The sequence below is a fragment of the Candidatus Melainabacteria bacterium genome (assembly GCA_003963305.1).
In the GTDB taxonomy this organism is placed as follows: Bacteria; Cyanobacteriota; Vampirovibrionia; order Obscuribacterales; family Obscuribacteraceae; genus PALSA-1081.
The window spans coordinates 1-56,214 of sequence record RXJR01000018.1; the positions used below are offsets into that span (position 1 = coordinate 1).

Sequence of the window (56,214 nt, forward strand, 5' to 3'; positions counted from 1 at the left end):
CGGCGCTTTACGCAGAGGAGCTTGCCGAGCGCGAAGCGGAGCTGCTGAGAGCCAAAAACTACAGCAAGGAGCAAATCGAGGCAGCGGTTAAGTCCAGGGTCAGTCAGGAAGACTTCTTTGAGGGCTTGCTGCGGCATCTGATGGGTTTGAAGACGGAAGTGAACTTGACGTTCGGCGAAATCTTCAACACCGTCGTGCACGAAGCCGGGCACGCCCTGGGTATCGCCTATGAGCGTTATCTGGGTCGGACCAATGAAATCGTGCGCTTCATTGCAGTAGAGCCGAGGGGGCGCGCCGGTGGTTTGACCTTCAAAACCCCCGACCGTGATGCCTTTGGCAAGACATTGACGCAAGTCGATGCGGATGCTGTTTGTGGCTTCGGTGGCAGTGCGGCGCAGTTGGTTTTCCTGAACGTGAAAGACTCGGGTCCCGACAACGATTTTGAAGTTGTCGGTCAGAATATCTACCGGGCTATCGGGCGCTGGTACGGTTCTGAAAAGTTGGGTCCGATCTCGCTTGGTCAACGCGGCATGACCGCTTCGACCGAGATGGGGACTGCGCAGAAGGACTTGATCGATGCGGAATGCAACCTCAAGACCAAAGTGCTGTATGCAAGAACCTGGTGGATAATGAATCTCTTTATCCGCTCGGAAAGCATCTGGACGATGTTCTGGGAATTGCTGGAAGGCAAGATCATGCGTCAGGACAGATTCGCCGAAATATTCGACCAGGCTATGGCGGAAGTTAAGGCTCATCCTGAGTGGAGCAACGGCGATCTGGACAGCTTGCTTGAAAAGGTCGCCAGGGACCCCTATGGCTGGTCACCCGAGCCGCTGCAAGCTGAGACGCGCGCTTTCATAAAGGCGCGAATCGAGCAACTGCGTCTGCGTTACGAGGCTTTGAACCAGGTCGGTCAGTAACGCAACTTACTCCATCACGCTTGGCTGACTGTGCCTCTGGTGCAGCACCGAGCGTGGTGGCACCTCAATCTAATAGTGGTGGATACACCGGAAATACTATGGATACTCAACTTACGAACTTGCAAGCCTTACTCAGATATCCGGCAGTGAAATGGCTTTTGATCCTGAACATCATTCTCTTCCCGGTTGGGCTTGTGATTGGTGGCGGGGAAGACTTTCGCGCCGTTGGTCTGATTCCATTCAGCTTCATCGAGCAATTGCAGAGCGGACATCTTTTCGATTGTTTGACCGGTTTGATTCGACATCAGTTTTTTCATGTCGATATGACCCACCTGTTCGGAAATATGCTCTTTCTGCTGGCGGTCGGATTATCGCTGGAGTACACGCTTGGAACAAGACGGTTCCTGGCGCTGTATCTTGTCTGCGGTATGCTTTCCGGCATCGGTCTGGTTCTGTTTTCGCCGAATCTGATTTTCCCACTCGTGGGTGCATCTGGTGCGATTGCAGGACTGATGGGGGCGACACTCGTCTTGACCAGAGAGCAGCCGCTAGGGGAACTGCCCATTATCCATTTCACTGTGCGTGCTAAGCACGTCATAGTGGTGTGGTTGCTGTGGCAGTTCGAACTGCTGTTCCAGGCGCTCGGCAATCCGCTGGCCGGGCAGATGGTCGTGCACATCACCGGTCTCGCTGCCGGTTACGCCATAGCGTCGTTCTGGAAATCCAGACTGATCGCTGAATAAGTTCCGTGCATGCAGCGTCATTCTGGAATGCCGGAAGATCGCTGCATAGTTGCACTACATGCGATGGCATCGTGCTGGCGCGGTGCCTCGTTCTTCAACATCACACATTGGGTACAAAAATGAGAGACTTTTCCGCCCCGCTCGCAAGAGCACGAGATGCCCTGCAGCAAACTCGATATAAAATGGCTGCCTTCCTTTCCAGTCTGGTGCCTGATCGGCATACGATATTCAAGGCTGTCATCGTCTTGATGATTGGAACTTACGCACTCTTTCAGCCTTACATGCTGGAATACATCGCGCCGTTTTTCGGGTTGTCGCTGGCTATATTCTCTTTTGCCCGAACCCGGCGATTTTGGCTTGCGCTTGTGCTGTTTCCGATCGGAACGACTCTGGTGCTGCTGCCATACCTGTTCATGTACAAGGTGGTCATTCCGTCCTTCTACGAGGCGTCGCTTACCAGCTACAACCAGACCGAGTTTGGTTTGATGATGGTGATGTCAGTGCTGGGCGTGGCCGGACTTTTGCTGACTGTTATGGTCTTGCATTGGGCGACTGAGCGCCGTAACTTCTGGCTTGGCACGGTCTGGTTGTTTGTCTTGTCATTGTGCGGTGCCTCCTGGTACGCCAACGATAATGATGAATTGCGCGCGTGGCAGTTGGCGACCTATGTTGGTGCCAATGTCGAGCGGCTCGAACACGTTCCTGCCACCGTCAATCGCCTGCTTCCCCAGATTTCTGCAAAGGGTCAGATCAATCTGGACAACCGTTCCAATCTCTATGTACCGGCAGACAAGCCACACCTGTCTCCCGGCGCGGATAAGATGTACTGGTGCTCGCCGCTCTACTACAAAGACAACCTTGCTTATAACGTGCTGGGCATGGTGCGCGACGTGATTTGCATCGACTCCGATAAGACGGACATGCAGGCGGCCGCAACCACTGTTAGCGCTGGACAGGACGGTGTCTATGAGATCCTCAGCCGTTTGCTTGGATTGTACAAATCAAACCCCGGTGATGGCTTTTTCTGGGTCGGCGATCAAAGCTTTCTGACGACCGCCGTCTTGAAGCTACGTCACCCGTTCAGCACCAGGGATAGAGTCATCTACACCTACGCACCGGACGGCAGCCGCCACTACCTGATCACTTATGTGTCACGCTGTCCTTATGCTCTCGGTGCCATGGTGCCTTGTGTCGGCGGCGTCATGGACGTAAGCACAACGAACTGGATACGGGATCTCAGCATCGAGGAGGCTGAGAAGCTCTATCCGAAAGCAGTGTTCATCTCGTCGGATTTCGCTGCTACCTTGATCAAGGCGTATGCGCAGTTCTACACGGGTATCATCAGCAAGAAGTTCAACCAGCAGTCGGCTGGCGTGATGCAAATGAGCTTGGAAGAACGTCCGAAGGAGCTTGCTCCGGAGGATTTCAACCCGGCCCCGTACATTACCGAGTTCAAGTCTGAGCTGCGTCCTCAACAGATGGCGTCGCTTGAACCGGCGGGCACCAGAGACGGCAAAGCTCTGACTGCGCTGGCAATGGTCGACAATTACGGACATTTGCGGATCTTCGAACCGCGTGCCGGAAGTGGACCCGCAATGGCGATCACTTACGCGCACAATGCTGATCCACGGGTCGATTGGGGGCACAAGGTCGTCACTGAAGATAGACCGGTAATTGGTGAGGACGACCACATCTATTGGCTGGTATCTGTCGTCAACGACAATCCCCGCCATCCTTTGTACATCTCGTCTCTCGTAGACAGTGTGCATTTCACGGCTACGGCGATTCACAATGCGCGTGAACTCGATGATTTTCTAAAGCGAGCTGCAAGCGGCATCGAACCAGTCGCTGGTGCAGGCGCTTCAGTTCTGCCAAACGTGTCTCCGGCTCCCGCGCCTGATGCATTTCCGCCCGCTGCTATTGCCGCAGCGCCCAAGTAGCCATTAACCTGATGCCGCCTCATCGCGGCATTAACCTTGCGCCGCTCATTGCGGCATCAACCATTCATTTGGAGAAAATCCATGAAAGCAAAATTCCTGATCTTAGCCGTATTGCTTAGCGCTTTGCTGACTGGCTGTGTCGGCGTTCCCGTCGATGTGGGCGTGGGCGTGCGCGTGCCGATGTATCGGCCGTATGGCCCCTATAATCACTGGCGTCGTCCTTACATTCCGTACCAGCGTTATCCGTTGTACAACGGGTCTCCGTACCCGTATCAGTATCGTCAATACGATAACTTCCGTCGCTGGTAATCGTCACTCAACCTCAATCTCCGGAGATAGTGATGAATTCATTGAAAACGACGATTCTGCTGACCGCTCTTTGTGTACCCGTGCTTTCTCTAGCCTGGGAGGGCGACGGGAGCGGGTCCGATCACGAGTATCTCGAGTATCACGAATACTACGAATACCACGAGTATCGTGAGTACAACGGGGATAGCCAGCAGCCGCAGCAGTACGAGCCCGCACCGATCGCCGAGCCCACTTTGGCGAATCCGTGTTGCGGTCAGAACCAGCTGCGATACCAGTATGTTCAGCCTTGTTGCGGTCAACACCAGCAGCCATACCAGAACCTACAGCCGTGTTGCAGTCAGAATCAGCAGCGATACCAGTTTGTGCCGCCCATTGGTGAACCGGCACCGGGTTCCAATCAGCCGCTTTACCAGGATGTGCCGTATCAAGCATACCCGCAACAACAAAGGCAGGGCTATCCGTTCTACGAGCGATATGAGCGTGAGCGCTGGCACTGCTTTAAACAACGTTGAGGCCTGACTGACGTTCTGTCTTAACTGAATGTGCGAAAGCGAGACGAGCAATAGTCTCGCTTTCGCCATCAAAAGACGAATCCCATAAACTTTCTATACAGGAATTAAACATGAAGATCACACACTCGATATTTGCTTCACTCGCTCTGTTGCTGCTATTTGTTGCGGCTGCCCGGGCAGAGGAAGCTGCACAAGCGAATCCGGTTCAAATAGTCACCTCCGCGAACAACTATGCGGAGATGGATCAGATGTCTCTAGCTCTGATACAGCTGTGCCGGGCCGATGAGTGTAAGTTTGACAAGATTTTGCTCGATAAGGCTGCAAAAGGTTCAACGACCGTCGCCTTTGTGCAGATGAACACCGTGGACAACGCCGAATTCGCTGCTCGCATTCACAAGGAACAGCAAGAAACCCTGGAATTCACTCACAATGTCTTGGTTCGTATCTGGCGGGCATTCGCGCGCTGGGCGGGCTGGGGTGGAGAATACGAACAGGTGCGGTATCCCATCTATGTGTTCAAAGGTTCAGCACTGACTGTCGCTTATAACATCAACGGAGTGGATGACATCAAGAGTTTCGTCCAGGTAAATTCCGGCGGCGGTAGCGACGAATCAGGCTTAGAGCCGGAAACCCAGACAGAACAACCTTAACTTCCGCATTGTTGGGATGACGGCAGCAAAGCTGTTGGGCGATATCTGCTTAAAGCGCTGTTGTCGTTATCCCGCTCACGGATGCTTTTATCCTTTGTTCAACTAATCATTGGAGTTTTTATGAAAGACGCAGAAAAAAGCGCTTTTCTTCGGTTTTTGCTGCCGGCACTTGTGGCTGGTCGGCGTGCGCTGCGGGGCAACCTCGGAACGGTCTGCCTCCTGATTCTGGGCGTGACCCTTGTGCTTATGGTAGCGTTTGGAAGGCACGGAACCATTGGGGCATCAGTAACCGCACGTAGTACCACCACAGCACTTCCTGCCATCGCAAATGTGACCGCGGATTCCCCGGCCAACGCCGCTGCTGACGCCGCTATGTTCGCGGGGTGTGAACCAGCCAACAGGGGCAGTTTCGATGGACATCTTCTCTATCGCTGCGTGTTTAATTACACAAGGCAAAGAGAGTACTCACTGATCGATGCCGCCGTTGCTGAAAAGTTTGCCGCTGAGTTCGAGCACAAGCACGATCAGGATGGCATGCTCGACAGCGAAGATGGTACGAAAAATGCTATTGACGAGATGTTGGCCAGTCTTAATCAGCCTCACACCAGGTTCCTCGATGTGAATGGGGTTCAACAACTGCTTAGTCACATTCGGGGAACCCTGAGCGGTGTCGGGGCGTATGTAATGCAAAAGGGCGTCGAAAGCCGAATCAAGGCGGCAGGCGTTAATCCGACTCCGGGACAGCTGCTGGCTGCTCAGATAGTAACGCCAGCGAGTGGCGTATACTTTTGGCCCGCACCTCTGCCCGGTGGTCCTGCTGATCGAGCCGGTGTGCGCAGTGGTGATCACATTTTGAAGATTGGTGGCGAGCCGGTGGAAGGTCATACTTTCTCCGAGGTGAGCCAGCTTCTGCAGGGGGAGGCGGGAAGCCAGGTTCAAGTCGTCGTAGAGCGCAGGAGTGGAGGCAATACATCTCAGCTATCTCTGCAGATAACCAGAGAGGCAGTGACAGTGCCGATGGTGCAAACTGACGACCTGGATGACACTGCACCTGGTACCATAGCGTCGCTTACTCTGACGGCATTTGCGTCGAAAGACTTGCATATCACTTTCGCGCAAAGCCTCTTCAGGCTCTGTACAGGCATATCATTGCCCGTTAACGCCGGGGGCGGAATCGATTTCCCAACCGACTACGATCCGGAAACAGGCTGTAAGTTGAAAGGACTTGTGCTCGACTTCCGTAACGACGGTGGAGGCAGAGATGATTTCGCTAAAATCATTCCGCAGTTGTTGATTGACCATGGACCTCTTGTTTCTACATGGGAGCGTCATGGCAATCAAATAGTCGAAACCAAGTTGGTGCTCGAGCCGAACACCCTGGTGACGGAAATCTTTATCGATGGTGAGCTGAAAAGTGCCACGGGCGCCGACCGATACATGAATCTGTTACCACGCAATCTTCCGATTGTGGTGCTGATCAACGGACGCAGTGCCAGTGCATCGGAAATGGTGGCGGGTCTTTTGCAGCGTCATGGTGCAACCATCGTCGGTACGCCTTCTTATGGCAAGGATGTAGGACAGGAAGTGATTCCGCTCGCTTTCGGCACTGCTCTTAAAACCACAGTGCTCAAGTTCAAGCCTGGCGATGAAGAGCTTGGAGCTGCGATCATGCCTGATGTTGAAGTCGAGCAATCGACTGCATATCTGGATGATCCGATGTCTGTCCGAGATGCGCAGCTGACCCGAGCTGTCGAGGTGATTCGCAATCGCATTGCGCAGGCTTCGACGGCTTCGAGGCGGGCAGACCAGTTGCGTCAGCAACACAAAGAACGCGACGCTCGCGCCGCTCTCTAATCAACCTCCGCCATCGTTTTGCGCGTCACAGCCGTTGCGCGCGCTTAACGATGGCGGTTCACTTCCATTAATCAGGTAATCTTATGAAGAAACTTTCTCTCGTCAAGAAACATCCGGTGCTGGCAGCCGTAGCGGCTCTAGCTTTCTTTTTCGCTGCGTTTGACTGGTTCAGTTCTGATGAATGTAGCCCGTCAAATCGTGGACCTTTCGATGGAAAGGTTTTGTACACCTGCACGGTCAAAGCTGTGGCAGATATTCATCGGGGCAACACCGATCCGCAGGTGCGTCAAGCCTGGCTGGACGTGTGGTTGCATCGCTTTGACAATTCCAATTTGCTCGCTGATGAAACCGGCACGTTGAAGGCTGTGACCGACATGCTCATGAGCATGAACGAGCGCTTTGACTATTTCTACACGCCGGCTGAGACTCGCCAGAACAGCATCGACGAAGAGGGGCAGATTGCAGGCATTGGTGCCAACATTGCTTTCGTTGGCAAAACATCAGCCGCTCTCGAGAAACTGGAGCTTCCGAAATATCCGACATCACAAGCGCGTGCCCTGCTGCGGAAAAAGTATGGCACTGCAGGTAATGGCGCCCGCTTCGAGAAGATTGTTGTTGCATCCGACCCGGCTCCTGGCACGCCTGCTTATGGAGCTGGATTGAAGGCTGGAGACCAGATTCTTGAAATCAACGGTGCCGCGATTGACGCGAGCGCCGACGCCGAGGCTTTGATTGCCAATGTGCGTGGGCCTGAAGGCAGTCGAGTTACCTTGAAGATATTATCTGGAGCAGAGGGTAAGCAGAGAACTGTGCACCTGGTGCGTCAGATTATCAAGATGCCGGCGGCCAGTGAGAGCGATATCGGCGATGTGGGTGTGGTGCGTATTGCCGAATTCGACAGTGAAAACACTGCGGCCGACGTTCATGAAGCGGTGGACAAAGCTTGCGGCGTGACAGGAGCGAAGGAGCCCGAAAAAGGCTGTAAGGCTAACGCGCTCATAATCGATTTGCGCGACAATCCCGGTGGCAGGCTGGATTTGGTGCTCAATGTCGTTCAGCTGTTCGTCGATCAGGGCAGTCTGGTCACCGTTAACATGCGAAACGGCGATCACACGGACAGTCAGAACTACATCTTGACCGCAAACCAGCTATCCCTGACTCTTCCTGACGGCACCGCTCAGCACGTAAAGCGCTGGATTCCGGTGCACTTTCCGCTGGATCGTCCTATCGTCGTGCTGACCAATGAAAATACCGCCAGTGGTGCGGAAGCTCTGGCTGAAATGCTGCAACGTTACAGGAACGCCATTGTCGTAGGCAGGAGAACGGTTGGTAAGGGTGTGGGGCAATGTCCTGTCGGTTTGCCTTTCGACTATTCCCTGTTTCCTATCTGCATGGAGTATTCCATCGACAATAAGTCGGTCGACTGGGTTGGCGTTACTCCGGATGTAGAAGTGGCGGCCGGCGATGGCGCTTCGGACTTGCAGATGGCCAGAGCCCTCGAGGTTGCTCACAATCCTTCCGCATTCGCTGCAGCGAACAGCAACGTTGATCTGACTTCCATCATGAAACAGCGTAAGGCTGAGTTCAGTGATGCCCAAGAGAAGATGCGTGCACTGTTGGGTCTTTAGCCGGCTCAGCATTCCCCAAAAATAACTTAGTCCTCAAGCAGGAGTGTTCATGAAAATAAAAAGTATCCTTGCGTCAATCGTAGTTACGATCATCAGCATCGCCGCGGCCACCGCCTACGGCAAAGATGATGATTACGCGCCCGCTCACTTCATAACATCGGTGACGAATCAGACCTTCCACCAGGAAGTTTCTGATTCGCAAAAGCCGGTTGTTTTGGACGTTTGCGCTCCTGCCGACTGTGCTGCTCGTATCGCTGCAACCGAGCGACTGGCGGTGCAGTTTACTGGTCGTGCCAGATTTGTTCAAGCGCCTACAACAGAAAATTCCGCATTAGTGCAGCGCGTCAATTCGCCCGGGCTCGTCATTCCGACCTATATGGTGAGCATCAACGATGAGTTGTTTATTGTGCGAAAAAATCTAACCGAGGCTGAAGCGAAGGCCTTCATCGAGTCGGTTATCAGTCCGTAGGTCTGTAAGTCTGGTTGGTACCTGTTCAGTACTGCCACAAGGAAGTGGTGGATTTTTCGTTCTCGCGTCGCAATCGGACTGCGGCGTTGAGAACCACTTATTAAGAGAGAAAGAGTAATGGAGAAACAAACATATCATGCTGGATTCGAGATGATTGAGGCGAAGGGCTGGCTCAATTTCGTGCGCGCTGCTTTGCGAGTCAAAGGAATGACCGTCGTGCCGAGGACATACGAAATTGAGGTGGCGGAAGGACTGGTGAAGTCGGTGATCTATCCGGATGCTGAGAGAGCCGAATTCACTTATCAGGGTGCTCACCCTTGCGCTGCGAGCATTCGCGGTAGAGACTTCGTCTTCGAATCGGCAGGTGACATCTACAAGGAAGATCGCACCACCTGGTACGACTTGCAGGTCATACACGAGGACTCTCCCTTGTATTGCGCCGGCACAGTCATCTTGTCTCGTTTTGACATGTTGGAAGTGATTGCGCCTTTGATGTGTTACAAGGTCGGGTTCATGCCGGATTCGCGAATTCAAACGATCGCGTATCCAGACCGTTCAACTGGTCTGTGTATTTATCAGGATGATGTGTTGTGCGCTTTTAAGAGGTCGGAGGGCGAGTCCGAAAAATGCTGGCAGCTTGTCGTTGCAGAGGAAGCGCCGGAGTTTTTCGAGGGCAAGGTGCAACGACTGCAGGTGGTTTCTGATCCGAAATCGAAGAACTTCGGTTCTCTTTTGCTGGAAGGAACCGACGGTAACGCGGAGATTCGGGCCGTTTACCCAATCGACGGCAGCTCGATTGTGGTTCGCTATGAGCAGGGTGTTTGCCGTCACATCGAGATGACCGGTGCAGATGGGCAAATAACGTGCTACTCGGCTGTTGCGCCTGGGTTGGCTGTTTGCGACCGCACCGGGCAGGTGATTCCGATGCCGGACTACTCGTACCTCTTTCAGTGAGCGCTTAGTTAGCCTGGTCTGATAGGAGACCGGGGGGAAGCGCTAGAACGGCTTGCTACACTCGCTAGATTCGCTCGTTACAACCACTCGCGTTTGGCTTCGGCTGGGCGCGAGTGCCTTTTACCAACTTTCGGAGAACTAAAATGCGAAACTTTAAAAAACATCGGCCAGTCCTGACAAATCCAGCCCCCGGCGGTTATTGGGCTGGTGACCTGTGGGTTTTTCAGGGAAAAATCACGCGCCAGCGAATGCCCGGAGCAAGCTTCCTCTGCAACATGTTTATCGTTGACGAGCAGGGCAAAGTCTGGCTGGCTGTCAGGCGTTCAGTGCGGACAACAGCCGGTCAAAGCGCTGAATGGTTTGCTGCGCCCGTTGTCACTGGTTCTAAAAACTATCCGAGACGTGCGCCTCAGGATTGGTGTAAATTCGTTAGCTCATCGCTGGTGATACCGGTATTGCCTGCTTAACTTTACGCCTCAGAATGTGAGCGAGTCGTCGAGACAGCGCCGATTTTGACACAGTTGAGCGCCTGTGCTCGACGCACTCGTTTGGATAACAAAACCTATAACTTTCCAGCAGGAATAACTATGAATGAATTATTGAACGGCTTTCTGGTGGCGTTTTGCATCGTCGTCATTTACTATCACTGGTTCAAGTTCGAGATGAAGCGGCACTTCGAGGAGGACTTGGAAGCAGTGAAGAAGAAAATCGAAGAGGCGAGATTGGCTGTGGCAGGCTCGCCCGACAATAACAACGCCTGCAATCATTTGCTGATGGCGTCCACCATAATGCGACAAATCGACGCGTCTGATTGGCGCACGGCCACAAGCCTGGACGATTTGCTCGCGCTTCGTCGGCGCCTTGCTCAGTCTCAGGAGGCTGCTATTCTGGCAGTCGCAGCCTGTCGAGGTTGGGTCGGTAAGATGGGTCCAGAGCCGTCGTACGTCTTCTACGCCTGAAGTGCCTGGTTTGTGGGGCTGTCTATGTTTTTTGAAAGGCACCAAAAAATCGGGTGCAGAGCAGAACGCTGCCTGCATTGTCTCGCGCGGCATCCAGTCGTTTCATCTGTGTGCATACTCTCCTGCCTCACCGTATTCGGTTCGATAGTTTTGTATCGTATCGAACCGAATACGTTTAAATCGCTAGGTGATGGACTCTGGTTTACTTATATCAGCTTGCTTGGTATCGGATACGGTGACATTGTGCCGCATTCCTGGCAAGGAAGAGTCGTGGCGGCGCCGCTGCTCTTGTCTGGTATCGTTTGCGTCAGTGTCTTTACTGCGATTGTGGAATTGTTCTTTCTGCGTCCTTTCCTCAAGATTGGACCAGACAATCGTTTCTTGCTACAGGAAATTCGGAAGTTGCAAGAAGCGGTCGTAACTGAGCAAGCCAAGCTTCAGGCGCAGCAGGAAGCACAACAGAGAGATTGGGCACAGTTTCAAGTTCAACAGGTTGAGCTTCAGGCTCAGATTCAAGCACTGATCGTGCTTATCACCAACAACATCGGAGATTCTTTATGAATCCATTAGGCATTTTTCGTTCGAAGTTCCCGCCAGTAAAGCAGGTTCTGTCAATCATGCTGGCTATAATCCTGGCCGATTTTCTCTTTGCGTACGCATTCGGTCAGGTCGTCGCAGCGCTGGTTATCGTCTTTCTGATTATCATCCACGAGGTGGGACACTGGATTCCTGCTCGTATGATGGGGCTGAGCGTCAAGACGTTTTCGGTCGGCTTCGGCAAAACCATCTACCAGTATCCCAAACCGATATGGGGTACCTATTTTCGGCTCAGCAGCGTTCCTTTAGGTGGGTACATAGTGCCCGATGACGATGACATGGCGCGCGCGCCAATCTGGAAGCGAGCCGTGTTCATCAGTGGCGGACCGCTTATGAATTTGCTGTGCGCCGTGCTGATTACGTTTTTCTCCTACACGCTCGTGGGAGAGCCGCAGGCGTTCAAACCTACGGGAAGCGTCATTGCCGAGCTGGACTCGAAAATCACCGCTGCCTATGACAGCGGTCTTCGCGTTGGCGATGAGTTCGTCAACATCGAAGGGCAGAGGGTTTTCTCTGCCAGGGAGGTCTTCAACGCCCTTCTCGCGCATCAAAGCAGCCCGGTTGCCGTGGATGTAAAACGCGGCGATCAAGTCATTTCTCTCAAGTTGGATCACGATGCCAACGGTAAGCTCGGGCTGAAGGGTGTTCGGCAGAAGGGTTATGTGCCTTATGCGCAGGTAGGTGTCTTGACTGCTGCGGTTGATGCAGTCGACAAAACTGCCGAGGCGACTGGAGCTACCCTTGAGTGGCTCGGCAAATTGCTGCATATCGTTCCCAGGTCTAACGAGGAGCAAGTGAACGCCGATCAGCTGCAAAGTCTGATTGGTATTGTGCAAACCGGCGGCGAACTCTTCCAGTCAGGACTGGCTGACTTTCTGGCATTTGCTGCGATTGTCAGTTTGTCTCTGGGGGTGCTCAATTTCTTGCCTTTGCCTGCTCTGGACGGCGGACACTTGCTGTTCCTCGCAATTGAGAAGATGAGAGGCAAGGCGGTGTCGGTCATGGTTCAACGTTGGTCGAGTTTGGGGACGATCGGATTGCTTTTGCTCGTCACCTTTTATGCTGCCTACAATGACCTGATCAGACTGGTTGGACCGCACTGGGCCGCGCCAGTAACAGCACTTTTGTTTTGTCTGTTGGTGCGCTACACGGTGCCGTACTCTGTCCGAATCTCAGTAACGAGGAGGCTGCGCAGAAGTTGAGTTGGGTTCTGTAAGTGCAACATCTCTAAAACAATCGGGCAACGAAATTGCCCGATTGAAAACCTGCTGTTTTCCGAAAGTCCCTTCAATTGTCCCGCTGGCGGTGAGTTCACGTGCCGTCAGTTCATTGGTTTTCAGGCGAACAGCAACACTAAAGTCGCAAATCGGAGTTCAAAAAAATGACCAAGAAAGCAAAAAAATCATCTGCAAAATCTTTGAGAGACCTCGGACACACCATGCCTGCGTCGCTCTTGATGCAAAGCCAGGTGGGCAGATTGCATAAGCTGCGCGCGCAGAGAATTTCAATCAGCAAAATTCAGCGGCGACTGTCGCAATCCTGAGTGGGGTGATTTCGACGTTGTCGCGTGAATCATCTTTAGGGATTCGCGAGTCCATTGACTGAATCGAAAGGCAGCTAGAGTCGCACAACCTCGTTCCAACTTACACAAAGGAGTTGATCGTGATCGTCATATGCAAGCACTGCTTGTTGTCATACGCGCAACAATGCGAGAACTCCGCTTGCCCACATTGCGGCATGGGTGGTGAAGCCAGTTCGCTGATTCCTCCTGCCGAAGTTACGTGTACACACTGTGGCAAGGTGTCTATAAGAGCATCATTGACCTGGCCGTGCCCGCACTGCCACCAGGGCGAGAATGTTTCGTATGGCGTTGCTGGACCACTTGTGGTCTGCCCGCACTGCCTGCATGAATATTCTGCTTTGGGCAAGGGTGCTTGTTGCCCGTTTTGTAAACGATAGGCGCAAGTCGATAGAAAATTAGCCGTGGACCAGGGAAGGTCCTCGCTTTTTACTAATGACCATCAAGGATGCGGTCGCCTGGTAAGCAAGATGCAGGGCTTTGTTGAATGGTCACGCTTTCATCGTGGTCATTCCAGAGAGTCTTGTTTAGAGTCTTGTGCTGCACTGTATGTGGTGCAAATTTCGGCGAGCGTTGGAGAGACTTCAGTCTCTTTAGCCGTTCTAATCATAACCGGTGCGAAGAAGCCCCTGGTTGTCTTCGCTATTTACGGAGAGAAATTTATGAATACATCAAAGTCTTCAAAACTCTACCTTCTTCTCAAGTTGATTTGTGCTGGCTTCTTCATCGGCGGTTGCACAGGAGCAGCGCTTCTGCTGGCCGGTGTGTTTCAGGATCCAATCACAGAGTTGTTCTGCTCCCTTGCTGGTGCTGTCATTTTGCCGACGGTAGTTAATTTCGTTCTTGAAACTCGGCGCTTAGCACAAGAAGCGATCGCAAAGGATCAAAAGGAAGAGTGCTCTGTCGAAATCGGCGCTCAGCTCGTAGCTTTTCTGGATGAAACCAGCAACGAAATGAGATTTTTGGATACGGAGTTCGAAAGATGGATTGCCGAACGTAGCCAGCCGAATGGACAGATTTGCCGTAGCGGTGTGGTTGTTGAATTGTGGGCTTGCGCCGAAGAGTTTCCGGCATGTGAAGTCCATGCTCGCATCAGCCGTGGCCGCAGTGCCAGGTGGCTAGGCACTTTCAGTGACACTCAGATAGTGGCAATCCTCGCAGAATAGCTGTTCGTTGGATGTCCTCTGGTGATCACTGTTTCTGGTTGGCATCGATTGACTGCTGTCTTCGACTGACCGCTGTCTTCGATGCCCGACCAGACAAGACCGGCTCAGCTACGGCTGTAAGCCTCTCTTTAATTCACTGGAGAACCTCCATGAACATGCTCAAACAATTCCCCTGGAAAAAGCTTTTGAGAGTGGGTAAGCCGTTTTGGGTTTCCGAGACGCGCAATGTTGCCTACAAACGCTTTTTCGCGCTGCTGGCTTTGATAGCCGGCCAAACCTTCGTGCTTCTTCTCATCAACAAAACGAATGGAGCATTTTTCACCGCTATAGAAAAACACTCGATGTGGGACTACTACCTGTACATGGCTATCTACATAGCTTTGTTAGGACTTAACACCCCGCTGCAAGTGAAGATATCGCTGACCCGCACGCGACTGGCTCTTTTGTGGCGATCATGGTTATCAAAGAAAACGTTTGCCTCAGCTTGCGCTGAAGATGCAATCGGCAAATTTGCTGACCATCCCCAGATCGACCACCCCGAGCAACGTATGACGCAGGACCTTGATTCGTTCTGCAACAGTTTTTTGGGGCTTGTGATCTCGATAATAGAAGCGTCTGCGCATGTAGTGATATTCTCTGTCGTGCTCTTCCACCTGTCTCCGATACTCTTCTGGACCGATCTGGGTTATGCAACTCTGGGTGTCCTGATTGTCGCTTCGATAGGTAAAGAGATGCCGGCATTGAATGATAAGCAATTCGCATCGGAAGCAGCTCTGCGGACGACGCTGGCATTAACGAACGACCCGCACTATCTGCAATCAGGTACGAGTGCGAGCTTGCACCGTGAAGCATTGTCTCAGCTTGACACCGTAATAAAAACGTTGTTAGGCATTGCGACATTGAACAGCCGTGTGCAGATGTTCACCACCGGCTTCAATCTGCTGGTGCCGTTGATCCCCGCAATAATTATGGCGCCGATATACTTCCGCGGCGACATCGAATTTGGTGCCATCACTCAATCAGTCATGGCATTCACGGTCGTCTTCAATGGAGCAACTCTATTGATCGCCCAATTCGGCGGTATCAGTGCTTTCGCCGCGGTGACAAATCGAGTCGGAGCGCTGTTGGAAGAACTCGAGTCCGTGACGGACGCCGCAGACGGTGGTTCGATCGTCAAAATCGATCGCGGGGAGTCGGCTGTTCGGGAGGCGAGTGAATGTCGCGGTTGAGGCCGTGCGATTTATTCGAGGCGGTAGCAAGGTCTTTCGACAGTTTGCCGAAGGACTCTGCTTATCGCCTCAGCCTAGTCACGCATATTTGTTCGTTAAATTCAGAAAGGTATTAGTTGTATGAAAACTAACGTTTGGATAGTGACGATTGTTGCCCTGGTTTCTCTTGGTAATCTGGCAGCCTGGTTTCTTTATACTCCGTCCCATCCGGATAGTGCGGCGATATTCGTCTTTCCACTTTTGTTAGGGATGGGCTGGCTCTATTGTTCATCGTACTTGTTACTGAAAGAGTCTTCTATTTACGATTCTATTGTCGCCTCTGCGCTTGGGGTTGTCGTCAGCGCAGTTAGTTTCGTTGCTTGGTTTTTTCGTGAGGACTCGTCTGCTGCAACATTGGTGCTCGTTACGGCCGTTTTCTCTTTGATCTTTCATCTCGCAGATTTGATTGGCTTTGTTTTCTTCCGACAACTGAGACTGCGGCTGAATGCAAGTTTGAACGGGCATCGCAATGAACTTTAGCACTAATGACGAACTGCTGTGTTCTCTCCACATGAATGAATTACGAATCACTTGGTAGGTAACTCTTATGACAACATCTAACGAATCAGGTTCTTTAACAACGAGCGACTCGAGGCCGATGAAACGGCAAATTGAGCGTATTTTGACAGGTCTTATTTCGAGAGTGGACGGGATAGATTCCACCGAACCACTCTCGCAAGTGTCGGTGATTCTGGATGCCGCTTGGAAGATGCTCGATTTGATTGACATCGCTACCATCCGCAGTTCACGCGGTTCCGTTGAAAAGAATTCGTTGATTATGGGCGACGGAAGTATCCGCGTACCTTCTGGATTCTGGTCACAGGCATCAGTATTTAAGCAGGTCTTCGAAGAAATCGGTTGCAACTGCAAAATTTCAGACGATGGAACCGTTAGCACCTTGAACTTTGTTGGAAGCAGTTTTGGCTCTGTTCTGCAAGCCGCCCAAAAACTGATCGAGCATGCAGTCAAAGTTTTGAAGCAAATGAGCTGACTCTGATCGATTGACCGTTCTGCAATTAATTTTGTCCATTTTTGAGAATGGCAGCACAAACACATGCTCGAAGAGAGCTTCCTTATGTTTTAAATTCAGAAGGTATCTGTTATATGAAAACTAGCGTTCGGTTAGTGACATTTATTGCCCTGGTTTCTCTCGGCAACCTGGTAGCCTGGTTTCTTTATACTCCCTCCCATCCGGATAGCGCGGCGATATTCGTATTCCCGCTCTTGTTCGGGATGGGCTTGCTGAGTCAGTACTCACGCCATTATTCATCGTCTTTTCTCCTACAAGAATCTTTTATCGCCTGTGTGCTTGGGTTTGTCGTCAGCGCAGTCAGTTTTGTTGCTTGGTTTTTTCGTGAAGACTCGTCTGCTGCAACATTGGTGCTCGTTGCGGCCGTTTTCTTTTTGATCTTCAATCTCGCACATTTGATTGCGTTCCTTTTCCCCCCGTTCCTTTTCTTTCGACAGGAGGTCTCTCGACATCTTCCGCTCGACGTCGATGATTCCACTGGCCGCTTTGGCACCTGGATACCGGGCGACGATGAGGATGATTGGCGCTAGTGATAAGTTGCCAGTGGCGTAAGCGGCTTGTCGAGTTCTGTTTTCGGCCGAATGACTGTCAGGCAAGACGGCGACGGGTCGCTTGTCTTCCTAGCCTGCTAGTTACTTGGAATTATCCTATCGCCTAATTCTAATTTGAACGGAGACCGTATGAGGTTCATATCGAATGCTGTTCTGTCCTGCTACTTAAGCAGCAACCCAGGCCTGACCGAACTGGAAATTGAGGACAGTCCTGGTGTAACGGAACTGCCGGAACTTCCCGACAGTATAACCGAGTTGAGCGTCAAGAATTGTCCCAATGTCAGGCGGTTGCCGGTGCTGCCGAGGTCACTGAAGAAGTTAACGGTTGCTGACTGCCCATTGCTCAAGATGCTACGAAGGTTGCCGCGTTCACTGGAGCATCTTTTCCTTAGTAATTGCATCGGCATCAAAAGGCTTCCAAACCTACCGAGTGGGGTTTCATTTCTGTGGATCATCAATTGCCCTGGTATCGATCATTTGCCAAGGCTGTCGAGGTCGCTGAAGACTTTATGGGTTAGGGATTGCGGTGGTTTAACAAGCCTGCCATCTCTGCCAAGCTCACTAAGGGCGTTGAGGGTCAGTGGCATTGCCATGCTCAGTCTTCCGATTCTTCCGCACTCACTCAGATGTTTGGCGATCTTGAACTGCCTCCAAATCGGAGCGTTGCCTCTGTTGCCGGAAGGGCTGACTAATTTAGAAGTAGTCGATTGTCCCGAGGTTAAGGCACTTCCTGAGTTCCCGCGCTCGCTCAGCGAACTGCAGGTAGAAGGTTTGCCCATCGAGGCGCTGCCAGCTCTGCCTGAGAGTCTGTATGCATTTGGGCTCATCAGGTGCCCTTTGATAGCGAGTTTACCAACTCTGCCGGGGTCTTTGGAAGACATTTTGGTACAAGACTGCGCGGCTCTCCAGAAGTCTCATATTACCGTCTGGTTATTTCGATGATCTCGGAGGACGCCTGGAGCACTTGAGCTTCACCGGTTCTCACAATCATGGCGCCATGTGGAGTGTTCTCTCCACATGAATGAATTACGAATCACTTGGTAGGTAACTCTTATGACAACATCTAACGAATCAGGTTCTTTAACAACGAACGACTTGCTGCCGCTGACACTGCAAATTGAGCGTACTCTTTTTGTGAATTTGGCAGTTTTGTTAAGTACTCCGTCACCTCGGATACTGGCTCTGTTGAGCCAAGTCGCAAACATTCTGGATGCCGCTTGGAAGATGCTCAATTTGATTGACACCGCCATCAGCGGCAGTGGTGTTGGTTGTGTTGAAAAGCGTTGGGTGATTACCCGCGACGGAAGCATCCAAGTACCTTCTGACTTCTGGTCACAGATATCAGTATTTGAGCAGGTCTTCGGAGAAATCGGTTGCAAATGCACAACTTCAGACGATGGATCCGTTTGCACCTTGAACTTTGCTGGGAGCAGTTTTGGCTCTGTTCTGCAAGCCGCCGAAATACTGATCGAGCATGCAGTCAGTCTGCACGCATCCCCCCTGCAGAACTCGAACAACTGGCGCAGGCACCGATTCTAACGATGCTCACTTAGGGAGAAGTTCAAGCAAGCTCACGACGATGCAGCCAGCATTCAAAGAACGCTCGAAACACAAGGATCTCGCAATGCTCTTTCGGAAGTCGAACACGACTGTCACAAGTCAGTCTTTGTGCTGAGGCGACAGTATTCTGCTTGCTAGTCAGATTCGACGCAGAATAAAGCCAGCCCATCCCTAACAGGAGCGGGACGTAACTGGTAATTGGTGGTTTACCGTCGCCATGGACAACGCTCAATAACTGACAGGTAACTCTTGTAGTTCAGGCGGCGACGAATGTGAATGGCAACAGTAATTAACTTCGTAGGTCTTATGACAACATCTAACGAATCAGGTTCTTTAACAACGAGCGACTCGAAGCCGATGAAACGGCAAATTGAGCGTATTTTGACAGGTCTTATTTCGAGAGTGGAAGGAATAGGTTCCACCGAACCACTCTCGCAAGTGTCGGTGATTCTGGATGCCGCTTGGAAAATGCTCGATTTGATTGACACCGCCACCATCCGCAGTTCACGCGGTTCTGTTGAAAAGAATTGGTTGATTATGGGCGACGGAAGTATCCGCGTACCTTCTGGATTCTGGTCACAGGCATCAGTATTTAAGCTGGTCTTCGAAGAAATCGGTTGCAACTGCACAATTTCAGACGATGGAACCGTTAGCACCTTGAACTTTGTTGGAAGCAGTTTTGGCTCTGTTTTGCAAGCCGCCCAAAAACTGATCGAGCATGCAGTCGAAGTCACATGGAAGGTTCGGAAACACTTATAGCGACTTAGTTTGATTCAATTGTTTGAGGAATACTGATGAACATACATTTCACTATCTATCTGTGCGATGAGCACAGGAATTGCAAGCCATCGCGCATATGGTTTGATGGTTCGTCGAAAGGGAGCCCGCAAGTTCAAGTACTCCACGCAGCCGAGAGAGTTCATATCTGCGGAGTTCAATCTTGCAGGTATCCAGCAGAGTGGCGATTGGCGGCGGCGACGGCGACCGCGACGGAAGCGTAAGGAACCTAGCCGCAGAGATCCTGGATGTCGCTCAGGGGATGATCGCATTAACTGACACCGCCATCATCGGCAGTAGTCTGCAGTCCGCCGAAAAACTGATCGATTATGCAGCACAGTTTCAAGCAGCACAGCTTTGAGGGAAAAGACCGCGGGTGCTCGTAGGTTTGTTCTGAATGCTTTTTTTCAACACTTGTGAAAGCGGAGACCGCATGCAAAAGAAAATGATTGATGATACGGAGTCTTTCTGGGATCGGTTAGTCCCAAACCTGCTCTATGTCGGTATTTTGCTGACGGCAGTTTATTCGCAGTTTTTCGGATCGATTGAGACCGAGGAACAGAAGCAATGGCGGAGATTCGCAAAGCAGAATTCGACTGTTGTTGTTGTGTCTGTCTTGCGAGATGGGTTGACCGGGCGGGAAATCGTTACGGTAAAGGGGAAAGACTCGAATGAAATTTGGACTATCATTGCTGACACGGCGTACATCCAGATCGCGTCGTCTGTAGCAGAAGGTCAGACCTTGCATGTGAAACAGACAGGCAAGTTTCACAGACTGGTGTTTCTTGGCTCGTAGCGTAAGAGCCTCTGATCGATTGACCGTCGGCGCTCTTGCGCGTCAATGCAACCTGTCAAACGACAAGCTGATGGGTGTCAGTTTTTCGGAGGGCCTTGCTCATCGCAGCTCTACCAATCTCTTAAAACCAACAGCATTTCCTCTGGAGAGCATCATGCTAAACACCTTCAACATCTTCAACCTACTGTTTTATTCGATTTGCTATGTTCTGGTCTTTCAGCACATGGCTCCTGGCTTCAGCAATGGTGCTGTTGCCTTCAGACCGGTGAGCTTTTTTCTCAAGTTGCTCTTCGGTGGCTTGATGTATGTCGGAACAACGGTGATTGCTTCAATTGCCTTATTGGGCGATGTGGTCTGGAGCTTTTCCTCGTTCGTCGTCGACATTATTGACCCGCATAACGCTACACCGTTTCTGGTTGTCGTTCTGGCGAAACCTTTGATGGTGCAACTTTCGGTCTGGCTGACTCTTTTGCTGGCTGGTCTGATTATGCCGGGAATCATTTACGTTGCGCGTGCCGGAGCCGCCTGGCAGGCATCTTACGCCTGTAGTGTTCTTTCCCTGGTGTTCCATTTGTTCGTGCTTTTTCAACACGCGCCGGCAGGAGCATATTTCGGTTTCATGAACTGAATTGCAGCTGCTTTTATTCCATAACATCCGGCAAGGTCGGTGGCGTCAGGCACTACAAGTGGTGCGCGCCCCGCCTTGATTCGCGTCCGCAGTCATTTGCTTCGGCATTTGACGTTGTTTGGACCCCGGTCAACCTGACAGGAGAAGAGTCATGAATACAGTCATCAACGTCATGGCGCCGCTTGTTGTTGGTGACCCTGCGGGTCTCAACAACGCGACGTCCGCGAAAGCATGGAAGGAATTCGACAGACATTTGGCCAAGGCAAAACGCAGAGGCGTTTATGCCGTGACGACTGATGTCTGGTGGGGTCTTGTAGAAAAGGCTGAGCGTAACTACGACTGGGCCTATTATGACAAGCTTTCCGATCACATCATCCGTGCTGGTTTGAACTGGATTGGCATAATTTCATTGCATAAGTGCGGAGGTAATACTGGCGACACTTTCAACGTAAGTCTTCCTGATTGGGTCTGGAGCAAGCTGGCGTCCAAGATCGAATCTGGCAATGTCAATGCTGTCAAATATGTCAGCGAACAGGGAAACGCTAGCAATGAGTATGTTTCATGCTGGGCGACGAAACTTGTTCTGGAAGACTACAAAGCGTTTTTCAGCGCTTTTCAGGAGCATTTTGCCGCGAAGAGGGAGCATATTTGCGAAATCAATATCAGCCTGGGACCAGCCGGAGAACTGCGCTACCCCAGCTACAATCAGCACGACAAAAACACCGATTACCCTACTCGCGGGGCGCTTCAGTGCTACAGCGAGTTGGCGCGGCAGTCTTTTGTCGATTACGTGCTGACCAAGTACGGTACTGTAAATGGTGCACGGAGTGCCTGGGGTGTGCTAGATAAGATCGAGCCTCCGTGCAACCCCGGTGCATTCTTTGCCGACCGCGGACACATCAATCTTCAATACGGTCGAGATTTTTTCGACTGGTATAGAGAATCGCTCCTGGAGCACGGACGGATGGTACTTTCAGCAGCGCTGGAAGTCTTCTCTTCTGAAGGTTCTGCCTTTGCGGGTATCGATATTGGTGCGAAGTTTCCGGGGGTGCACTGGCGCATGGGACATCTAGACAATGGTCGGCTCATGCTCTCCGATCGGCTGGCTGAGATGACTGCTGGTTTGATTTCGTCCTATGGCTGGGACGAGGAACAGGTCTATGGCTATAAGGCTGTAATTTCCTTGTTCCGAGAGCTTCAGCAGGAGGGCACCCGCGTCGTGCTGCATTTTACTTGCCTGGAATTGGCAAACGGCGAAAACGAATCGCTTGCTTTTCAGCTTGTGCGCTGGATTGGCAAGGAGGCTAACCGTCAGTTTGTTCCGGTTAAAGGCGAGAATGCGCTCAATTACACGCTGTACGACGCTGCTTCCTGGGGGCGATTGCGGTCTGCTCTCGATTTGTACGAAGGTCTGACGATTCTTCGTATCTCCGATGCAGTTGGTTCAAATCGCACCGCTCGTCATGAGTTCAGGCGAATGTGTCAACTGGCAAATGTGCCGAAAGCAGCCTGAGGTTGCGGGTTGCAGACAATGGATGTCTGCAACCGGAGCCTTTCCGATGCTTGGAATTTCTTTTTTGGCGCTGGCTATACTATATGTTGTAAGAATAATGGGGCGTTGTTGGCTTTTGGGTTTGGCGCTTGCGTAGCGCGGTTTGGATTTGACTTTTGGGTTTTGACGCTTGCGTCGCGGCGTTCGAGTTGCCTTACTTTGATGTGATTAAATTGGTGCGTGATCTGACAGGGGAGACTACTTAATTGCCTATTTGCGTGCATTTGACGTCCGAAAAGAACGTTCGTCGCATATTGCGCCAGGGCATTAAGGCAACGTCGTTGCGAACCGGTGGAAAGGGCATTTTTTGCATGCCGGTTCTGCCTGACTATTATGCGTCCCATCAGTGGATTCGTGAACTGAGGCGGCGCCAGTCAACCATAGTTGCAGTAGACTTCCGCTTGCCGCCGGATGAGATGGTGCTGGTAGGACACTTCGCTGCACCTCATGCTGAAGTGTCTATTTCAGAAGCCTCCAAGATCATAATGTCGGTCGATGATCCGATGGGCTATGAGATTTTATTGCCCAGGTCTGTCAGCAAGGATGAAATCCACAAGGTACGAGCCGTTTCGCAGGTGATTGGCTGGCGATATTCGCCCAAGGCTAAAGGGCAGCGCCCGTTCTGTACTTGCAAGTTCTGCATCGGTGGAGAATATGGCGCGAACAAATTGCGGCAGCGGCTCGGCACGCGCGGTAGTAAGGTGCTTTCGCGGGAGGATGAACAAGTTCTTCTGGAGGACGGAGCGTCTTTCGTCGAAGGTGCTGGAGATTTTGATGCGAGCTGAGCGTTGAGACCAAGCTTGGTTTGTGCAGATTTTTAACGACAAAACAACCGGCGCATGTACGCCGGTTGTTTCGTTGGTTGCACAAACCTTTGGTGTCGACTCGATATTAGGCGCTGAGTAGCTGACCGAGATTCTCAGGGATATTGAGTGTTACGCCACCCTTGAGGGCGGTTTTGGGCTTACCATGTTCGTCCAGATTGGCTTGTTTCAAAGCTTCGGTGACTCGCTTTACGGCCAGGAAATCCGCATCTGTGTGTCCTGTTTCCTTCAGCAGGCGTTCTGCGACCTGGTAGTAGCCCTCACCGCTTCTTGGTTTGAGTGTTTCAGCAAGGTGCTTGCTGGCTTCGTTAGGCGAGCCGTCTGCCGGAGGCACAGCTCCTGTTTTCTGCTCTAACTGGTGCTGCTGGTCGTGAACGCGACGTTCCTCAGCTGCTGTTCGCTGGGCGGCTTCTGCTTTCTGTTGCAACTCGTCTTGTTTTGTCTTGTCTTCTTTCGCGATATCTTCTTCGGTCTTCGGCTTTTCTGGTCCAACGAAAGGCTTATATGTCTTGTCCCAATCTTGCTTCATCTTCATGACGCCGACTTCATCGTCACCGTAGCCGGTGCCTTTGGCCAGGCTCTGTTCTGTGATCTTGTCCCGCTGAAAGGTATGGTGTTCGGCTATATTTTTGGTGCCGTCGGCATTCTTGTCCCACTTGTCGTGCAGGTCTTGAACAACGCCTATTTGCTCTGTTGTGAAGCTTGAGTTGATTGCATTTTTGTCATTTGATTTTGCCTCTTTGAGGAAGCCTTCGATTTCCGGCATTGTCATGCCGTCACCATTCTTGTCGATGCTGTGGAAAAGCCTGCCGCCGTCTGCCATAAGAGCTTTAACGCGTGCGGCATTGTGATCTTTGCTGTCCGATTCTTCTTTCTCGGTCTGGGCCTTGGCCTGATCTTCTGCCTGTTTCTTTTCTTGTTGAACCAGTTTGTCGTGATTCTCTCTGGATAGCGCCTGATATGTGTCAGCGCGCGAAATGCCCTTCCCGTCGACGTCGAGCAGGCGCTGGGTGCTGTCGAAGTTTTTAGATACTGTTTCGGTCATTGCCGCTGTAAATGGATCGTCTTTGGCGTTCTTTTGTGCAGCTTCTGCAATTTTTTGCACGGTGGCTTTGTCGACGCTGACTCCGCCATTTGAATAATCTTTCATATGCTCGTCGAGGAAGGCAATTTGCAAGCTCGGTAGGATGGCGGCTTTGTCGTCAGTCTTTTCGGTCAGCTTAGTTGTCAATTCGGCTTGATAAGCTGGATCATTTTTGTGTTTTTTGAGATCGTGTTCGACTTCCGAAAGAGCATTGTGAGATCCTTGTGTTTCAAGCGTTCTTTGAATGCTGGCTGCATCGTCGTGAGCTTGCTGGGTCTGATCTTCAATGTTTGCTTTTGCCATTTCAACTTCTCCCTAAGTGAGCATCGTTAGAATCGGTGCCTGCGCCAGTTGTTCGGGTTCTGCAGGGGGTATGAGAGCAGACTAAGACTGACTTGTGGCAGAGCTGTGGTCATCCGGGAGTGGGGACAAAAAGTTTTGTGCAATCCATTTATAGGCGAATCTGTGTGGCGAATCTGGTTGGAACATTCCAATGGAATGCGTTTTTCAGGACGATCACCGTTTTGACACAACACTTGGTTTTAATTGGAGCCATCTGAACGTGTGACCAATGAGACGAGGAAGGAATGATGGACGGAGCCGGCAGACACGAAGCTTCTCATCACGCTCACAAGGAGCATCATCATCACCACGCTACTCACCATGCCGCTCACAACAGCGATAAATTTGACAGTGATGTCTATGCTGCGCATGATGCTTGGGCTGCGTGGAAGAGTCATGATCCTGCCGCATGGGATGCGGCTCTAGATCTGCGAGATAAGATCAGTCCTAAGGCCTGGCGCCATGCCATGCATGAAATCGATCTGGAAGAAGCTGCTCAAAAGAAGAAGCACGCAGAGCACTTGCCTCAAGTGAGTATTCAGAATAACGAACGTGTCGCCCTGGGTGGAGCAAGTTCGCGTGTGCCATCCGGCAGAAATTACTATGAAGGCTCTCAAGTGCCTGGCTATTACGAGGGTGCGCAGCAGCGCGCACAGGGCAACCGCACTTACGTCGAGCAGCACTCGGGTAGTGAGTACAGCTATCAAACCAATCATTACCGAACACCGAATTCGCCCGTGGACGAAAGTTACAGATACGAGCGGAACGTCGTACCGCAGACGCGTAGCTATTCGCAAAATGATGTTTATCAATATGATGCACAGCCTCGTAGCTACTATCCGTCGCGGAATTTCAGTTACTATCCTGATCAGAATTATGGTTATCGTGACCAGGATTACCGCTACTATCCGCAAAACTCCGGCAACTACGGCTATGACCAATATCCTGGCAACTACGGATACGGTAACTATGGCTACGGAGGATACGGTAACTATGGTTATGGTCGGCAGAATGTCGGAGCCTGGTTAGGTCCTGTCATCGGTGGCAGTGCCGGTGCTCTCTTTGACCGTCATAATCGCTGGCGAGGAACAGTCATAGGAAGTGCTCTCGGTAGCGTCCTTGGGTCTGTGATCCAGGATGTCAGTCAGGGCGGCTTTGGAACAGGCTATGGAGGCTATGGAATCTACTATTGAGAGATGGTGTTGGACACGGTGGCAGGCGAGTTCCCTCTGACATGCGATTCTCGATGCACTGATTGTCCTTAAAACACGCTATTTCCGGTCAAATTCTCGACTGATGCCTTGCAGGGGACATCGGTCGAGATTTGACTTTTGAGCATTTCTGGAAACTAGTTCACAGCATTTTGCCAATCAAACGGCGGAGTTTGATATCTTCGAGGCGATACAATGTATTCGAATCGGAAACCTTGCTGCTCGCCCCCAAATTAAAAGATCTGTTGTCATAGGAAATCGATGGCCAAGATTCTCTTTGTCGATGATGATGTCGAACTAACTGCAACTGTGACTCATTCGCTGCGAATGGAGAAGCACAATGTGGAAATCGCTCATGACGGCGCCGATGGGCTGGAGCTGATGCTGTTATCCAGCTACGATTTGATTATTCTGGACTGGATGTTGCCCGGTTTGTCGGGCATTGAGGCTTGTCGCACTTACAGGGATAAGGGCGGCAAGACGCCTATCATCATGCTTACCGGGCGCGGCAATGAACAAGATAAAGTACAGGGGCTTGTAACCGGGGCAGACGATTATCTCGTCAAGCCTTTCAGCATGCGGGAGTTAATTGCCCGAATCGGTGCGCTTTTGCGGCGTCCGGCTTCGTTCGCACCGATGGTTTTAAAGGTGGGCGATATTGAAATGGACCTGGGTAGTCATCAGGTCACGAAAAATGGCCAGCTTCTCGACTTGCGTCCGATTGACTTTGCCTTGTTGGAATTTTTCATGCGGCATACCAACGAGGTCTTTAGTACGGAGTTCATACTGCGCAGGGTCTGGTCAACTGATGATGCTGGAAGTCCCGATGCTCTTAGAACCGCATTGAAACGTCTGCGCAAGCAGATTGACGGCGAGGATGCGACTACTTCGATGATCGAAAACATTCCTCGGGTCGGTTATCGCATGAAACGTTCGTAGGTCGTACATGAAAAGGAAACGCTGACAGGTTAGCGTTTGTTCGTTGTTCGCATCTGCCAGACTTGATAGATTCTTTTTAGTTTTTCCACAAATTGAAGGCAAATTATGCGCCAAATTTCTCTAGTTGTCCTCGCTGTTGTCTCAGCGATGTCCATTGATCATGGTTTTGCGCTGGCTGATGAAAAGCTGCCGACCTCTCATCAAGGTAGTGTTTCTAAGCAGGCACCAGTCTGGCAAGCAGAGCAGTGGGTGTTAAACAAGACTTCACCCTGGTTACTGCCTGGAGACGATTTAAAACAAAAGAAAAATCACAAAGGACCAGTTCGCACGTTCGCTAAAGCTGCTGGAAAGGGAGTCGCTAAAGAGCTGGGAACGAGTGCTAAGAAAATGTCGCAGGATATGGTCTTCGTGTTTTCGGCGCAGGACATCAATCCCTACGAAAAGAAGGGACCGCCCCTCAACAGATCCGCCATTGTATTAAAGTTCACTCTTGTCGATGGTAGCAGCTGTTATCTTCGCCGTTTTCCAGACGGAAGCTATGCAATCGAAGATGGTTTTGCCGACGGAACAGTTTTGCTTCCAGAAGCAGACAAGAGTTACCTTGTTAAATATCCCAACGGAGCGAAGGGCCGCCTGGTTAGAAAAGGAAGCACAACCATCGTCCATCGTCCGGACAAGACAACTACAACCATTTCAAAAACTGCCTCAGGTGGTTACACGGTGCGAAACAGCGAGCTTGGATATATGGGCTCGGCACGTCCAGATCGCACTGGCGTCCATTACGAGCTGTGTGAATGGTAGCTCTTGATTTTTTTGCTCTTAATGTATGGCACCACGGATAATACCATGGTCGTAGTGATATCCTCAGTTGAATCTAGAAGACGAAGCCGCGTTGTGAGTATGGCGCTGGAGTTTTTGGTTAGCTGCGCATCGGCAAGGAAATGGTGAACACCGTGCCCTCATCTACCTTGCTGTGCACTTCCATTTTGCCTTTATGCGCATCGACAATAGCCTTGACGATGGAAAGCCCCAGCCCGACCCCACCAGCCTGTCTCGATCTGGATTTATCAACTCGGTAAAAGCGGTCGAAAATTCGTGGCAGGCTCTCAGACGGAATGCCTATGCCGGTATCGGCAACTTTCAATTTGGCGAAGCGTTGCGTACTTTCAACCGAAATCTCTACTGAGCCGCCTGGTTCGGTGTAGCGCAGAGCGTTTTGCAGAAGATTGGTGACAAGTCGCTTCAAAGATTCGGGATCGCCGTAAATCGGTGCACTTTGAATCGTCGTGCCTTTCAGCTCTACGCCTTTTGCTTTGAATAATTCGTCGAACTCTTCCAGAAGATTTTTCACGAGCTTGTCGAAATCGAGCGGAACACGCTTTGTTTCAAGCTGCGGGCTCTCCATCTTAGACAGCAGCATCAGATCTTGCACTAATTTCCCCATTCGCTCGGTGGCGCGAGATATGACAGACAGCCGGTTTTCAGCTGGTTCATTGCTTTCGATGTCGACTTCCATCGCTTCCGCGTTGGCTTGAATGATCGTGATCGGCGTACTTAATTCATGACCGGCGTCAGTCATGAAACGGCGCAACACCAACAAGCTGTCTTCCAGTGGTTGCGCGGCTTTGCTCGAAAACAGATATCCGGCTACACCCAGCGCGAACAGCAAGAACGGCGCCACAGATGCCATGGTCATAGCAAACTGAACCGTTGTTTGATCTCGATGCTTCAGTGATAATTCGACTTGCAGATATCCGACGCACTGACCTTCGTAGACAAGAGGTGTCGAGTGAGCGAAGAAGGCGTGATGATTGACTTGCACTTCGCCCTCTTGCCTGTACAGAACGGGAATACCGGCTGGTCCGTGCTCTTCGATCACTTTGCCTTCGTTGCTGAAAATTTGAATCGTCGGCAGCGCTTTAAATGGATGTTTTCGGAATGTCGATGCCCATTCGTGCAAGCTCGGTGTGCCGCCGTTTAGCGCGATTGCAGGAACGATTTCGGATACGAGGGCATCTACTTCTTCTTTTATCAATGCGCTCAAACCGGCATGAAATAAACCGATCGCGCAGAATGTCGACAAAGCATAGACCAGTGTCGTCAAACATATGAACCAGAAAGTTAGGCGCCAGCGCAGGCTGGAAAACATTATTGAGGAGACTCTATCTTATAGCCGACACCATGCACGGTGCGGATGAACGACTCTTTTCCTTCACCACCAAGTTTCTTTCTCAGAATCTTGATATACGTTCTGATCGTATCAGAAGATGCGAGTGTGTCAGAAGCCCAAACCCGGTCGAGTATCGCCTCGGCGCTGAACACCTGGTTGGGGTGGCGCATGAAAAACTCGAGTAAGCTGAACTCTCGGGGAACGAAATGGATTTCCTCTCCATTTAGATGTACGGTTCGTGCAACGACATCTAAAACTAGATTGCCGACCCTCAATTCTCTGCTCGTCGGCTGAGTGTGTCTGCGCAAGAGGGCTCGGATGCGTGCTGATAATTCTTTGAGGTGGAAAGGTTTGGTCAAGTAGTCGTCGGCGCCTGCATCCAGGCCCGCCTCTTTCTCCTCAACGCTGTTTTTGGCGGTCAGCATGAGGATGGGAGTCGATCCCCCTTCCTCTCGAAAGCGCTTGCAAACCTCCATACCGTTTACACCCGGAATCATCAGGTCAAGCACTATGGCGTCGAACTTATAAACCTTGAGCCTTTCGAGGGCTTCTATTCCATTGTCTACAAGTTCGACGAGGTATTGCTCGCGGCTGAGCCAGTCTCGGATGGGAATAGAAAGGTCGTGCTCGTCTTCAACTACTAATATTTTCGTCATGCGGGTCTCGTTGAACTTGTCAATAACGCTGCTACATTCTATCCGTAATGTGTGTAGCTTTTATGAAGGCTAACCCTCGACAACGTTGTCTTGAGAATACTTTTCGGTTAACCGGTTTACCTATCTTTTACATCAAAATGCATTTCGGCTCACGAAAGCTACACGATGTCAGAACTAATATGAAACTACGAACCGACGAGGTCGGAGATTTCTAAAGTTACACTAAAACACTGATGGAGAGTCAATCATGAATAAAGCAATCGCATCTTTGATCGTACTTGCAGCTGTAGCCGTTACTTCACCTGCATTCGCTAAGCCATCGCCGGCGGCGGCACCTGCTAAGGGCGCTAAAATCACTACAACCAAGTCTACATCAAAGGTTGTAGCACCCGTCAAACATAAACAGTCGAAGAATATGATCAAGAAAACAAAATAGATCTTGCTTAAATCGAAATTTATGGAGGGCGGTGATACCGATGGTATTGCTGCTCTCCGGCTTGTATTTATGCGGATCTGTATCCTCTCTATGATTTGTAATTATTGAAGTATTTAACGCACTGAGGTCACTGTATATGATACCAGTGTAATCTTTGATTTTATACATTTATTGTCAGTTCTATTGCCTTTATTGACGACTTGACCTGAGGGGTTTCTGTCAGCTTCGCGTAAGGTTCGGTCCTACTCAGGGTTTCGAAGAGTTCGATTTTTGTTTGCATACGTGAAACATGTTCAAACTTACGCTCGCTGTAAGGATGGTGTAAATGTCGACGCGTATGCTCACCGGAGTAAGTTGGTAGTGTGCGGGGTTGTAGACGATATATGACGGGCGAAGCGGGATCGGGCAGCAGTTCTTCCAAAGCGGCGACGTTGACACCAGTCGACGAAGCGGTTGTCAGGAAGCAGGAGGATGAGTTGCTGGCGTTGGAAGCCGAGGTCTGCTCTCACGGCGACACTGTTCACTACGCAAAGCGTCCGCAGTTTTTTGAAACTTGTGACGGCAGTTATCTCTACGATGGCGCAGCCACCCCATATCTCGATTTGCAGATGTGGTACTCAGCAGTGAACCTCGGATACGCCAATCCGCGGGTCAATGATGCTCTTAAAAACCAGATTGATAAGTTGCCGCAGCTCGCTTGTCAATACCTGCACAAGGAAAAGGTCCACCTGGCTGACATCATCGTAAAGGGCATCAAGCGCAATTTCGGCGAGAAAGGACGAGTTCACTTTAACGTCGGCGGCGCTCAAGCAGTTGAAGACGCGCTCAAGCTGGTTCGAAAGACAACCGGAAAGAGCCGCATGTACGCCTTCGAAGGTGGATACCACGGACGCACGCTGGCTGCCTCCGCCATCACTTCTTCTTATAGATATCGCGAAAACTATGGTGAGTTCGGCGATCGTGCTGAGTTCATTCCGTTCCCTTATTGCTTCCGTTGTCCGTACGGTAAGCAAAAAGAGACTTGCGGAATGTATTGCGTAGAGCAATTTGAGCGCAAGTTCGAACATGAATACACCGGTGCCCACAATCCGAAGACTAACAAGTCGGAATTTGGTGCTTTCTTTGTGGAAGTCATTCAGGGTACAGGCGGTTATGTAGTGCCTCCGAAGGGTTATTTCGAAAGGCTCGCCAAGATTTGCAAAGAGCATGGCATCATGATCGTCGACGATGAAATTCAGATGGGCTTCTTCCGCACCGGTAAGCTCTGGGCTTCTGAAAACTTCAACATCACTCCCGACATCATGGTCTTCGGAAAGGCTCTCACCAACGGGCTTAACCCACTTTCGGGAATCTGGGCGAAAGAGGAATATATCAGTCCTGATAAATTCGGTCCTGGTTCGACGCACTCGACATTCTCTTCGAACAGTCTCGGAACCGCTTGCGGTCTCGAAGTCATGAAGATCTTCGAAGAAGGCGATTACGAAAGAACGGTCAACGAAAAGGGTGCTTACTTCCTGAAGCTTCTTAAGGACTTGCAGAAAAAGCATCCTGAAATCGGCGACGTTGATGGAATGGGCTTGGCGCTCAGAATGGAAATGTGCCAGGGGCACGACAGTTACACGCCGAACCGCGAACTGGCTGACAAAATGTTCCAGCGCGGTTTGATGGGCAACCTCGTATTGAATGGAAAGAAAATGGGACTGGTGCTCGATATTGGTGGTTACTACAAAAACGTAGTCACCCTGGCACCATCGTTGGAGATCACTTATCCAGAAATGGATCTCGCGCACGACTTGCTTGATTTACTTATCACTGAATGTAAGAAAGGCTAATCATGAGTTCTTCAATTGACGTTTATTGCGATTTCGATGGCACTATCACCAGGGGTGATACCATTGACGTGCTGTTGGAAGAGTTGGCAGATCCCGCCTGGCATGCAATTGAAGAGCGCTGGGTGCGTGGCGAAATCGGCTCACGCGAATGTATGGCATTGCAAGTGCCGCTGATTCGTGGTGGCTGGGATGGTGTCGTCAAAGTTTTGGATAAAGTCAAAATTGATCCGACGTTTCCGAAATTCGCCAACTGGTGCCGTCAAAATGGCGTTGCCTTGAGGATTGTCAGCGACGGCATCGACCGCGTCATTCATCATATTTTGAAGCGCGAAAACATTCACGTTGATAATGTCTGGGCTAACCACCTCGTCGAAGACGAAGATAAGAACTTGCAGCTGACATTCCCTCATGCTCCACAGGTGCTTGGTTGCGGGTCTGGTCTGTGCAAGTGCCGCATTCTCGAGAATGGTTCGAGCCGTCCGCTCAAAGTTGTAATCGGCGACGGAAGAAGTGATTTCTGCTGGTCAGCTGAAGCCGACCTCGTCTTCGCTAAAACCAAGTTGCTCAGCCATTGCAAGCAAAACAACATCGCCTGCGTCGCTTATGAAGACTTCTATCTGATCAGAAACGTTCTGGAAGAGAAGCTTGCAGAAGCTGGCGTTGCCGTTCCGAACCTCAAGCCGGTCATCTCTTATTCTTAAGCTGATCCAGCTTCTGTATGGATTCACCGCCGCTTAAGGCAAATCACCAACGGACCCGATTTCCATGCGTATCTGCGCTCGTTAGAGTTCGTTAGCTTCGCGCCAGGTTGGTTGGATTATTTGCCCGGCAGGTTTTGAGCGCTGGTTTCAAGTGAACCCATAGGCGCGGCTGCATGCAGACCGGCTTCCTGACCACTCGGAGTGGCTGCGAGAGCCTCAGGTACTTGCTGTGAACCAGCGGCGACTTGCTGAGTTGCTTCTGTTGCATGTGGAGTATTTGCGGCTACTTTGGTGTGGTCTGCGGCGCCGTGGTGTGGTGCGTGATGAGCTGGTGCTTGAGCGACGTGTTGTGTGTGTGGCGCGGAGTGGTGGGCTACGTGTGAAGTGGCGTGTGATGCGGAATTGTGAGCAACATGAGAGGCTGCGTGCGACGGATCCGCGCTGGCGAGTTGGGCATGATTGCCACCGCCGCTCATATCAAGATGCTGTCCGGGATGTATGAGGCTTGGATTGGAGCCGATTACTTCGGTGTTGTTGTGATACAGCTCGCCCCAGTGCTGGCCGCCGCCGAGATGAGATTTGGAGATATCCCAGAGGTTGTCGCCAGGTTGAACTGTGTAGTTGGAAGCGAGTTCTTGTCCGCCACCACCGGGCAACTGCAGTTCAGTGCCTGGGTGAATCAAAGTAGGATCGCCGCCAATAATGTCATGGTTGAGCTGGTAGATTTCTTGCCACTTCAAGCCATCACCTAAGTGATGTTGGGCAATATCCCAGAGATTGTCGCCCGGTTTGACGGTGTAGGTCGTTGTTGCTTCAGCGCCCTGTTCTGGTGCAGCTTGAGTTGTATCTGCTACCTGGTCCCCAGCGGGTTGCGCGGCATCTGGAGCTTGCGGATCTGAGGTGACTTGATCTACTACATGTTCGACGCGTGTGTGTGGATGACCGAGCAATGTTCCGCGGTCGGCTGCGGCATCAGCTGCTGGTTGTGGTGCGGCGGCGTGTTGTTCAATTGGTGCTGCGTGTTCCGGTAAATGGTTGACTACCGTGTCTTTCGCCATGTTGCCGCCAACCGGGTGGTGTGGCGCGATCTGGTGAGTGAGCGGATGAATGACGGTCGGCTGTGGTGTCACATTTGATGGCACCTGGATGGCGCTATTTTGCATAGCGTTGAATCCACCCATTGTTGGACGGAATATAGCCTGGCCGTTATCCATGGCAAGATATTGCGGCGTGACAATGCCGTCGCGCACATGAGAAGTTGCAGACTCAAGGCCAGCCGGCGCTTGTTCATATTGGGCGCCGCCGTCTGAATATCCCGACGTGTTGAGGGCGCTGCTGGTGCTGTCACCAAATTCGGATGAGTGGAACTTGAGTTCGCCGCCATTGAAAGCTGTGGAACCATCTTTGGGCAGCAGATCGGCAAATCCGCCACCGCCATCGTCCATAGTGAAGATGGGTGCGTCGTCAGGGATAAGAGAAATGTCGATGCCCAGGTGCTCTCCCGCGCTGTGCAACGCGCTGGCTGCTCCTTCCAGATGAGCCGTGAGGAATGACGCATCTAATCCGCCGATCAAGTCTTGAACCGGCGCGAAGAATGACGATAAAGCTTCGAAGAATGAACTGATTAAGCCGATGTGCCCCGGCATTTTCATAATCATCTGAATGATTGGAGAAATAGCCTGGTTTCCAACCTGTTGAGCCGCCGCCATAGCGTGCTGCTCTCCGCCGGGTACCACGGCTTGCAGAGAAGCCGCTTCAGTGCCGGTACCGAAGCCAACGTGGGGCAGATGCATCTCACCACCACTGGGTTGAACCCACTGGTGCGCCGCTTTCACATCGATAGTGGAGGTCAGCTGTGTCTGCACATGCTGCGCCACGTCGCCTATTTGGCGAGGTGTGTCAGATGTTTGGAGGGCGTCGCCCACTACATTTGGCGATGAACGCATATTTTGAGATCACACTGCCGTAGTAAGAAGGAGCAAGAGATTTCATATTATTAATGTAGGTCAAGGACGATGTCAAGTTAAACCCAGCCGTCCAATTGGTCACAGGTGACGCTTAACCGGCAATCCAAGCTCGTTCCACTCATTCATGCCGCCCGTTAATATTTTGACGTTTTTGAAACCGGCTTCGGAGAGAATCTTGGCTGCTGTCTTGGCTCTTCCGCCCATTTTGCAGATAGAGATGATTTCGCTTGCCTTCAGGTGCTCGATTTCGCTGTGACGCTCGCTAATGCTGCCGACAGGAATGTGAATGATGCCGGGCAAATGACCCAGCACATCGGTCAGTTCTCTTTGTTCGCGTACATCGAGGAGCACGGGATTGCGACCGGTATCGATCATCTCCTTGAGCTCGTGCGAGTGTATGTAAGGCACGTCGGCCGAGCAGGCGCCGGCTGACAGAGTGCCCTGTACTTCACAGGCAGAGATGCCTTCGGGAATTTTGACGGCGTTGGCGTCGCGCGTACAGGCGCAGTTGGCTTTCAGCACTTCCTTCATCCATTCGGCCGGTCCAAGCTTAAGCTCTTCGACGAATTTCACATATTCGCTCTGCGTGCGGGGTTTGAGAAATGGGTTTCGCGTCTTCTGCTCAGCCAGGGAGGAAGGGCGGCGGTTTCGATATTCATGACCGGGATAAACGACCAGCTGTTCTGGCAATTCCATAATGTGCTGCAAGCTTTCCCAGTGCTCTCCAGGGTCGCCACCCGGCAGGTCGGCTCGACCGGCTCCGCCGTCGTCCAGGAACAGCGCGTCGCCTGTGATGATGCGGTCAGGAAAAACGAGACAGAATGAGTCGCGGGTGTGCCCTGGTGTGTAGAGGACTTTGACCGTCGTGCCGTTGAGTTTGAGTTCGCTGTCGGGATTGAGGCGATCAGTGATTTCGCGCGGCTGCCCCAACTGGTGCATGACATAAGCGCAATTGGTCAGGTCTTTTAGCTTGGCGCCTGCTGAGAGGTGGTCTGCATGCGTGTGTGTGTCGATTACTTTGGTCAGTTTTAATTTCTTCTCGTCCAGCATCTTTATGTATTTGTCGACCGAACACAGCACCGGGTCAACGAGCCACGCTTCGCCTGTTTTGGGTGAAGCCACCAGATATGTTTGACAGCCGCCTGAATTCAGTTGTTCGAAGATCAAATCCATTTTTTGCTCCACGCTTGTGAATTGATGCCACCTCTTAAGTGGCAGTGCCTCGGGATTGTGGATACCTCATGACGTCCTAATCCACCCCTGAATACACTAGCCGAAGTTCAGTGAAATTACTATGCACTCTACAAGAACAAGCCCCTACTGCCGCTTTTGCAGAGCCGGTAACCTGAGAGAATCCATCCTTCTATCTATGGACAAACTAATATGCCTAAGAAAGATTTCCGGCAAATGCCACAGCGCGTCGCTTACAGCAGTGGGAGAGAGCCCGCCACTGCTGCCATGCTTTCAGTGATTCCTGGGCTCGGTCAGTTCTACAACGGTCAAAGTGTGAAAGGTTTCTTGTTCATGGACGTTGCAGCCGTGAACGCTTTGCTTTTATTGATTGTTTTATTTGCTGAGCCGTTGGCTACAGGTCTGCGCAATCTGTTGACTGGAAATCACATGCGCCCGAATGATGGGATTTTGCAAGCCCTGGCGAGCGCGCATTTAGGTACGCCTTTCTCGATTGTGCTCGTTTCGATGATTTTGCTCTTCGTAGGTTTTGCTGTTCGCGATGCATATGATTATGCCCGCGGCGAAAAGCTGAAACCGATTTACGCTGATTCGGCCTTGCATCTTTCTGAGGCAGCGAGCGGCTCTTACTTGTTTCACTTTGCGGCGATGATTTCTTGCGCGGTTTTTGCGCTTTTCTTCTTGATACCAAAGCCAGAGGTGCAGCAAGTTACTGAAATTGAGTTCACAGATCCTCTGCCAAAAGATATTGAGCCAGTGCATGCAAAGAAGTTTTCCAGCGAATCATCGTCTGCCAGGCATCGCGAGACGAAGGCTGAAAAGCCGACTCCGCCGAACAGCACAGCCAGCAGCGCACACTCTCAGGCTGCGCAGAGGCAAGTACAAAATGCTCCAAAGGAGATTCGTCCGGCAAAGCCTGAATTGAAAGAATCACCGGTAAAGCAACCTTCGAAGGAAGCGCCGCCGAAGCAGATCGTGAAAGAAGCGCCCAAGCAGATTGTGAAAGAAGCGCCCAAGCAGATTGTGAAAGAAGCGCCGGCAAAAGGCGAACCTGCACCAGTCGTGAAGCCTATCCCCATCGTCAAACCGGTGGCTGCGCCACCAAAGGTGAATCCAGTTCCGGTACCTTTGCCACAATCGGTGGCACCAAAAGCGGTGACACCGAATTCTGCTGTTGCTCCTGCGCCAATTCATACGAAGGCACCTGCGACTGCGTCAGCGCCGCCTCTGCCATTCTTGGCTATGGCGCCACAGTCACTCGCTACGATTGGGCCCGCTCCCATGGCATTGAATCGACCGCAGACTTCGACTGCAGTTGGCACACCGATGCCTGCTGAGGCAAAACGAAGAAGTTCGTCGAGCGCCGCAGGAAACGGACCTCCGGCGCCTGTAAATTCGATTTCCAGTAGCACTGATTCCGGGACGCCCACACCTGTGCCGGGTGCGCACACAAGTACACCCGGGCATTCGCCTAACGCCGATTCGGGAGCCAGACCAACAAAAATTGCTGCGGTAGCACCGATTGGTGGTGGCAGTGTGGTGCCTGCAGTTGGTCCCGCTAAAACTGGACCCGTTGGTCCTGGTCCCGCTGGGCCGAGCAGTCAACCGCGCATAGATTCTCAAGGACTGAATCCCGCCGCTGGACACGGACAGGGTCTCGACAATGTCGGAAAAAGCCCTGAATTTGGACCATACATGGCAGAACTTCAGCGCCGCATCAAGCGAAATTGGCAACCGCCAAAAGATCGAGATTCCCGGCAAGTTGTTGTTGAGTTCACGATTTTCAAGAGCGGAGAATTGGGCGCTGTGCGGCTGGCGCGGTCATCTGGTTTGAGTGCGAATGACCAGGCTGCCATCAGTGCAATTCGTGCAGCGGCACCATTCATGCCACTACCAAAATATTCTGAAGACTCGGTAGACATCCAATTCACTTTTGACTATCGAGTTTTTGCAGGTCATGCGAGTTTCTGATCGCTCTGAAATTCACGTGGTGTCAAGCCCTCGAAAAAAGGGAGGCTGTGCTCTGAAGTTCCCATAAAATCAGTCTCTTGATAAAGTCAGGCTGATATCCTCTTCACACAATTCGAGCAAGCGTCAGTTATTCTCTACAGAATAATTTGACGTTTGCTCTTTGTTACTGCAAACTGTACGTGGTACTACTGCTGGTGACGACTCGATATCCACTGTATATCGACCCTGTTAGAAAGGTGGCATCTATGGCTGTTATTACATCTGCCCGAGTCAGTGCAGCACTCGGAGTTGTTCAAGCGCGCGGAAGTAACAGAGCAAACGTTGGGCTCGACAAAGGGATGATGAGGGGCTTCGCAGACAAAGTCGTGCACCTCGAACACAAACGCTTGACCACTGCAGGCACGCTCAGCGGCGCCAGGCGTCCCTATTTCTTCATCAATCCGCTGACTGCAGATGAAAAACCTGCTGTGCGTCCTAACCGACGCGGAAGCATTTCCAAACTGCGGAAGCTGGAAAAGCGCGGGCTCTGGCTGACGGGATTGGTTGCGGCAATAGCTTCGGGATTCTCAGCGCTGGGGCGGTTCAGGCTATTCAGATCTTACGACGATCAAATCCGTTGTTCGATGCGTAAGTCCATTTCGCAAAAGCAATCTATCGCTCAGCGGCGACGCAAAGTGTTGGGCGCGAGTCAATCTAACGTTTTGGATTTTCGTCCGCTTTAGGTCGTCCAAACATGCTGATGCAGCGAGCTTTATCCAGCCTGGCGCGCTTTTCGAACAGGTGTTCAGCCACTTGGACCTTGCCGGTGATCTGGTAGACAGGCGCCAGGCGGTCGGCAATACGCAACTGCATGCTGACGTCTTTCCGTATTCCGGCTTCTACAAAGGCGTCTTCGTAGAACTGTTCCGCCATGACGAATTGTCCTCTATCAGCCAGTCTTTCTGCCCGACTGAAGTTGATGAATGTCATTGGCATTCCTGTTGTCAGCCGTTCTAGTTTTTTCTCCAAGCGCTCTGCCACTGCGTCTTCATTCTGGTTGCGCAAGAAAACAGAATAGTCCCAGAGAAAGAACATGTAGTCGTTGAATCCAATCGAATTGTGCGCCATGCGTAGCGATATCCATATTTCGTAGATTTGTTTGTAGACCATTGCCGCTACATCAGGCTTGCCCATTAAGATGTTGATGAACGCAACTTCGTTGAGTGCGCTGGCATAAGCGGGCATATCTTTGCGATCTTTTGCTTTCGTCGCAATCTTGTCTATGTGGCGTTTAGCGAGGGTGAAATCACGTTTTACTAAGGCTGTTTTCGCTAATGCACGCTGCCCCCAGCGATTTCTGTCGAGAGGGCTCAGTATCGGCTTTGGTGGCAGATCTATGGACAGACGCTCAAAGGAGATACGATGCGTTGTGCTGCCGATGCACTCGTAGCTATACATGGGAACAACCTCGGATTGGTAAGACAAACACTTGTTGGAGTGAAGTGATTGTCGTTCCAGTCCGAGGTTTATGACATGGGAAAAACCCTGAGTACGATGTTCCGAGAAAACTACATCATTCTCGTGCTGACGTCACGGATATCAAATTGAGTTTTTTGCAGGTCAGAGTAGGTTCGGTCCAAGCTCTGGCACAGGTCATTGATTTGGCGCTGTGAGCTGCCGTCATTATTGATTCTTCTGAGATCGTCAACTTGTTTTTGCAGGTCGTCTTTCGTGCGCAGTAGATCGGATTCTTTTACGAGCAGATCGCGCTTGCGCTGTTGCAACTTGTTCAAAGTTACTGGGTCTGAGATGACAGCCATGGCTGCTGGTTCAACGAATGCACTAACAGTGATCGTTACGAGCAAACCGGCTACAAGTCTTTTGATGATTTGGTTCGAGTTGTTTTTCATAATTGCCTGCCTCCTTCAGGATGAATACAGAGTACATTCTGAAATGGACTTGCTGAAGAGCCACTTTTGTGTTTTGATACCAGTCCACTTGGAGAAATGGCTATGGATTTTCTCGTAAATCTGGACCCAAATGCGACCACTCCCATGCACCGCCAGATCTATGAAGAGATCCGGCGGGCGATACTTTCGGGGCGCTTGTCAGCCGGACACAAAATGCCTTCGACCAGGGCTTTAAGCCAATCCCTTGGCATTTCCAGAGCCACCGTGACAATGAGTTATGAGTATCTTCTAAGCGAGGGATACTTTGAATCGCTTACTGGGTCGGGCACTTACGTCTCGAGGCAGATTCCGGAAGATCTCATGCATGTGGATCACGAGCTGTCGAGCGACGCTTCCACCGAGTTGCATGACGCTGCCGAGCCGATCATTCCAGTGCAGCACAAGAGGTTATCGTGGTACGGGCAAACGCTGGCCTCGCGCAATTGGCTTGATTTTCCAGATATCGAACCGCCGATACAGTTCAGCTTTGGACGCCCGGACTTAGACGAGTTTCCTATGCGCGTCTGGTCTCAGTTGATAAGCAAGTATCTAAATCAGCGCGATCTGAGCTCACTAGATTGTCCAACTCGTTCTAAAGGGCATCTTCCACTGCGTCAGGCGCTAGCGGGCTATCTGGCACGGGCAAGAGCCTTTCAGTGCGACCCTGAGCGCATCGTTATAGTGAATGGTTCGCAGCAGGCAATTGCTCTTGTTGCGCGCATTCTTGTAGATAGAGATGATTATGCGGCAATTGAGGAACCTGGCTATCTGGGCGCACAGAAGGCTTTGATGGCTGCTGGTGCGAATTTGCTTCCGATTCCTGTCGACCATGCCGGATTGCGCGTTGAAGATTTGAAGCGACGTTTTGATGCGCGGTCGGGATTGTCGGCCAAGCTTGTCTATGTGACGCCGTCGCATCAATATCCGACCGGTGTTGCCCTGGCGTTGCCCCGGCGGCTGGAACTGTTGAAGTGGGCGGCTCGCACAGGCACCTATATTATTGAGGACGATTATGACAGTGAATACCGTTATAAAGGACGTCCTATTCCTGCACTGGCTGGCTTGGACAAGTATGGTTCCGTCATCTACATAGGCACCTTTTCCAAGGTGTTATTTCCCGCGATGCGCCTCGGTTATATCGTACTACCTGAGAATCTTGTTGATGTGTTCGCTCGCGGAAAGTGGCTTGTTGACAGGCACTCCGCCTTGCTCGACCAACAGGTATTGACAGAGTTTATTAGTGCGGGGCATCTGGAGCGTCATATTCGCAAAATGCGTGGACTGTATGAAAGACGGCGAAAACTCTTCGTAGACAAGCTGAAAGAGACTTTTGGCAATCGCATCTCAATACTGGGGGATAATGCCGGCATTAACGTGCTGGTGCGTTTTAATACCGAATGCGGTGACGAAGAACTGGTGGAGCGTGCCATGCAGCAAGGTGTTGGATTGTCTAGCACAAGGAAATACTACATCGGACAGCATCGACCAAACGAATTTTTGCTCAATTATGGCGGGTTGAAGGATGAGGACTTGCTAGAGGGAATTCGCGTGATTGCATCGATTCTGGATGAGAGCGGAGCGATGTCTGCACCTGTTTAAATTTGACATATTTGGCTTAAGCCGATGTCATCTTTTGTGTTGCGGCTTAAGAAGCAGTCATTAGCGGCTTTGGCGCATTTTGCAGTAAACTTAAATGCTTTCCGAGGTTCACAAATGCTGAAGCTACTTCCTGGTCTCCATCAATTCAAATCTGAGATCCATGCGCAGAACGAGAAATTCTTCGAGCGTTTGGCGTCCGGGCAGTCACCAGACGCTGTTTTCATCACTTGCTCCGATTCGCGAGTGGTGCCGGATTTGATTACGCAGACCGACCCCGGCACTCTGTTCGTCATCCGCAATGCCGGCAACATTGTGCCTGCCTACTCTTCAGAATCTGACAGCCCCGCTGAAGAGGCAACGATCGAGTATGCGGTTAGTCAACTCAACGTGAAAGAAATTATCGTATGCGGTCACTCAGGCTGTGGTGCCATGAGCGGCCTACTGCAGATGGACAAGCTCGATGCAATGCCAGCCGTAAAGAAGTGGCTCAAGCACACCGAAAGAACGCTCGATATTATTGCTACCGACTATTGTGATTTAGATTGGGATTGCAAAGTCAGTGCCGCGATTCAGGTAAATGTTCTCGTGCAACTGGAGCATTTGCGCACCCTGCCATGCATAGCCAAACGAGTTATGTCGCGTGAAATTGAGTTGCACGGCTGGGTCTACGACATTGAAAGCGGCGAAGTCTACATCTTCGATCCAATTGACGAAGAGTTCAAAGCGCCCGTTAAAACTGTTGAAGGATTTGATCTGAATTCTGGACGAACATTTTCGAATAAGTAAGCTTTTCGCAAGTGGTATCCGTAGATAAATCATCTTAGTCCCGACTTGTTCATCAGGGTTTACCCTATGTCGGCCGTTTCTGTGTGTTGCGACAATGCGGAGAGTGGCAAGTAACATCTGAAGAGCGTTGCGAGCCGAAGTAGCTTCAGGTCGCTGTCAGAACCTAATAAACTGTCAGAACCTAAGACTGTAGAACCCATGACTGTTAGTTAAATGATGAGTGCAAGTCGCTGTGCGGCATTGTAGAGGTTTTTGTATGAAAAAGAATCGTGTTTCGGTGGCTATTTTAGCCGCTATGGCTGTTGGTGGAATTGTTCAGAACGCCTCGCACGCGCAAGGTGGAGTCATGATGCCGGAGCATCGCGTTGCCCCCGCTTTTCACGCAGTGCCTACCACTAACACTGTCAGGTCTGAAGCTGCAACAACTCAATCTGCCGCCAGATCTGATAAGCCGATGCCAGTGCCTTCTATTCGCCCTTCTGCAACTGGTCGGGTTGTGCATGTTCAGGAATTCAAGCCATTCGTGACTACTGCTCCTGCAGTGAATGTTGCTCCAGATGTAGCCCCTACGGCACTAAGAACACCCGCCCCAATGGGTATGGGTGGCTTTGCGCCGCCAGCTAAGTAGGTCAGGGCGTTCGTAATCACCGGTCATTCGTAATCGGGCATCCTGCTTTGAACTTCGTTTTGCGGCTTCGGGCTGATTCGGAATGATTCGCGAAGGTATAAACAATGAGTGCAAGCGAAGGAATCTTGAAGAAATCGGCGAAGCTGGTGCCATTAAATATAGTGGCGCCAGCTTCGCCATTTTGTAACGCGCCCGAATCAGCCCAGTCGCCACAATCTAAACCTGAAAAGACCGCGCCTTATCCGTGGATTCTGAGCCCCGCTATTGATTTGTTCTTCTGTTGCGGTGGATTGCTCTGGATCATTTTTTTAGCAAATGCGCTGGCTAAATCGAGTCTGCCTGCAGCCAATACTGGTCTGATTTTGCTTGGTATAGCTGGTATCCACTTGCTGAGCGAAACACATACAGCTGCGACTCTTGAGCGACTTCACCAGAGCGAGCCGACCCGGAAAGCGTTGAGCAATTTTGGCTTGATTGCCTCTGCGGTATGTGTCGTACTGGCCATCGCTTCTCTTGTTACGCCAGGGCTTCCGGCAATTTTTGCCAAAATTTATTTGATTTGGATTGTGCAGCATTTCATGGCTCAAACCTACGGGATAGCCCTGATTTACTGCTACAAACGAAATTATTTTATGAACATGTGGGAAAAGAGGATATTCAAATTTGCCATTGACGCCACGATTGTCTACGGAATCCTGAAGCAATTCGCCTTCAAGGAATGGTCAATGGATAAGTTTATCGGGCAAACGTTGCCCTTCTGGGGACCGCTGCCACAGCCGATTTTCATGTTGTCTGACTGGGCTTTGAAAATAGCAATTTTGGCTTTTGTTGGAATGATAGTTGCGAAGTTCGTTCGCGAGCGCAAAATGTTTCCACTGCCGGCTGTGCTATTGACAGCAACTGGAATCGCAATATTCACTCTGCCTCGCAGTGTTACAACCAGCCTCTGGGTGTATGTGCCGGCGTTCTTTCATGGATGCCAGTACCTGGTTGTTTCGGTCTCGTACTTCTTGAAAGAACGTGGTCTGCCTGAGAACGTTGCTACAAGTGAGGTCAGAAAGCTTCTGCTCACGCCAGTGACGTTGAAGTATTTTGCCACTTTATTCATCGTCGGTGTATTCATCTACGGTGGGGTGCCAGGTTTATTGCAAGATTTCGGCTTCGATTATAAGGTCGCTTTTGCAAGCATATTCTGTGTGATCAACTTCCATCACTTCCTCATCGACGCGGCAATCTGGCGTCTTCGTGACCCTCGTTTGCGGAATCTTTTGATCGCTTGATCAGATTTGCCCTTATCCTTCGACGGACCTCCTTAACTACTCCTTTACCGAACCCCCTTCAACCGTTTCTTTGTCGGACTTCTTTTAACCACTCCTTAATTGAATCCTGCAATTATCTTGCTTGGTAGGGTTCCTCGAGGAGGGGAAATATGACAGTCCTAATTGGAAGCTGGGAATTCGAGGGTCCGTTCAGTAAGACGAACGAACTGCGCTCTGAACCTGGTTTGTGTGCAATTTTGCACGTCGCCAACGACAACATGGAACTGGTAGACATTGAAGAGACAGACTCGGTAAAAAAGTACATCGAGAAGCATAAGACGTACCATTTTTCAGAGCGCATGCCCACTGAAAAGTTTGCAGTCGCCGTTTACTATTGTTCAGATCTGACTTCTTCGCTGCGTGCGGGACTCATTGATGAGGTTTTGAAAGAGTTCGATAAATCAATCGAGGAGCAGTGGGTAACTTACCCTGAGTCGCTTTCTCTGGCAATTTAAGGCAGTCTGGGCTCAATGCATCGCGACAGTTTTGCTTGTCAAAAATAAGTTAACAACCGTGCCTAAACTCGAAGATGTCGGTATGAGTGAGGGCGTAATGGAAGTTTCAGATTCTAGGCGGAGCGGCGGTTCTCTTGAATTACCGGAGAGCACGAGCAGGCTGGGTGCGGTTCTCAAAAAAGCAAACTCATTTGTTGTTCCGACGTCAAAAATTGTCGAAGGCGGCGAGCTATATAAGTGTGAACCGATGCCATTTTCGGTACAAGCTTGCGACCGGAGATGCAACTGCAGACAACCAAGTCCAGTCAAAATATTCGCTGTAAAAAGGCGAAACCAGCTTTGAGCGGAGAAGATTCCTCTTTTCTTTTGTCAGCGCTAAGGATGTTTCAATTCAGGTTTTGTATGAGCTGTAGTGTTGCTCTACAACGGTGGCTATCAAATGGTTTAACTGATGATCTGATTCTAGTGTCCTCAGAAGTGTCAGCGCCGCTCTTGAGTTTTTGAGCCATCCAAGTAATTGAATTGCTTGTTTAGCCTCGTTCAGATCGTGCGCGAGCAGCATTTCGCATAGGTTGGCATATCCAATCGACGAAGCAATCTGTTTAAGGGCATCTTTGGCTCGATGCACCGAGAGGTGTCCGGGACCATTTTCGATATTCTCCAGAAGTGCGCTGACTATCACTTGTCTCCATTTCGGTGAAGATTGTGCCATTGATACTGAGTATTCCAGCATGGGAAGTTCGATTTGTCGTTGTTTCAACGCGAACGGCATTTTGCTCTGCGCAGAAAAAGAGCTCAGATTTTTTTGTCGCATCTGTATCATTGTCTGATGGTAGTGTTGCTCGTAAGATGGTGCGACGCCGTTCTGAAGCGGTTCTTCGTGGTACGGTATGAGCGATAAATAGCTGCTTTGATACATTTGTCTTTTTTCAACCCTAGCGTTTTCAATAATCAATATGAGAGGGCCGCGAAGAGCGTGTCGTCGAGCAACAAAACGTGGAGCGCAAGCGTTGCGCTTATAAAATGGTGCGCCAGCTTTTGCAGGCTTCGTTCAGGGCGCAAGGCAATTTCGACTGCATATGTTATAGCTTTTGAACATAACATCTTCATGACAAAGCTGTGGAATCAAGTGCAGATCACAGTTGAGTTGGTTTACGGTTTTTGCAAGCTTCACAACCTTTAGATTGGGTTCGTAGATTGAAAAACCTTTTCAGCTCAAATGTTTCTCTTTTCATAGTAAATAACGTTCGCATGCCGGATTAGAGAAACCGCGAGCTGTGCGAATCTGTAAGTAAGTTAGTTGAATGAAGATGCACGAATCTGTAAGTAATTTAGTTGAATGAAGATGCATGAATTTGTAAGTAATTCAGGTGGTTTAGTTCGATTTACCCTCACATTTTGTTCTCGATGGGTTTCGAATTGAGTTTTTGGGTATCCCCTCAATTCCATGAAGTGCTTCCCAGGGGCTTCTTTTGACCGGTTTTGCAGAGTGCCTGTCTAGTTCAATTCCTGATTTGACCGTTGTGTTCAAAACTGCTAGCAATGGGTATCAAGACAAATCACCGTTTTTAACCCGGAGCCGCAACAACAAACCGCACTAAGACTCGAGCTCAACGAAGAAAAGCCTGACGATCTTTCAAGGCCCAGCCATGGTCAACGTTATGATCGGACGGTACCTTTCACGCTCGCGATACTTCTTTGAGTCGCAGTCTGTGTCTTGAGCGCTTCTCAAGTTGCTTTTGTCGTACCAAAATTGTCATTTGTGAGTCACTTCTATGTCGACTTTTCAATCAAGATCAACCCATCGAGAATGACACGAACCGAAGCGAAGTCACCATTCGTGTTACGTAGTTGCGTTTCACTTGTGCAAGGCACCGCACGGCAGACTACAACCCCCACACGGAAAGGGAAACAGTTTGATCAGAATTCTCCTGTTGTCGGCAATATGGCCGACAGCCATCGCCATTATGGTGGGGTTGGGTTACGCGACCCAGACCTTCTCCCAGATCATGGGTGGTAGCGAGTCCTGGTATGCGACTTGGGCTCTTCTGACGATGCTGACCTGTGACATGATGGTTTTTGTCGTTGCTCTGTATGCAGCGATCTATCTACTCTTCCGACTCTTCGATTTCGACTGAGTGCGACCTGTATGTCTTACGAGACCGCCGAGCATAGAACAACGTCTCTGGTGGTTGTAACCATCACATAATCCAACGTCCAACAATCGATCCAAGAGGAAAATGAAATGTCGACCAAGAATGACACCGTCTACTTGATCACTAGGGAACCGAGGCTGCTGATCTTCATCTGTGATGCGAAAACCAATCTTCGCGATTTTGAACACATGATCGTCACCGATCAGATCGAGGCAGATGGTGCTGGCAATCTCATCAAGCTCGATACTGGAGAGGTGGTCGGACGGTACATTGTCCGCGCCTGACACCTCTCTGAGGGCTCAGTCTGGGCTTGGAGTCCTCATCTGACTCCTCAACCGAGATTGTAAACGGTTCAAACCTGTTGCTGTCTATCAGAGAGATGGCGACTCAAACGTGAAAGGGATCATTAGCATGCGCTTCGAAACGTCTGAGCAAGTGGCAGCGTTCTTCTGGAATTACCCCGGACTGACGCACCTTGAACTGAAGGACTGCCCGGCCAGTCTTACGAGCCTACCCGAGTTGCCAGTCACGCTGACCAGGCTGTTTGTAATTTCCTGCCCTGGCTTGACGAGCCTGCTCGAGCTGCCGAGCATGTTGACCACCCTCTGGGTCTCAAAATGTCCTGGTCTGACCAGACTGTGCGAGCTGCCGAGCAGTTTGACCAGCCTGAGCATATCCGACTGCGCTGGTCTTGCGACTGTGCCCAGTCTGCCGAGCTCGTTGATCGATCTGTCGATCATCAAATGTCCCGGACTTCCGAACCTGCCGAAGCTGCCGGATGCTTTGACCGAGCTATCGGTCATCGAGTGTCTGGGTCTGAAGAACCTGCCCGAGCTGCCGAACTCTTTGACCAAGCTGTGGGTCTTCGGCTGCCCTCTCATTGGGGCTCGTGGTGTGAGGGTGGGTGGGCTTTCGATCATGTTCCGTTAACGCGGAGACCGCACACGCGATCGCCCTGGTAATCGCATCGTCGCTCTGCTCCAGGGAGCATTGCGCCGACCATTGGCGCCGGAGCGCTGCTGGCTCTCGTCGAAACGCTCTTTCCGTCGGAAGACTGAAAAATAGCCTGACCTGATTTGAGTTGGTGCCCGGACCGTGCCTGCGAAGGTGCGCTCCGGGTGCCAATTTCATGAAGGACTCGTTCAAGTGTAGTGCTTGGCACCATCAGTGATGGCGTGAGAGTTAACCCTTACACAAGATTTGATGCGTTTCATCTGCAAGAAAGAAATTGCAACACAACGGTTCAACGGGAACAAGTCATCCGACCGAACCCTCTAAGTGTTTGTTACCCCGATGGAAAGAATGAAATGTCATCGTTTGCACCCAATGCAGATTTACTAAGGCTGACGCTTGATTTGTGGAATGAAGCTGAGGTTGAACATGTTGATGTTAAACACGCTGACTGTCCTGCTTGCTGGAAGGCATACATGGCGAACTTGCTGTGGAAGAAGGTGACCGGGCTGTTGGCACCTACGAGCTATTACGAAGAGCACAGGCGCGCTGCTCGGCAGCTTCAGAGTGTTCGTGTATTGCGCACAGCGACGACTAAAGCTGCTTGAGCGATCTTGAATCGAAACTGGCTTGAATACTACGTTTTGACGTGCTGGTCTACCGGTTGATCCGGCACTAATTTCTTAATTTCGTATTTTATACTATACAATGTAGCATACGTGGGAAAAGAGAAAGGGAGGAAAAGTTCTTGGTTGTGCCAAGGCTTTTCCTCCCTCGAAGTCAAATCAGAGTGCCAGGTTGTTTACGCGAATCGTCGGGATCTCCTGGCAGTGTCGCGCCTACTTGTACCAGAGGGCTCCGTGGCGAATCTCCTTGCCCCAGATGGAGCGCTCGCCTTCGACCATCTGCATCGCCTGGTTGAGCAGGTCGAAGCAGTGGTTGATCTTCTGGTCGGCGCGGGCAATCAGCGCGATTTCGCTCGGCGTGAGCGTGTGCGTCGCCGGGTCGTCGGTCAGCTTCGGTTCCATCTGCTGCAGAGCGTGGCCGGCGCTGGAGAGCATCTCGACGGCGTCCGCGACCATCAGGTCGACGCAGGCGGTGATGTCCGGAGCGACCGGGAACTTGTTGGCCGCCGGGCAGATGTCGGAGGTGATTTCGTCTGCACGCTTGATGGCAGACTGGACTCGCGAACGCAACGCGTTGATGGTGTATTTGTTGAGTAGCATATGATTCTCGCAAAAAGCGGTGGTCTCCGAATTTTGGTGTAGAGACCACCAGGGTTAACGATAGCGCCGTTTGTTACAGCGACTGCATGCGACTGCAGCCACTGTTATCGACGGCGGGGACTGGGATTCTGCAACGACAGCGACTTGCCGTCGAAGAAATACGAGAGGGTCTCGCGCAAAACGTTTTCGCCGAAAACAAGCCAGCGCTTCGAGAAGCGTTGGGCATGAACGACACTGCCAGGCTTCATCGCCACCAGGGCGATCGAAGCCCCGCCAACGAACGGCACGTAGTCGGTGACGCCGCGGGCGATGATTTCGAACTTGTCCGCCGAATATTCGACGGAGGAATAGCCGCCGCTGCCGAGGTCGAAGAGGCAGAGCGCCCCGTCTTTGTCGTTGGCGCTTTCGGGAATCAGTTCGAAGAAGCCGTCTCTTCCGAGACGCACGGAAGCGCGCAGGATGACGATGCGGTTGCCTTCGAACTTCACGTCACCATTGCCGAGCCCGATGCGGATCAGCTCGGTGGTGACGTTGACCTTCATGTCCGCGTCCAGGTACAGCGCCCGAAGTTCAGCGTGAACGGAGATTCCGTCCTGCGACTGGTTCGGGCAGTGATCCTTGACGTAGACCATTCCTGGTGCGGTGCCAAGAGCTGATATGAACTGGCGCTCGACTTGCATGCTAAGGCATTTCATGATGCACTCCTTTCGCGGATGGCATCGTTTCATTTGGCCGACTGTGCACCGCAATTGGTGCCACAGTTGACGTGAGCTGCACTAAGATAGCCTCATCTGACAGTGATAACTAAGCTCTGCAAGGCGCTCTTCCGAAGGGTAATCTCCACTGCAACATCGAGTGATGCCTGCTGCAGTATCGGAAGAGCGGATTCGCGTGCGGTGCGGTTGCGAGAGCCTTATTAACGCTGAAGAGAAATGAGTGCCCTTTTCTAACCGATTCGCCTCGGGCAAAAAAGCATTTGTAATGGGCGGCGCAGGGGCGGCATACGCTCCTGTGCGTCACAGGGCTTGCTCCCTTATAAACTAAGAGCCTATAAGTAAGTGACTTTTAACAGTGATCTAGTTGCGCGAACTAGGCTTTTAACTTACTTATGCAATTTGAGTTTTTGGAACCAACCGCGCAAAAGTCCGTCCCTGTTTGGAATTGGGGCACAATCTGGTGGTGGTCGCGTGTTCGTACGACCAATGTTGCTCAGGAAATTGAGCCTGGTTTGTTGTAAACAGCTTCATGAAGTTGAAGAGTGGGCACCCTGGCTTGTTTTAGCAGTTCCCTTTACAAGACTGGTTACAATACTTAAAGATGTCAGGTGGGTTCGCGTAGCACGACAGCTTGTAAGCGTTCATCCTTTCGCAAGCAAGCGCAAGGTATGAGGTTCGCGCTCGCTCGTGCGAGGTAAGAGCATTTAAAATTGCCTGGGGTGCTGTGAAAAGGACTTATGAAAAGAAAGCCGGGAAGTGGGTCAGGAAAAAACGCAAAGGGCACTAACCCAGGTGCACTAAAGTCGCGCAGTGCGACTGTGAAGCCCACGCAAGCTCAGGATATCCCCGGAAAAATTGTGCCGAGCAAGCTGGCCGATTATCTTGAGATTATTACGATTGCAGTTTTTCAGGCTGGAACCAGCTGGGCTATGGTGCGAAAAAAATGGCCGAACTTTCGCAAGGCTTTTGCTGAATTTGACCCGACCGCTGTTTCGAAGTTCGACCAGACTGACATTGATCGCCTTATGCAAGATACAGGTATTCTGCGAAGTGAGAAGAAAATCCGCGGCACAATAGACAACGCTTCCGCTCTACTAGCATTAGATTCGAAGTATGGGAGTTTTCAGAGTTACCTGCGTTCTTTCGATGGTTATGACCAGCTCAGTGCCGATCTGCAAAAACGTTTTAAATATCTGGGCGAAATGAGTGTTTATTATTTTCTTTTCCGCGTATCCGAAAAAGTGCCACCCTTTGAACCCTGGATTTTGACTATTGAAGGCGATCATCCGCGAATGCGCGAGATGGTAGAGAAGGCGGCAGCGGAGGACACTCGTTGATGGCTTACAGGGCTAAATTAGTTTATGACCACTATCCTGTTTGCGCGCGATTTTGTAGATTCGATCAATTTGGCATTCGGTAGATCGGTGCTCTCCATTTTGGCTAGAGCTTCTTCTGCGTTCCGCCCACCCGCCTGGTGTCTCGCTGTGAGTCTCGGAATAAGTAAGTCTATACTCGAGTCGATGTACCAGATTTCGTCAAATAATTCTGGTAATTCGTTCCACGGAGACTCGTTCATGAGCAGATAGTTGCCTTCCGAGACAATGATTCTGTGCTGCGGCAGAATTTCTATGCCGTTTTCTATCGACGCCTCGATTGATCTATCGAAAAGTGGGGCAAAAACTGACTTTGAGCTTTCGTTTCGCAACATTCTGATCAACTCAACATAGCCTGAAGCGTCGAAAGTCGCGGGAATTCCCTTCAGTGGTTTTAAACCCTTTTCGTCCAGTGTTTCGTTGGAATAGTGATACCCGTCCATAGGAACGACTATTGCAGTCCCCGGTGCTACCGTCTCGTTGATGTGTTCTACAAGTTGCGCTGAAAAGGTGCTCTTGCCGGACGCTGGTGAGCCTGTCAAACCGAGAAGATATCGACCCTGTTTCTTTGCGCTCAACTGCAAAAGGATCTGCGCATAGTGTTGTACGGTTTCAGGGTGAGCGGCGTTCAATTGTTTCATGATTGAAGACTACGGAGGTCCGTCCAGGTTAGGAGTGAGTGGTGTAAATGTACTACTGGACTGCCACTCGACATTGTTAGGAAGAAACAGGTTCAAGCCGAGCCCGCGAAACTGTGATGAAAACACTGATGACCCGCCGTATGGGCTGCCGTAGCCGAACGGAGAGCTGTAGACCAATGGTGCGCCGAGTCCCAGTCCGCCACCGAGTCCGAGTCCTAAACCGAGCCCTGGGTAAGCAAATGGAGCTCCGAATCCGAGACCGGGATAGGCAAACGGTCCGCCACCATAACCGAGACCCGGATAACCTAACGGACCTCCGCCTATGCCAAATGGCTGCACTCCATAGCTGAACGGCGCAGTTGCGCCACCGAATGGCGCGCCCGGAATGCCAAATGGTGCAGCACCGACTACTGGTGCATTGCCGTATCCACCGTAGGGCGAGAAGCCATAAGGAGAGCCGAAAGGCGAGAAGCCGTATGGAGAGTATCCGAACGGAGAGTATCCGTAGGGGTTGGGCGTGAGTAGATTGAGTCTGAAGTTTCGGCCGAGGTTGATGCCGATGTTGTTATACGGCGGAGCGACTAGCGGCACGGGCGGCGCAAAGGCGTTGAAAGGCTGCCCGAATGAGTTGAATCCGGGTGTTTGAATGAAGTTGATTGGGGGTTCGCTATAAACTTCGAGGTTGCTGAAGTTTTGTCGAACCCCGCCTGGCGCGTCCCGATCGATCATCGGAACGATATGACCCCTGGGGTCTACGGGGACACCGACATTCGAAAGATCGATATTGATATTCTTGGGTGGTGTCGCGGGTGGTGTCGGCGTCGTCTCCTCCATAAACGTGTTGCCGGACTCATCTCTGATATCTTGCCCGGCAGCAAAAGACGGCTGCACCAGCGTATTGAGAGCAAATGACAGCAGTCCGATATAAAGGAGTTTTTTCATTATCATTTTGATTGTGAGGAGGTATCGCCGGTTTCAGTAGCTGATGTTGTGCTGCCTGACGTGGTTGCCGATTCTGCCGTGCCTGCGGTAGTCGTGGATCCGATGCTCGATGGAGTTGGGGACTCGCTTGTGCCAGTTGAAACATTAGTTGTCGGAGCGGATGTAGTCGAACTGGTTGTATTGGATGTAGTCGAGCCGGTCGTGCTGGATGTTGTCGAGCCGGTTGTACTGGATGTGGTGGAGCCGGTCGTACTGGATGTGGTCGAACCGGTCGTGCTGGATGTGGTTGAGCCAGTCGTGCTGGATGTGGTCGAGCCGGTTGTGCTGGATGTAGCACCAGTGCCTGATGTGTTTGTCGAAGCCGTGACGACACCGTTGTTGAAATCGTGCAGTTTCGCAATCAGCGTATTCATCGGGTCGATTGAGTCTGACGGCAATTTGCAACTGACGGTTTTGGAAATCCCCATTTTGGTGGCTGTCACATCAGCGGTCGCACCTTCAGGGTTATTTGGTTGCAGGCGGGACTGCACAATCGTCACCCACATTTTGGCGTGCACTTTCAAACCTTTGATGTTGTTCACAGCTATTGACCCATCCGGCTGCTCTAAAACATCGAATGACACTAACTTGTCCAGACTGAGCTGGTCTACATCATTGTTGTCGATGGTTTTGACGAACTTGTCCGCCAGATTCAGTTGAAAGCGATTTCCTTGAACTAGCTTACAAAGTCCAATTTGCTGCACTCCCGACTCTTTGAAAGCGTCGGCAACTTTAGGCGTAAGTTCGCTGAAGTCAATCACCCGGTAAACTTTAGCGAGCGATGCTAAGTCGTTTGATAATTCGGCATCTTCTGAGCCGTTGGTTTTGTAGTGCTCTTCGGATTTTTTGAAGGCGTCGGCAGCGTCGATGTACTTTCCATTTTTCTGATAACACTCGCCTAATCTTTTCCAGCTCAATGGCAGGGCGGGATCGCGTTCACCGCAAAACTCAGCTTCGGCAACAGCTTTTAGCCAGGTCTGCTCAGCTTTGTTGTAGTCGCCGGCATCAAGCGCCTTTTGGCCTGACTGGCTCAATCGTTCCCACTTTGGACACTCCGCATGTGCAGCGGAAAAGCTTGCTGCTGAAAAGCTCGATGCCAACAGAAAAACACTCAGGGCGGCAACTTTGTTCTTCATAGGTCCTCTAGTAAGGCGACGGTATTATTAGAATGTCCATCTTGAATACCCTGAAGAAAAGCGCTATCTGTTGGATATTCGAGTTCAAGCCAGTATCATATGTGTCAGTATTAATGATAGATCAACCGGTCGGCTGATGAGAGATTACATTCTTCTTTATATCAATGGAAAGGAACACCGCATACGCGGTGAGGAAGCCTTTATTCCAATAACGGACTATCTGCGCTACAACCAGGGCGCTTGCGGCACCAAAGTTGTTTGTGCCGAAGGTGATTGCGGCGCATGCACGGCTTTGATCGGGCGTCTTGGCGACGGCGACGGTGCGGTTGATGGAGGTACCGATGCTGGTCTTGTGTACCGTGCTATCAATTCGTGCATTCAATTTGTCTACCAGTTGGATTGCACGCATGTGATTACGATCGAAGGCTTGAAGTTGGACGAACAGTTGAATGCTGTTCAACAGTCGTTTGTAGATTGTCACGGCGCCCAGTGTGGATACTGTACGCCCGGCTTCATCGTTTCGCTTTGCGGAATGTACAACCGACGTTCTCCCGTTGATTTGCAAACAGTCAAAGAGGAATTGACTGGCAATCTTTGCCGATGCACGGGCTATGAGTCAATTATGAAATCGGCGCTTGCTATTGATGAAGCCAGGTTGTTCAAAGCCGATCAGCAATATCCGCCCGCCGAAATGATTGAAGCTTTTAAAGAACATCGCGGCAGTCCGATATTGATAAAGGCTGGTGAGAGAACGTTTTGCAACCCCGTCAGCATCAGCGATGCGACCAGATTCAAGGCTGAGCATCCTGGCGCTGTCATCGTATCTGGTGGCACTGATGTGTCTGTCAATATCAACAAACGCGGCTTCTCCCCGGCGCATGTGTTGTCAACTTCAAATCTGCCTGATTTGACCGAGATCGTTGTGCGAGACAATGTGCTGGAAGTCGGTGCACGAGCCAGCTTACGCGATCTCGAACTTTTCGTCACCGATTTGATTCCGGAGTTTTTCAAAGTTCTCTCGGTTTTCGGCTCGCCCCAGATTCGATGTGCTGGAACGATCGCCGGAAACATTGCCAATGCCTCGCCGATCGGCGATACGCTGCCGTTTTTGTTTGTCGCTGACGCCGAAATCGAAGTCACAGGAACCAGCGGCTCTCGACGCATCAAAATGAACGACCTCTACGTAGGCTATAAAACTTTGACGCTGAAAGCCGACGAATTGATTACGAGAATCTTCATTCCTGTTCCTGAAAAGTCAGATTCGCTCAAGATCTACAAGGTTTCAAAAAGAGAGCAGCTCGATATTTCTTCTTTCGGCGCCGCCATTCGATTGAAGCGCGACAACAACAACAAAATTTCAGACGTAAGAATCGCATATGGTGGCATAGCGGCCACGGTCGTGCGTATGAAGAAAACGGAAGCGTTTTTGGAAGGTAAAGAGTTTGCTCTGAGCACCTTTAAAGAGGCTGGTGCAGTCGCCAGAAGCGAGATTACACCCCTTTCTGATGTGCGCGGTAGCAGCGATTTTAGATATCAACTTGCAGAAAACATATTGCTCAAGTTCTTTTACGAAACGTCTGATGAGAGGGAATTGGCATGTCTGTAGTCGGCAAAGATATTCCGCACGATTCTGCTGTCGGTCACGTCACAGGCGAGTCGATTTATATCGATGACATGCCTTTTCAGAAGAACGAGCTGGTTGTCGATTATGTAGGCAGTCCTGTTGCTTATGGCAAAATCAAATCTGTTGATTACAGTGAAGCAGAAAAAATTCCGGGTGTTGTTGGCGTCTATACATACAAAGACCTGGGCGGAATCAACCTTTTCGGACCAATTTTGCAGGATGAGGTCTTGCTCTGCGAGGATCATTGCTCATTTATTGGTGAGCCAATTGTTGTCATCGCCGCTGAAAACTATCAGGCTTTGAAGTTGGCTAAAAAGGCGGTCAAGCTCGATATTGAAGAGCTTAAGCCGATTTTGACAATCGATGAGGCTAAAGCGCAGAAAGCATTCATCGACAAGACCTATTCGATCAAGCGCGGAGACATCGCCACTGCCTTCAAGAACGCAGAACACATCATTGAAGGAACACTGATCACGGGTGGACAGGATCACTTCTCGCTGGAGTCTCAGGCAGCAATCGTCTATCCCGGCGAGCACAATCAGATCGTTATCCACTCATCCACTCAGGCACCGAGCGAGGTGCAGCAAGTAGCGGCAAGAGTGCTCGGCTTGCAACAAAATCAGGTTGTTTGCATCACCAAGCGCATGGGCGGCGGCTTCGGCGGCAAAGAGACTCAGGCTACGCACCCCGCGGTGATGGCGGGATTGGTAGCGCTGAAGACGAAGCGACCGGCTCGCATTATTTATTCGATCGACGACGACATGAAGTTCACGGGCAAGCGTCACCCGTTTCAGAACGACTACAAAGTTGCATTCGATTCAGAAGGAAGAATTCAGGCCCTGGAAGCCTATCTGTACACAGACGGTGGCGCCGCTAACGACCTGTCGACGGCGGTTTTGGGACGCGCCTTGACTCATTCAGATAATGCT

General features: G+C 51.0%; 61 protein-coding genes (1 of these 61 only partly in view). 47 read left to right on the forward strand and 14 right to left on the reverse strand.

Annotated features, from left to right (window positions below; genetic code table 11):
* The 19 genes from EKK48_17345 to EKK48_17435 form a co-directional block, all read left to right on the forward strand.
* The coding region (locus EKK48_17345; GenBank protein RTL39643.1) for a hypothetical protein at window positions 1-920 on the forward strand (920 nt) is incomplete at its 5' end.
* 98 nt (window positions 921-1,018) lie between these two features.
* Window positions 1,019-1,663: a rhomboid family intramembrane serine protease gene (locus EKK48_17350; protein ID RTL39644.1), complete on the forward strand. Its 645-nt coding sequence runs from the start codon at window positions 1,019-1,021 to the stop codon at window positions 1,661-1,663.
* Between the two features lie 119 nt (window positions 1,664-1,782).
* Complete coding sequence (locus EKK48_17355; protein ID RTL39645.1) at window positions 1,783-3,603, forward strand: hypothetical protein; 1,821 nt, start codon at window positions 1,783-1,785, stop codon at window positions 3,601-3,603.
* An 81-nt stretch (window positions 3,604-3,684) separates the two neighbouring features.
* The gene (locus EKK48_17360) at window positions 3,685-3,912 is read left to right on the forward strand and encodes a hypothetical protein (protein ID RTL39646.1); all 228 of its coding nucleotides are present in this window, start codon (window positions 3,685-3,687) and stop codon (window positions 3,910-3,912) included.
* 32 nt (window positions 3,913-3,944) lie between these two features.
* Entirely contained in the window at window positions 3,945-4,424 is a 480-nt protein-coding gene (locus EKK48_17365; GenBank protein RTL39647.1) for a hypothetical protein, read from the forward strand.
* 110 nt (window positions 4,425-4,534) lie between these two features.
* A complete protein-coding gene (locus EKK48_17370) occupies window positions 4,535-5,074 on the forward strand; it encodes a hypothetical protein (protein ID RTL39648.1) in 540 nt (179 codons plus the stop codon).
* Between the two features lie 81 nt (window positions 5,075-5,155).
* Window positions 5,156-6,928, forward strand: a complete 1,773-nt coding sequence (locus tag EKK48_17375) for a PDZ domain-containing protein (protein ID RTL39649.1) — start codon at window positions 5,156-5,158, stop codon at window positions 6,926-6,928.
* A gap of 83 nt (window positions 6,929-7,011) precedes the next feature.
* A complete protein-coding gene (locus EKK48_17380; protein ID RTL39650.1) occupies window positions 7,012-8,556 on the forward strand; it encodes a PDZ domain-containing protein in 1,545 nt (514 codons plus the stop codon).
* A gap of 49 nt (window positions 8,557-8,605) precedes the next feature.
* The gene (locus EKK48_17385) at window positions 8,606-9,025 is read left to right on the forward strand and encodes a hypothetical protein (GenBank protein ID RTL39651.1); all 420 of its coding nucleotides are present in this window, start codon (window positions 8,606-8,608) and stop codon (window positions 9,023-9,025) included.
* 117 nt (window positions 9,026-9,142) lie between these two features.
* Window positions 9,143-9,979 carry a hypothetical protein gene (locus tag EKK48_17390; protein RTL39652.1) on the forward strand — a complete coding sequence of 279 codons (837 nt, stop codon included), beginning with the start codon at window positions 9,143-9,145 and terminating at the stop codon, window positions 9,977-9,979.
* A 143-nt stretch (window positions 9,980-10,122) separates the two neighbouring features.
* Complete coding sequence (locus EKK48_17395; GenBank protein ID RTL39653.1) at window positions 10,123-10,446, forward strand: hypothetical protein; 324 nt, start codon at window positions 10,123-10,125, stop codon at window positions 10,444-10,446.
* 120 nt (window positions 10,447-10,566) lie between these two features.
* Window positions 10,567-10,938 carry a hypothetical protein gene (locus tag EKK48_17400; GenBank protein ID RTL39654.1) on the forward strand — a complete coding sequence of 124 codons (372 nt, stop codon included), beginning with the start codon at window positions 10,567-10,569 and terminating at the stop codon, window positions 10,936-10,938.
* A 24-nt stretch (window positions 10,939-10,962) separates the two neighbouring features.
* Window positions 10,963-11,499, forward strand: a complete 537-nt coding sequence (locus EKK48_17405; protein RTL39655.1) for a hypothetical protein — start codon at window positions 10,963-10,965, stop codon at window positions 11,497-11,499.
* Window positions 11,496-12,737: a hypothetical protein gene (locus tag EKK48_17410; protein RTL39656.1), complete on the forward strand. Its 1,242-nt coding sequence runs from the start codon at window positions 11,496-11,498 to the stop codon at window positions 12,735-12,737. Before EKK48_17405 ends, EKK48_17410 begins: the two co-directional genes overlap by 4 nt.
* A gap of 1,039 nt (window positions 12,738-13,776) precedes the next feature.
* Window positions 13,777-14,280 (forward strand): hypothetical protein, encoded by a 504-nt coding sequence (locus EKK48_17415; GenBank protein ID RTL39657.1) that lies wholly within the window; start codon window positions 13,777-13,779, stop codon window positions 14,278-14,280.
* Window positions 14,281-14,291: 11 nt separating this feature from the next.
* Window positions 14,292-15,509 carry a hypothetical protein gene (locus tag EKK48_17420; GenBank protein ID RTL39658.1) on the forward strand — a complete coding sequence of 406 codons (1,218 nt, stop codon included), beginning with the start codon at window positions 14,292-14,294 and terminating at the stop codon, window positions 15,507-15,509.
* 120 nt (window positions 15,510-15,629) lie between these two features.
* Window positions 15,630-16,028, forward strand: coding sequence for a hypothetical protein (locus EKK48_17425; protein ID RTL39659.1), 399 nt, complete (start codon window positions 15,630-15,632; stop codon window positions 16,026-16,028).
* Between the two features lie 118 nt (window positions 16,029-16,146).
* Window positions 16,147-16,539 (forward strand): hypothetical protein, encoded by a 393-nt coding sequence (locus EKK48_17430; protein RTL39660.1) that lies wholly within the window; start codon window positions 16,147-16,149, stop codon window positions 16,537-16,539.
* A gap of 113 nt (window positions 16,540-16,652) precedes the next feature.
* Window positions 16,653-17,108, forward strand: a complete 456-nt coding sequence (locus EKK48_17435; GenBank protein ID RTL39661.1) for a hypothetical protein — start codon at window positions 16,653-16,655, stop codon at window positions 17,106-17,108.
* Window positions 17,109-17,602: 494 nt separating this feature from the next.
* Here the strand turns inward: EKK48_17435 and EKK48_17440 are convergent, their stop codons facing one another.
* Window positions 17,603-18,010 (reverse strand): hypothetical protein, encoded by a 408-nt coding sequence (locus EKK48_17440; protein RTL39662.1) that lies wholly within the window; start codon window positions 18,008-18,010, stop codon window positions 17,603-17,605.
* A gap of 172 nt (window positions 18,011-18,182) precedes the next feature.
* Between EKK48_17440 and EKK48_17445 the strand changes: the two genes are divergently transcribed.
* The 7 genes from EKK48_17445 (at window position 18,183) to EKK48_17475 (ending at window position 23,227) form a co-directional block, all read left to right on the forward strand.
* Window positions 18,183-18,668 carry a hypothetical protein gene (locus EKK48_17445; GenBank protein RTL39663.1) on the forward strand — a complete coding sequence of 162 codons (486 nt, stop codon included), beginning with the start codon at window positions 18,183-18,185 and terminating at the stop codon, window positions 18,666-18,668.
* Window positions 18,669-18,965: 297 nt separating this feature from the next.
* Window positions 18,966-19,448 (forward strand): hypothetical protein, encoded by a 483-nt coding sequence (locus EKK48_17450; GenBank protein RTL39664.1) that lies wholly within the window; start codon window positions 18,966-18,968, stop codon window positions 19,446-19,448.
* 181 nt (window positions 19,449-19,629) lie between these two features.
* Window positions 19,630-19,827: a hypothetical protein gene (locus tag EKK48_17455; protein ID RTL39665.1), complete on the forward strand. Its 198-nt coding sequence runs from the start codon at window positions 19,630-19,632 to the stop codon at window positions 19,825-19,827.
* A gap of 72 nt (window positions 19,828-19,899) precedes the next feature.
* Window positions 19,900-20,262, forward strand: a complete 363-nt coding sequence (locus tag EKK48_17460; protein RTL39666.1) for a hypothetical protein — start codon at window positions 19,900-19,902, stop codon at window positions 20,260-20,262.
* Between the two features lie 154 nt (window positions 20,263-20,416).
* Window positions 20,417-20,890, forward strand: coding sequence for a hypothetical protein (locus EKK48_17465; GenBank protein RTL39667.1), 474 nt, complete (start codon window positions 20,417-20,419; stop codon window positions 20,888-20,890).
* A gap of 151 nt (window positions 20,891-21,041) precedes the next feature.
* Window positions 21,042-22,403, forward strand: a complete 1,362-nt coding sequence (locus tag EKK48_17470) for a glycosyl hydrolase family protein (GenBank protein ID RTL39668.1) — start codon at window positions 21,042-21,044, stop codon at window positions 22,401-22,403.
* A gap of 245 nt (window positions 22,404-22,648) precedes the next feature.
* A complete protein-coding gene (locus tag EKK48_17475) occupies window positions 22,649-23,227 on the forward strand; it encodes a hypothetical protein (protein RTL39669.1) in 579 nt (192 codons plus the stop codon).
* A 106-nt stretch (window positions 23,228-23,333) separates the two neighbouring features.
* Here the strand turns inward: EKK48_17475 and EKK48_17480 are convergent, their stop codons facing one another.
* Window positions 23,334-24,653, reverse strand: a complete 1,320-nt coding sequence (locus EKK48_17480) for a hypothetical protein (GenBank protein RTL39670.1) — start codon at window positions 24,651-24,653, stop codon at window positions 23,334-23,336.
* Between the two features lie 1,076 nt (window positions 24,654-25,729).
* Here EKK48_17480 and EKK48_17485 point away from each other — a divergent pair.
* The 3 genes from EKK48_17485 to EKK48_17495 all read left to right on the forward strand — a co-directional run bounded on the left by EKK48_17485 (window position 25,730) and on the right by EKK48_17495 (window position 27,643).
* The gene (locus tag EKK48_17485; GenBank protein RTL39904.1) at window positions 25,730-25,885 is read left to right on the forward strand and encodes a glycine zipper 2TM domain-containing protein; all 156 of its coding nucleotides are present in this window, start codon (window positions 25,730-25,732) and stop codon (window positions 25,883-25,885) included.
* A gap of 279 nt (window positions 25,886-26,164) precedes the next feature.
* A complete protein-coding gene (locus EKK48_17490; protein ID RTL39671.1) occupies window positions 26,165-26,842 on the forward strand; it encodes a response regulator transcription factor in 678 nt (225 codons plus the stop codon).
* 105 nt (window positions 26,843-26,947) lie between these two features.
* On the forward strand, window positions 26,948-27,643 hold the full coding sequence (locus EKK48_17495) for a hypothetical protein (GenBank protein ID RTL39672.1): 696 nt from the start codon (window positions 26,948-26,950) through the stop codon (window positions 27,641-27,643).
* Window positions 27,644-27,761: 118 nt separating this feature from the next.
* Here the strand turns inward: EKK48_17495 and EKK48_17500 are convergent, their stop codons facing one another.
* Together EKK48_17500 and EKK48_17505 are read right to left on the reverse strand one after the other, a co-directional pair.
* Window positions 27,762-28,991 (reverse strand): hypothetical protein, encoded by a 1,230-nt coding sequence (locus EKK48_17500; protein ID RTL39673.1) that lies wholly within the window; start codon window positions 28,989-28,991, stop codon window positions 27,762-27,764.
* Window positions 28,991-29,668, reverse strand: coding sequence for a response regulator transcription factor (locus tag EKK48_17505; protein ID RTL39674.1), 678 nt, complete (start codon window positions 29,666-29,668; stop codon window positions 28,991-28,993). The genes EKK48_17500 and EKK48_17505 overlap by 1 nt, the downstream gene beginning before the upstream one ends.
* A gap of 247 nt (window positions 29,669-29,915) precedes the next feature.
* On the opposite strand from EKK48_17505, the gene EKK48_17510 reads away from it, so the two are divergent.
* From EKK48_17510 to EKK48_17520, 3 genes are all read left to right on the forward strand, one after another.
* On the forward strand, window positions 29,916-30,104 hold the full coding sequence (locus EKK48_17510; GenBank protein ID RTL39675.1) for a hypothetical protein: 189 nt from the start codon (window positions 29,916-29,918) through the stop codon (window positions 30,102-30,104).
* A gap of 383 nt (window positions 30,105-30,487) precedes the next feature.
* Window positions 30,488-31,936, forward strand: coding sequence for an aminotransferase class III-fold pyridoxal phosphate-dependent enzyme (locus EKK48_17515; GenBank protein RTL39676.1), 1,449 nt, complete (start codon window positions 30,488-30,490; stop codon window positions 31,934-31,936).
* Window positions 31,937-31,938: 2 nt separating this feature from the next.
* On the forward strand, window positions 31,939-32,637 hold the full coding sequence (locus EKK48_17520) for a hypothetical protein (GenBank protein ID RTL39677.1): 699 nt from the start codon (window positions 31,939-31,941) through the stop codon (window positions 32,635-32,637).
* Window positions 32,638-32,753: 116 nt separating this feature from the next.
* Here the strand turns inward: EKK48_17520 and EKK48_17525 are convergent, their stop codons facing one another.
* Complete coding sequence (locus EKK48_17525) at window positions 32,754-34,583, reverse strand: LysM domain-containing protein (GenBank protein RTL39678.1); 1,830 nt, start codon at window positions 34,581-34,583, stop codon at window positions 32,754-32,756.
* Between the two features lie 99 nt (window positions 34,584-34,682).
* On the reverse strand, window positions 34,683-35,777 hold the full coding sequence (locus tag EKK48_17530) for an MBL fold metallo-hydrolase (GenBank protein RTL39679.1): 1,095 nt from the start codon (window positions 35,775-35,777) through the stop codon (window positions 34,683-34,685).
* Window positions 35,778-35,987: 210 nt separating this feature from the next.
* On the opposite strand from EKK48_17530, the gene EKK48_17535 reads away from it, so the two are divergent.
* Both EKK48_17535 and EKK48_17540 read left to right on the forward strand, forming a co-directional pair.
* Window positions 35,988-37,766 carry a TonB family protein gene (locus EKK48_17535; protein ID RTL39680.1) on the forward strand — a complete coding sequence of 593 codons (1,779 nt, stop codon included), beginning with the start codon at window positions 35,988-35,990 and terminating at the stop codon, window positions 37,764-37,766.
* A 245-nt stretch (window positions 37,767-38,011) separates the two neighbouring features.
* Window positions 38,012-38,488: a hypothetical protein gene (locus EKK48_17540; protein ID RTL39681.1), complete on the forward strand. Its 477-nt coding sequence runs from the start codon at window positions 38,012-38,014 to the stop codon at window positions 38,486-38,488.
* On the opposite strand, the gene EKK48_17545 is transcribed toward EKK48_17540, so the two are convergent.
* Both EKK48_17545 and EKK48_17550 read right to left on the reverse strand, forming a co-directional pair.
* The gene (locus EKK48_17545) at window positions 38,460-39,203 is read right to left on the reverse strand and encodes a hypothetical protein (GenBank protein ID RTL39682.1); all 744 of its coding nucleotides are present in this window, start codon (window positions 39,201-39,203) and stop codon (window positions 38,460-38,462) included. The two genes, EKK48_17540 and EKK48_17545, sit on opposite strands and share 29 nt — an antisense overlap.
* A 110-nt stretch (window positions 39,204-39,313) precedes the next feature.
* Complete coding sequence (locus EKK48_17550; GenBank protein ID RTL39683.1) at window positions 39,314-39,655, reverse strand: hypothetical protein; 342 nt, start codon at window positions 39,653-39,655, stop codon at window positions 39,314-39,316.
* Window positions 39,656-39,757: 102 nt separating this feature from the next.
* Between EKK48_17550 and EKK48_17555 the strand changes: the two genes are divergently transcribed.
* The 5 genes from EKK48_17555 to EKK48_17575 all read left to right on the forward strand — a co-directional run bounded on the left by EKK48_17555 (window position 39,758) and on the right by EKK48_17575 (window position 44,481).
* On the forward strand, window positions 39,758-41,293 hold the full coding sequence (locus EKK48_17555) for a PLP-dependent aminotransferase family protein (protein RTL39684.1): 1,536 nt from the start codon (window positions 39,758-39,760) through the stop codon (window positions 41,291-41,293).
* Window positions 41,294-41,407: 114 nt separating this feature from the next.
* Window positions 41,408-42,079, forward strand: a complete 672-nt coding sequence (locus tag EKK48_17560) for a carbonic anhydrase (protein ID RTL39685.1) — start codon at window positions 41,408-41,410, stop codon at window positions 42,077-42,079.
* 256 nt (window positions 42,080-42,335) lie between these two features.
* The gene (locus tag EKK48_17565; protein RTL39686.1) at window positions 42,336-42,707 is read left to right on the forward strand and encodes a hypothetical protein; all 372 of its coding nucleotides are present in this window, start codon (window positions 42,336-42,338) and stop codon (window positions 42,705-42,707) included.
* A gap of 104 nt (window positions 42,708-42,811) precedes the next feature.
* Window positions 42,812-43,987 carry a hypothetical protein gene (locus tag EKK48_17570; GenBank protein ID RTL39687.1) on the forward strand — a complete coding sequence of 392 codons (1,176 nt, stop codon included), beginning with the start codon at window positions 42,812-42,814 and terminating at the stop codon, window positions 43,985-43,987.
* A gap of 149 nt (window positions 43,988-44,136) precedes the next feature.
* Window positions 44,137-44,481, forward strand: coding sequence for a hypothetical protein (locus EKK48_17575; GenBank protein ID RTL39688.1), 345 nt, complete (start codon window positions 44,137-44,139; stop codon window positions 44,479-44,481).
* Between the two features lie 391 nt (window positions 44,482-44,872).
* Here EKK48_17575 and EKK48_17580 read toward each other — a convergent pair whose 3' ends face one another.
* Window positions 44,873-45,253: a hypothetical protein gene (locus EKK48_17580; protein RTL39689.1), complete on the reverse strand. Its 381-nt coding sequence runs from the start codon at window positions 45,251-45,253 to the stop codon at window positions 44,873-44,875.
* Between the two features lie 1,144 nt (window positions 45,254-46,397).
* Between EKK48_17580 and EKK48_17585 the strand changes: the two genes are divergently transcribed.
* The 4 genes from EKK48_17585 (at window position 46,398) to EKK48_17600 (ending at window position 48,196) form a co-directional block, all read left to right on the forward strand.
* Window positions 46,398-46,619 (forward strand): hypothetical protein, encoded by a 222-nt coding sequence (locus tag EKK48_17585; protein RTL39690.1) that lies wholly within the window; start codon window positions 46,398-46,400, stop codon window positions 46,617-46,619.
* Window positions 46,620-46,726: 107 nt separating this feature from the next.
* Entirely contained in the window at window positions 46,727-46,921 is a 195-nt protein-coding gene (locus EKK48_17590; GenBank protein ID RTL39691.1) for a hypothetical protein, read from the forward strand.
* A gap of 127 nt (window positions 46,922-47,048) precedes the next feature.
* Complete coding sequence (locus EKK48_17595; protein RTL39692.1) at window positions 47,049-47,567, forward strand: hypothetical protein; 519 nt, start codon at window positions 47,049-47,051, stop codon at window positions 47,565-47,567.
* Window positions 47,568-47,944: 377 nt separating this feature from the next.
* Complete coding sequence (locus tag EKK48_17600) at window positions 47,945-48,196, forward strand: hypothetical protein (GenBank protein RTL39693.1); 252 nt, start codon at window positions 47,945-47,947, stop codon at window positions 48,194-48,196.
* 231 nt (window positions 48,197-48,427) lie between these two features.
* Here the strand turns inward: EKK48_17600 and EKK48_17605 are convergent, their stop codons facing one another.
* Both EKK48_17605 and EKK48_17610 read right to left on the reverse strand, forming a co-directional pair.
* Window positions 48,428-48,814, reverse strand: coding sequence for a hypothetical protein (locus tag EKK48_17605; protein ID RTL39694.1), 387 nt, complete (start codon window positions 48,812-48,814; stop codon window positions 48,428-48,430).
* A gap of 104 nt (window positions 48,815-48,918) precedes the next feature.
* Window positions 48,919-49,509, reverse strand: coding sequence for a hypothetical protein (locus tag EKK48_17610; protein ID RTL39695.1), 591 nt, complete (start codon window positions 49,507-49,509; stop codon window positions 48,919-48,921).
* Between the two features lie 664 nt (window positions 49,510-50,173).
* Here EKK48_17610 and EKK48_17615 point away from each other — a divergent pair.
* Entirely contained in the window at window positions 50,174-50,317 is a 144-nt protein-coding gene (locus EKK48_17615) for a hypothetical protein (GenBank protein ID RTL39905.1), read from the forward strand.
* On the forward strand, window positions 50,268-50,867 hold the full coding sequence (locus tag EKK48_17620) for a hypothetical protein (protein RTL39696.1): 600 nt from the start codon (window positions 50,268-50,270) through the stop codon (window positions 50,865-50,867). Before EKK48_17615 ends, EKK48_17620 begins: the two co-directional genes overlap by 50 nt.
* 17 nt (window positions 50,868-50,884) lie before the next feature.
* Here the strand turns inward: EKK48_17620 and EKK48_17625 are convergent, their stop codons facing one another.
* Genes EKK48_17625 through EKK48_17635 form a run of 3 tightly spaced genes read right to left on the reverse strand, consistent with a single transcriptional unit; the run spans window position 50,885 to window position 53,661 of the window.
* On the reverse strand, window positions 50,885-51,544 hold the full coding sequence (locus tag EKK48_17625; GenBank protein RTL39697.1) for a nucleoside triphosphate hydrolase: 660 nt from the start codon (window positions 51,542-51,544) through the stop codon (window positions 50,885-50,887).
* Window positions 51,545-51,553: 9 nt separating this feature from the next.
* Entirely contained in the window at window positions 51,554-52,486 is a 933-nt protein-coding gene (locus EKK48_17630) for a hypothetical protein (protein ID RTL39698.1), read from the reverse strand.
* 2 nt (window positions 52,487-52,488) lie between these two features.
* Entirely contained in the window at window positions 52,489-53,661 is a 1,173-nt protein-coding gene (locus EKK48_17635; GenBank protein ID RTL39699.1) for a tetratricopeptide repeat protein, read from the reverse strand.
* A 136-nt stretch (window positions 53,662-53,797) separates the two neighbouring features.
* Here EKK48_17635 and EKK48_17640 point away from each other — a divergent pair, with 136 nt between their 5' ends.
* Together EKK48_17640 and xdhB are read left to right on the forward strand one after the other, a co-directional pair.
* A complete protein-coding gene (locus tag EKK48_17640) occupies window positions 53,798-55,267 on the forward strand; it encodes a hypothetical protein (protein RTL39700.1) in 1,470 nt (489 codons plus the stop codon).
* Window positions 55,258-56,214, forward strand: the start of a protein-coding gene (gene xdhB, locus EKK48_17645) for a xanthine dehydrogenase molybdopterin binding subunit (protein ID RTL39701.1). It continues 1,428 nt past the right edge of the window; the window shows 957 of its 2,385 coding nt (coding positions 1-957); it begins with the start codon at window positions 55,258-55,260; its stop codon lies beyond the right edge, outside the window. The genes EKK48_17640 and xdhB overlap by 10 nt, the downstream gene beginning before the upstream one ends.

Bases quoted from the DNA above. Each gene is read 5' to 3' on its own strand.
- EKK48_17575 (RTL39688.1), top strand. From the start codon at position 44,137: ATGACAGTCCTAATTGGAAGCTGGGAATTCGAGGGTCCGTTCAGTAAG.
- EKK48_17560 (RTL39685.1), top strand. From the start codon at position 41,408: ATGCTGAAGCTACTTCCTGGTCTCCATCAATTCAAATCTGAGATCCAT.
- EKK48_17565 (RTL39686.1), top strand. From the start codon at position 42,336: ATGAAAAAGAATCGTGTTTCGGTGGCTATTTTAGCCGCTATGGCTGTT.
- EKK48_17550 (RTL39683.1), bottom strand. From the start codon at position 39,655: ATGAAAAACAACTCGAACCAAATCATCAAAAGACTTGTAGCCGGTTTG.
- EKK48_17620 (RTL39696.1), top strand. From the start codon at position 50,268: ATGAAAAGAAAGCCGGGAAGTGGGTCAGGAAAAAACGCAAAGGGCACT.
- EKK48_17470 (RTL39668.1), top strand. From the start codon at position 21,042: ATGAATACAGTCATCAACGTCATGGCGCCGCTTGTTGTTGGTGACCCT.
- EKK48_17555 (RTL39684.1), top strand. From the start codon at position 39,758: ATGGATTTTCTCGTAAATCTGGACCCAAATGCGACCACTCCCATGCAC.
- EKK48_17430 (RTL39660.1), top strand. From the start codon at position 16,147: ATGAAACGGCAAATTGAGCGTATTTTGACAGGTCTTATTTCGAGAGTG.
- EKK48_17515 (RTL39676.1), top strand. From the start codon at position 30,488: ATGACGGGCGAAGCGGGATCGGGCAGCAGTTCTTCCAAAGCGGCGACG.
- EKK48_17415 (RTL39657.1), top strand. From the start codon at position 13,777: ATGAATACATCAAAGTCTTCAAAACTCTACCTTCTTCTCAAGTTGATT.
- EKK48_17440 (RTL39662.1), bottom strand. From the start codon at position 18,010: ATGTCTTCCAAAGACCCCGGCAGAGTTGGTAAACTCGCTATCAAAGGG.
- EKK48_17530 (RTL39679.1), bottom strand. From the start codon at position 35,777: ATGGATTTGATCTTCGAACAACTGAATTCAGGCGGCTGTCAAACATAT.
- EKK48_17385 (RTL39651.1), top strand. From the start codon at position 8,606: ATGAAAATAAAAAGTATCCTTGCGTCAATCGTAGTTACGATCATCAGC.
- EKK48_17395 (RTL39653.1), top strand. From the start codon at position 10,123: ATGCGAAACTTTAAAAAACATCGGCCAGTCCTGACAAATCCAGCCCCC.
- EKK48_17400 (RTL39654.1), top strand. From the start codon at position 10,567: ATGAATGAATTATTGAACGGCTTTCTGGTGGCGTTTTGCATCGTCGTC.
- EKK48_17390 (RTL39652.1), top strand. From the start codon at position 9,143: ATGGAGAAACAAACATATCATGCTGGATTCGAGATGATTGAGGCGAAG.
- EKK48_17635 (RTL39699.1), bottom strand. From the start codon at position 53,661: ATGAAGAACAAAGTTGCCGCCCTGAGTGTTTTTCTGTTGGCATCGAGC.
- EKK48_17580 (RTL39689.1), bottom strand. From the start codon at position 45,253: ATGCCGTTCGCGTTGAAACAACGACAAATCGAACTTCCCATGCTGGAA.
- EKK48_17525 (RTL39678.1), bottom strand. From the start codon at position 34,583: ATGCGTTCATCGCCAAATGTAGTGGGCGACGCCCTCCAAACATCTGAC.
- EKK48_17380 (RTL39650.1), top strand. From the start codon at position 7,012: ATGAAGAAACTTTCTCTCGTCAAGAAACATCCGGTGCTGGCAGCCGTA.
- EKK48_17640 (RTL39700.1), top strand. From the start codon at position 53,798: ATGAGAGATTACATTCTTCTTTATATCAATGGAAAGGAACACCGCATA.
- EKK48_17535 (RTL39680.1), top strand. From the start codon at position 35,988: ATGCCTAAGAAAGATTTCCGGCAAATGCCACAGCGCGTCGCTTACAGC.
- EKK48_17480 (RTL39670.1), bottom strand. From the start codon at position 24,653: ATGGCAAAAGCAAACATTGAAGATCAGACCCAGCAAGCTCACGACGAT.
- EKK48_17595 (RTL39692.1), top strand. From the start codon at position 47,049: ATGCGCTTCGAAACGTCTGAGCAAGTGGCAGCGTTCTTCTGGAATTAC.
- EKK48_17360 (RTL39646.1), top strand. From the start codon at position 3,685: ATGAAAGCAAAATTCCTGATCTTAGCCGTATTGCTTAGCGCTTTGCTG.
- EKK48_17490 (RTL39671.1), top strand. From the start codon at position 26,165: ATGGCCAAGATTCTCTTTGTCGATGATGATGTCGAACTAACTGCAACT.
- EKK48_17375 (RTL39649.1), top strand. From the start codon at position 5,156: ATGCTTTTATCCTTTGTTCAACTAATCATTGGAGTTTTTATGAAAGAC.
- EKK48_17520 (RTL39677.1), top strand. From the start codon at position 31,939: ATGAGTTCTTCAATTGACGTTTATTGCGATTTCGATGGCACTATCACC.
- EKK48_17600 (RTL39693.1), top strand. From the start codon at position 47,945: ATGTCATCGTTTGCACCCAATGCAGATTTACTAAGGCTGACGCTTGAT.
- EKK48_17540 (RTL39681.1), top strand. From the start codon at position 38,012: ATGGCTGTTATTACATCTGCCCGAGTCAGTGCAGCACTCGGAGTTGTT.
- EKK48_17350 (RTL39644.1), top strand. From the start codon at position 1,019: ATGGATACTCAACTTACGAACTTGCAAGCCTTACTCAGATATCCGGCA.
- EKK48_17410 (RTL39656.1), top strand. From the start codon at position 11,496: ATGAATCCATTAGGCATTTTTCGTTCGAAGTTCCCGCCAGTAAAGCAG.
- EKK48_17630 (RTL39698.1), bottom strand. From the start codon at position 52,486: ATGAAAAAACTCCTTTATATCGGACTGCTGTCATTTGCTCTCAATACG.
- EKK48_17610 (RTL39695.1), bottom strand. From the start codon at position 49,509: ATGAAATGCCTTAGCATGCAAGTCGAGCGCCAGTTCATATCAGCTCTT.
- EKK48_17370 (RTL39648.1), top strand. From the start codon at position 4,535: ATGAAGATCACACACTCGATATTTGCTTCACTCGCTCTGTTGCTGCTA.
- EKK48_17590 (RTL39691.1), top strand. From the start codon at position 46,727: ATGTCGACCAAGAATGACACCGTCTACTTGATCACTAGGGAACCGAGG.
- EKK48_17605 (RTL39694.1), bottom strand. From the start codon at position 48,814: ATGCTACTCAACAAATACACCATCAACGCGTTGCGTTCGCGAGTCCAG.
- EKK48_17625 (RTL39697.1), bottom strand. From the start codon at position 51,544: ATGAAACAATTGAACGCCGCTCACCCTGAAACCGTACAACACTATGCG.
- EKK48_17500 (RTL39673.1), bottom strand. From the start codon at position 28,991: ATGTTTTCCAGCCTGCGCTGGCGCCTAACTTTCTGGTTCATATGTTTG.
- EKK48_17570 (RTL39687.1), top strand. From the start codon at position 42,812: ATGAGTGCAAGCGAAGGAATCTTGAAGAAATCGGCGAAGCTGGTGCCA.
- EKK48_17435 (RTL39661.1), top strand. From the start codon at position 16,653: ATGAAAACTAGCGTTCGGTTAGTGACATTTATTGCCCTGGTTTCTCTC.
- EKK48_17405 (RTL39655.1), top strand. From the start codon at position 10,963: ATGTTTTTTGAAAGGCACCAAAAAATCGGGTGCAGAGCAGAACGCTGC.
- EKK48_17460 (RTL39666.1), top strand. From the start codon at position 19,900: ATGCAAAAGAAAATGATTGATGATACGGAGTCTTTCTGGGATCGGTTA.
- EKK48_17465 (RTL39667.1), top strand. From the start codon at position 20,417: ATGCTAAACACCTTCAACATCTTCAACCTACTGTTTTATTCGATTTGC.
- EKK48_17510 (RTL39675.1), top strand. From the start codon at position 29,916: ATGAATAAAGCAATCGCATCTTTGATCGTACTTGCAGCTGTAGCCGTT.
- EKK48_17420 (RTL39658.1), top strand. From the start codon at position 14,292: ATGTCCTCTGGTGATCACTGTTTCTGGTTGGCATCGATTGACTGCTGT.
- EKK48_17545 (RTL39682.1), bottom strand. From the start codon at position 39,203: ATGTATAGCTACGAGTGCATCGGCAGCACAACGCATCGTATCTCCTTT.
- EKK48_17355 (RTL39645.1), top strand. From the start codon at position 1,783: ATGAGAGACTTTTCCGCCCCGCTCGCAAGAGCACGAGATGCCCTGCAG.
- EKK48_17425 (RTL39659.1), top strand. From the start codon at position 15,630: ATGAAAACTAACGTTTGGATAGTGACGATTGTTGCCCTGGTTTCTCTT.
- EKK48_17450 (RTL39664.1), top strand. From the start codon at position 18,966: ATGGCAACAGTAATTAACTTCGTAGGTCTTATGACAACATCTAACGAA.
- EKK48_17365 (RTL39647.1), top strand. From the start codon at position 3,945: ATGAATTCATTGAAAACGACGATTCTGCTGACCGCTCTTTGTGTACCC.
- EKK48_17505 (RTL39674.1), bottom strand. From the start codon at position 29,668: ATGACGAAAATATTAGTAGTTGAAGACGAGCACGACCTTTCTATTCCC.
- EKK48_17495 (RTL39672.1), top strand. From the start codon at position 26,948: ATGCGCCAAATTTCTCTAGTTGTCCTCGCTGTTGTCTCAGCGATGTCC.
- EKK48_17445 (RTL39663.1), top strand. From the start codon at position 18,183: ATGACAACATCTAACGAATCAGGTTCTTTAACAACGAACGACTTGCTG.